This is a genomic window from Azotosporobacter soli, assembly GCF_030542965.1.
Taxonomy (GTDB): domain Bacteria; phylum Bacillota; class Negativicutes; order SG130; family SG130; genus Azotosporobacter; species Azotosporobacter soli.
Map to the genome: position 1 here is coordinate 57,672 of NZ_JAUAOA010000011.1, position 41,216 is coordinate 98,887.

Genomic DNA, 41,216 nt, shown 5'->3' on the forward strand with positions numbered 1-41,216 from the left:
CATCAATGTTCACGATTGCGGCCGACTGATCAATCCGGCTTTGGCTGAGGCGCAGGTGCACGGCGGCATGTCGATGGGCATCGGATATGCATTGAGCGAGCAGTTGCTCTTCGACCCGAAGACGGGCAAACCGCTGAACAATAACCTGCTCGATTATAAACTCTCCACCTTTGTCGATCATCCGCACCTGGAGGCGCAGTTTGTGGAAAACTTCGAACCGACGAGTCCTTATGGGGTGAAGGCACTGGGTGAGCCGCCCGCAACGCCGGTCGCTCCGGCGATCCGCAACGCGATTCTCAACGCGACCGGCGTCGCGATCGACAAACTGCCGCTGAATCCGCACATCCTGTTCCGGCGCTTCAGCGAAGAAGGGCTCATTCAAGATCCTTGGAAGGAAGAGGGGAAATAAGCGATGTATGATATGAAGGAGTTATATGAGGCGCAAAGCATCCAAGATGCGATCCGGCTTCGCGTCGAGCATCCGGAAGCCGAGATCCTCGCCGGCGGAACCGATGTCCTGGTGCAGATGCGAGAAGGTAAACGCGCCGGCAAGGAACTGATCTCCATCCAGACGATCGACGAGCTGCGCGGCGTGCGCTTCGATGCGGCGGGCGCGATCCGCATCGGCTCGCTGACGAGCTTTTCTCACATCACCCGCGACCCGATCATCCAACAGTACATCAATGTGTTGGGCGAAGCGGTTGATACGATCGGCGGCCCGCAAATTCGCAATGTCGGCACGATCGGCGGCAATACCTGTAACGGCGTGACTTCGGCAGACTCCGCGTCGACGCTGCATGCCTGGGAAGCGATTGTCGAACTTGCGGGCCCGGATGGCATTCGTCAGTTGCCGATCAAGGAGTTTTACATCAAGGCCGGCGTCGTCGACATCCGTCCCGGAGAAATACAGACCGCGCTGATCATCCCAAGAGAGAGTTACGAAAACACGCACGGCTTTTACATCAAGTACGCGATGCGCAACGCGATGGATCTGGCGACGCTTGGCTGTTCGGTTAACGCCAGCCTTGCGGCGGATAAGAAGAGCTTTGCGCGCGTGCGCATCGCATACGGCGTCGCCGGGCCTGTACCAATGCGTACGCCAAGCGCAGAAGCGGCGGCAAACGGTCAGCCGGTCACGCAGGCGACGCTCGAGGCGTTCAGCCGGGCCGTCCTGAACGATATCAACCCGCGCGACTCCTGGCGCGCGGCAAAGGATTTCCGTCAGCATATCGCGGTCGAAATGGCCAAACGCTGTCTGAATGAAGCGGTGAAGCGCTGTGGAGGTGAGGTCCTGTGATCAATCAGTATCGTCTTGTGGAATGCAACCTTAACGGAAAAGACGTCTCCTGCATGGTCGATGCGAGGGCTTCTTTGACCGATATGCTGCGCAACGACTACCGCATGACTTCGGTCAAGAAAGGCTGCGAGGTCGGTGAATGCGGCGCCTGCAATGTGCTGATCGACGGCGAATGTTATAATTCCTGCCTCTATCTGGCGGTTTGGGCGAAAGGCAAGCGCATCCGCACGCTGGAGGGCCTGCTCGGTCCGGGTGGAGAACTCAGCGATATCCAGCAGGCTTTCATTGATGAAACGGGCGTGCAGTGCGGTTTCTGCACGCCGGGCTTCATCATGACCGCGCTCGAAGTGCTTGAGACCGGGCAGGAGTATGACGATGACGAGCTGCGCAAACGATTGAGCGGCCATCTTTGTCGCTGCACCGGCTATGAGAATGTCCTGCGTGCGGTGAAAAGGACGATGTATAAGCGGCTCGGCAAAGCGCTGCCGCCGGAATTCGAAAGAGCGGGCGAGCCGCTGCAGGCTAAGCAGCAGGGCGAAACCTGCGCGCAAAACGGTTGCCGCTAAGCGGCGCTTCCTTTTGACAAACCTTCCCGCAGGCGCTGCGTGTGCAGGCGTCTGGACGGGGTTTGTACTGACCGCCGTCGCCTTGGCGGAAAGTGGCAAGAGATAAAAGAGGCGGAACGCGCAGAATATGCCCGAGCAGAGGCGTCGCTGCGACGGATGGCGAAAAGCCGCGAAACGGCTCGCCAGGATGGGTGCGCAAGATGCTCTGTGTGAAACGCGATCATCAGGCAAAAGAAAAGGAGGTGAGGCACGGCAAGGGAAAGCAGCAAAGGCAAGAGTCGGTACTGGGTCAGAAAGGAATGGCAATGATTTCATAAGGGGGAATAGTATGAGCGCCAATCTGAAGGAGGCTTCTCGAATGGAACCGCCCAGAACGCAAGAGGGAATCCTGGAACGGATTTTTAAGCTGAAAGAAAAAAATACCGACGTAAAAACAGAGTTAATTGCTGGACTTACTACCTTCGTCGCACTCGCATACATTATTTTCGTCAATCCGAACATTCTGGCCGATGCCGGAATTCCAAAAGAAGCGGCGATCGCATCGACGATCTGGGCGACCGCGACCGCATCGCTGGTGATGGGGGCCTGGGCGAACATGCCGATCGCCGTTGCGCCGGGCATGGGACTCAATGCCTTTTTCGCCTACTATGTCGTAGGCGTGCTGCATCTGCACTGGACCGTCGCGCTCGGCGCCGTGTTCTTTTCCGGCATCCTGTTCCTGATCCTGACGCTCGGCGGAATCCGCCAGGCGATCATCAAGGCCGTACCGATGAATCTGAAATGCGCGATCGGCGTCGGCATCGGACTCTTCATCGCCTTTATCGGTCTTAAGAACGCAGGCATCATCGTTTCCGACAAAGCGACGTTCGTCAGCGTCGGCCACTTGACGCAGGCCGAACCGCTCTTAGCCTGTATCGGCATCATTTTTACCGCGGCGCTGATGGCGCGCGGCGTAAAAGGAGCGATGCTGATCGGCATCATGGCGGTGACCGCGCTCGGCATGGCCTTCGGCGCAGTACCGGTACCGAAAGGAATCGGCGATATCCTGAGCTTCCAACTGCCGAGCATGTCGGCGACGTTCATGCAGATGGACGTGCGCGGCGCATGGGAATACGGTTTGTTTTCGATCATTTTTACATTTACGATCGTGGAATTGTTTGATAATATGGGAACACTGATGGGCTTGACGCGCAAGGCCAAACTGATGGACGACAAGGGCGAGATTGAAAACATCGATAAAGCGCTCACCACCGATGCGATGGGTACGATTGCCAGTGCGGCTTTCGGCACATCGACGGTGACGTCCTATGTCGAAAGCGCCGCAGGCATCGCCGAAGGCGGGCGAACCGGTCTCACGGCGATCGTCGTCGCCGCTCTCTTCGTCGTCTCGCTGATCTTCGCACCGCTGATCGGCATCGTGCCGGGCTTTGCGACCGCACCCGCGCTGATTCTGGTCGGCGCTTTGATGATGGCCGAAATCAGCAGCGTCAGTTTCGTCGATTTCACGGACGGCCTGCCGGCTTTCCTGACGATCATCATGATGCCGCTGACGTTCAGCATCGCGAACGGCTTCGCTTTCGGCTTCATCAGCTACACGTTTTTGAAAGTGTTAACCGGTAAAGGAAAAGATGTGAGCTGGATCATGTGGGCGGTCAGCATCGCATTTCTCGTTAATTTCTATATGCGGCTGCATTAAGCAAAAGGAGGGGTGGTCATGCAAAAACCGTTGCAGGACTTGGTGGCTGTTGCGGCCGGAGAAAAACCGGCCGATCTGGTTCTCAAGAATGCCCAGGTCTTCCATGTCTTTACCGGTGAATTCCTGCCCGGGGACGTGGCCATCCAAGGCGGCTACATTGCCGGAGTGGGACGTTACAGCGGCAGGGAAGAGGTCGATCTGAAAGGGCGATATCTAACGCCCGGTTTTATCGATGGGCATGTCCATCTGGAAAGCGGGCTGGTCAGCCCAACCGAATTCGCCCGTCTGGTCGTGGCCGCCGGTACGACGACCGTCATCGCCGATCCGCATGAAATCGCCAATGTCGTCGGCGAACGCGGCATCCAGTTCATTCTTGACGCGACGGAAGATCTGCCGCTACGCGTCTATGTCATGCTGCCGTCCTGCGTGCCGGCAAGCCCGCTCGAACAGTCGGGCGCGGATCTTTCGGCGCAGGAACTGGAGCCGTTTCTAAAGCATCCCCGTGTCATCGGTCTGGGCGAAGTCATGGATTTTCCCGGCGTGCTCAACCAGGATGAAGCGGTTTTTGCAAAACTGCGCATGGCGGGAAACCGTCCGATCGATGGACATGCACCCGGTTTGGAAGGCTATGCCTTAACGGCCTATATTGCGGCAGGTATCGGCAGCGATCATGAATGCGTGACGCCTGAGCAGGCGCTTGAGCGTTTGCGCCAGGGCATGTATCTGATGCTGCGCGAAGGCTCGGCCGCGAAAAATCTTCTGCAGCTTCTGCCGGTTGTGACGCCTAAGACCGCCTGGCGCTGCATGTTCGTCACCGATGACCGTCATCCGGAAGATCTGGTGAACCTCGGACACATCAACCATCTGGTGCGGCTTGCGGTAAAAGAAGGGCTGGACGTCAGTCTGGCGCTGCAGATGGCGAGCATCAATGCGGCGAACTGCTTCGGCCTGCGCGATGTCGGCGCGATTGCGCCCGGTTACCGGGCCGATCTCCTGGCGTTTAGCGACCTTGTCTCTTGGCAGCCTGAAAGGGTCTGGCAAAACGGCGTCCTTGCCGCGGAAAACGGTCAGGCGCTGCAGGTCAACGCCCGCGTCGATGAGCGAATCGTACGCGACACGATGCATCTGGCCAGGGTCGATAAAGAGCAGCTGCGTCTGCCTGCCCAATCGCCGATCGCCAGGGTGATCGGCCTGATTCCTGGTCAGCTGGTCACGGAAGACCTGGAGCTGCCGGTAAAGGTCGTTGACGGCGCTTTTATCGCACAGCCGGAAAAGGATATCATCAAGCTGGCCGTATGGGAACGGCATAAAGGAAGCGGGCGGGTCGGCGTCGGCCTGCTGCGCGGTCTCGGCCTGAAACGCGGTGCGATTGCATCGACTGTTGCGCATGACAGTCACAATTTAGTGGTGGCTGGCGTGAATGACGAGGATATGCTGCTCGCCGTGAGACAGGCGGAACGGATGCAAGGCGGTCTGGTGGCCGTCGCCGACGGGTTGGTGCTCGGTTCCCTGCCGCTGCCGCTGGCGGGTTTGATGGCGGATCGCGAAGTGGAGTGGGTGCAGGAAGAGCTGGCGATTTTGCAGACGGTGGCGCGCGATCTGGGCATCCGGCCCGATTATGATCCATTCATGACGCTGGCGTTTCTTAGCTTGCCGGTCATACCGGAATTGAAACTGACCGATGCGGGGCTCGTCGATGTCGCAAGTGCGAAGATCGTTCCGGTATCCGTTTTGCAAAGCCGTACGGCAAACAGCAACGGCGCCTGAGCAAGAAGAAAAATAAATAGGCGATAAGGAATAAAAGATGAGGTGATCAGGCATGGGGGAAAAATCATGTCACCCGGTTGACCAAATGCTGCCGTTCGGACAGCTTTTCATCTATGGCTTGCAGCACGTTCTGGCGATGTATGCCGGCGCAGTTGCGGTTCCTTTGATTGTGGCCAATGCACTCGGTCTCGGTAAAGAGCAACTTATTTTTCTCATTAATGCGGACTTGTTTACCTGCGGTATCGCGACGCTGATCCAGACGCTCGGTTTCGGCAACATGGGGATTCGGATTCCGATGATTCAAGGGGTTACCTTTGCGGCGGTGACGCCGATGATCATTATCGGCCAGACCAACGGACTGCCGGCGGTATACGGCTCGATTATCGTCGCCGGTCTGGTGACGTATCTCCTCGCACCCTATTTCAGCAAGCTGCTGCGGTTTTTCCCGCCGGTCGTCACCGGCAGCATCATTACGATCATCGGCATCACGCTGATGCCGGTCGCGGTGATGTGGGCAGCGGGCGGCAACCCGAAGGCGCCTGACTTTGCCAGCATGAAATATATTGCGATGGCGTTCACGGTCATGCTGATCGTACTGGTCATGTACCGCTTTTTCACCGGGTTTATCAGCAACATTGCGGTACTGATGGGCTTGATCATCGGCACGATCATCGCGATTCCATTTGGCATGGCCAATTTTTCGCAGGTGAGCGGCGCGGCCTGGGTCGGCATCACGACGCCGTTCTGGTTCGGCTATCCGACTTTTGACATCGCTTCGATCGTATCGATGGTTCTCGTGATGTTGGTCGTCATGACGGAAACGACCGGCGACAGCATCGCGATCGGTGAGATCATCGACAAACCGGTGACGAGCAATGACCTGGCGCGTTGCCTGCGCGCCGACGGATTTTCGACCGTCCTGGGCGGGATACTGAACAGCTTTCCTTATACGGCCTTTGCGCAGAATGTCGGCCTGGTCGGCCTGACGCGCGTCAAAAGCCGCTTCGTCGTTGCGGCGGCGGGCGTCATCCTGATCGTTCTCGGTCTTGTGCCCAAGCTGGCCGCGGTTATCGCGGGCATTCCGAGCGCGGTGCTCGGCGGCGCTGGGATCGCGATGTTTGGCATGGTTGCCGCAAGCGGCATCAAGACGCTCTCCAAGATCGAATTCGAAGGCACGAATAATATCATGGTCGTCGGCATCAGCATCGGCATCGGCATGATCACGCTGGCGCAGCCGAACTTCTATCACGATTTCCCGAGCTGGATGCAGGTCATCCTGCACAGCGGCATCACGGCCGGCAGTATCGCGGCGATTTTGCTCAACGCCTTCCTAAACGGCGTGAAGCACGACGGCGCAGGCGGCATGACGCATGCGGAAAAACTTCATGAAGAAGCGGCCGGTTAAAATCGGCGCAGCGAAACACACACAGCGTGGTGCAAAGCGATTATAATGAATATAATAACGCTGCCGCGCTGTGTATTTTATTTCGCAGGCTGTGGGAGTAAAAATGAAAACGAAACGTTGCTCGTGTTTGGCGAGGTTTTTTTAACACGAAGAGGGGAAGAGGAAAAGAAAGATGGGAAGGGATTATTAATACAAAAAAATAACTCTAACTTCTCCTTAGCTTTGCACTTCTTCTCTTCTCTTCTTCGTGTTAAGACTCTGCCGTTTTCAAATAAACGTAGCAGCCTTTTTGATAAAGGAGGAACGGAAATGGGGATCGTGTTGCAGGGCGGCACTGTGGTAACGGCTGCGGAATGTTGCCGGACGGATGTCCGAATCGAAGGCGAGACGGTTGCCGCGCTCGGCAGTGACATCCGGCAGTCGGGCGATGAAGTGCGCGATGTGACAGGCTGCCTGCTCGTGCCGGGCGGCATCGACGCACATACGCATTTTGACCTGCCGATTGGTACGATGGCGACCGCGGACGATTTTGTCAGCGGCAGCCGCGCCGCACTCAGCGGCGGGACGACAACCTTTATCGACTATGCGACGCAGTTCAAAGGCGAGACGCTGCGCCAGGGCATGGCGAACTGGCATAAACGGGCCGCCAAAGGTTGTTATGTAGATTATGGCTTTCATATGGCGATCACCGATTGGAATGAAGCGGTGACGGCTGAATTGCCGGAGTTGGTAAGAAAAGACGGCGTGACGTCATATAAGATGTATATGGCCTACAAAGGCAGTCTGCAGGTTGCGGATGACGTCCTGTTCCAGGCTATGCAGGCGCTCGATCGTCTGGGCGCGATCCTTTGCGTGCACTGCGAAAACGGAGATCTGATCGTCGAACTGGCCAGGCAGGAACTGGAGAACGGTCACTGCGGCCCGCGCTATCATCCTCTCAGTCGTCCGATCACGGTCGAACTGGAAGCGGTGCAGCGTATCATTAAAATAGCGGAAACGGCGAAGTCGCCGGTCTTTATCGTGCATCTCAGCAGCGGCGCGGCGCTCGAAGCGGTGCGCGAGGCCAAGGCGCGCGGTCAGGCGGTCTATGCGGAAACTTGCCCGCAGTACCTGGTGCTGGATGAAGAGCGATATCTCCTGCCGGGTTTTGAGAGCGCCAAGTTCGTATTGTCGCCGCCGCTGCGCGACAAGGAGAATCAGACGATGCTCTGGAACGGGCTGAAGCAAGGCGTGCTCGATACGGTGGCGACCGACCATTGCTCCTTCAACTTTGTAGGACAGAAAGAACTGGGGCGAAGTGACTTCAGTCGCATTCCGAATGGCATCCCCGGCGTCGAACACCGCCTGGCGCTTCTTTATAGCTATGGCGTGCTCGCTGGGCGCATCAGCCTGAACGACTGGGTGATGCGCTGCGCGGCGCAGCCCGCGAAGCTTTTCGGCCTCTATCCGAAGAAAGGAACGATTGCGCCGGGCAGCGATGCCGACATCGTGGTCTGGGATCCGACGGCAACAGGAATGATCACGGCAAAAACGCAACAGCAGCGCGTGGATTATACGCCGTATGAAGGAATAAAGACGCAAGGGGCGGTGCGCCAAGTCTATCTGCGCGGTCAACTGGCGTTTGACGAAGGCACTATTTTGGCTGCGCCGGATAGAGGGCAGTACCTGAAGCGTAAACCGCTGATGAAGTAAAGCGTATAAGAAAAAGAGCGCGTCGGAAGATTTTCGCGTGCTCTTTTTCATTATCGGCCAGTGTTCTTTAATAGCTGACGCCTGTCAATTCCTCGTCCTCAGCGCCCAGCAGCAAGCGTGCTTCCGCGCTGCTACAATCGAGCGGCGGCGTACGGGGCTTGCCCTGGGCGAGGAAGATGATGTCGTCACCGACGCTTTCCGCTTCATCCCGGTGGTGGGTGACCAAGACAAATGGGATGCGCCACAACTCCTGCAGCGTGCGCAGCTCCTGTTGCAATTCCTGGCGGGTGTCCCAATCCAAGGAGGAAAGGGGTTCGTCTAAAAGCAAGACTTTAGGCTGCGTGACCAAGGCTCTGGCCAGAGCGACGCGTTGTTGTTCACCGCCCGATAATTGCCGGACATCGCGCTCGATAAGGTGGCTAATCTTAAGGCTATCAAGCAGGCTGGCGTACAAATCTTCAGTAGTGCTGTCCGGCTTCGAGAGTCCATAACGGATGTTTTGCCGGACATTCATATGCGGAAACAATGCATATTCCTGAAACATGTAAGCGACGCGGCGTTGGCGGGGCGGCAAAAACAGGCCTAGCTCCGAATCGTAATAGGTGATGCCGTCTAAGCAGATTTTTCCACTATCCGGCGTAGTCAAGCCGGCGATGCAGCGCAGCAGCGTGGTCTTGCCGCTGCCGGACGGGCCGAATAGCACAAGAATGCGGTTGGTAAGAGAAAAATCCATTTCCAGACTAAAATCGGGCAAATGTTTTTGAATTTTGACTTGCAACATCAAAACCACCCCTGTTCGGAAGCGCGTCGCCCAGTCGGCTTATTCCAGCGGTTCAAGCCGAAAATTAAAAGGAAGGTAAGCGCGCTGATTAAAAGTACATAAGCTCCTGCCTTCGATAAATCGTTGGCTTCGGCGGCAAAATAAATGGCTAGCGGCAGCGTTTGCGTACGACCGGGGATGTTTCCGGCGACCATGATCGTTGCGCCGAATTCGCCTAGCGCACGTGCGAACGATAAGACCATGCCGGACAATAAACCGCCTTTGGCGAGCGGCAACGTGATCGTGAAAAAAACGCGCCATTCGCTCGCGCCGAGTGTTCGGGCGGCATCTTCCAAACGATGATCAACACGCGAAAAAGCGGCCTTGGTGCTTTGATACATCAAAGGAAAAGCGACGACGACGCCTGCCAGGATAGCGGCATAGACCGTGAAAATAAGTTGCAGGTCAAAGCAACTGTGCAACCAATAACCAAGCGGCCCCTGCTTTCCGATCAGCAGCAGCAGGAGAAAGCCGGTGACGACTGGCGGCAGCACGAGCGGCAGCATAAAGAGGGCTTCAAGAATGGATTGGCCGGGAAAATGCCAACGGTGCATAACAAAAGCACTGGCAACGCCGAGGAAAAAAACAATGACCAGCGAAACCGCAGCCACCTTAAGCGAAAGCAAAACGGGAAACCAATCAAACAAAGAGCATCACCCACACTTTACCGGATAATATAATACTATAAGTATAGTGGCAAATGACGTTGCAAACAATCAGTAAAAAACAGGAGTTTTAGGAATAAAAGAGAATACGGTCTATATGCAAAAATGAAAGAAAGGAGGATGAAAAATGAAAATCAGCGGCAGAAATAAAATGGGCGCCACAATCAAGGAAATTGTCCAGGGCGGCGTGATGGCCAAGATCGTGATGGACTACAAAGGCGATGAGCTGGTCGCGGTGATTACCAATGATTCGGTGCAAGATTTGGGCCTGAAGGTCGGCGATCAGGTCACGGCGCTGGTCAAAGCGACGGAAATGATGATCATGAAATGATGTCGTATGCAAAAAGCCGCCAATTTTTGAATTGGCGGCTTTTTGCATACGGATGGTATACTCAATGAATAAATAGATTTTCAGGAGGATGGCATGAATCAATCTGTGAAACGATATGGCGTAATCGGCATTGCATTGCTACTGACTTTTTCGGCGGGCGTCTTTACCGGCTGCAGCAAGGATAAAAAAGCGTCTTCAGCGGCGGACGTTTCGGTGAAGGAAAACCTGCCGGACGGACTTAAGACGGCGCACACGGTAAACGCAACAGGAACGATAGAAGTTGCGTTTTCACCGAAAGGCGGCGGAACTGAATTAGTGGTCAAAGCAATCAAAGAAGCGAAAAAGAGCGTACAGGTGCAGGCATACAGCTTTACCAGCAGTGACATCGCACAAGCGCTGGTCAATGCTAAAAAAAGCGGCGTCGATGTGAAAGTGATCCTCGATAAATCGCAGGAGTCGGAGAAATATACCTCGGCGACCTTCCTGGCCAACGCCGGGATCCCGGTGAAAATCGATCATGATTTTGCGATTGCGCACAATAAGATTATGATCATCGATGGAATCAATGTGGTTACCGGTTCATTCAATTTTACGAAGGCGGCGGAGGAGAAGAACACGGAAAACGTTTTGCTTATGCGAGGCAATAAGGCGCTGGCCGATTTATACGTACAAAACTGGCAGTGGCGCTGGTCGGGAACGGAGGATTATAAGGCTCAGTGATGAAGGTCGTTACGGAAGCACGCTTGGCTGCAGGGCTGAGCGTGCTTTTCTCTTTTGTTGGCTGCAAGGGATGTTAAACGAAGAAAAGTGGCCGTGTTATGGAGAATTTAAAATAGAAAGTATGCGATGTTAACAAAAATAATCTGAAAATGCAGTTAATTTGCGAAAGGTTGTATACTGTGTATTTACTCGCAAAGGATTGTATTTATAATCACTTATGGTACTCTAGGGGTAGCATAAATGTGCTTTATGATCGTTACGAAAAGAACTTACTCTTGTTGGAGAAAGGGAGGATTCATCATGTCGTGGTTACGCTCTTTACATGTACAAGTGCTGGTATCCATCGTTGTCGGCATTGCGTTGGGTCATTTTGCACCTGCGACCGGTGAGGCAATGAAGCCGTTAGGTGATGCCTTCATTAAATTGATCAAGATGATTATCGCGCCGATTATTTTTTGCACTATCGTGACCGGCATTGCGGGAATGGATAGTATGAAGAAGGTCGGACGGGTCGGCGGCAAGGCGCTGCTCTATTTTGAAGTGGTTTCGATTTTTGCGCTGATTCTCGGTCTTGTCGCGGTGAATTTCCTCGCGCCCGGCGTCGGCATGAACATCGACCCGCTGACGCTCGACACCAAAGCGATCGCCAGCTATACGACGGCGGCCAAGAGCCAAAGCTCGCTGGATTTCTTCATGAACATTATTCCGAATACGGTGGTTGACGCCTTTGCCAAAGGCGATATCCTGCAGGTCCTTTTGATCTCGCTCCTTTTCGGCTGGGCGCTGTCGCTGCTTGGCAAGGAGAGCATTCTCTTTAAGATCATAACGGATCTGTCGCACTGTCTCTTTAAACTTGTCGACCTGATTATGCGTTTGGCGCCGATCGGCACGTTTGGCGCGATGGCCTTTACGATCGGAAAATACGGCCTGGCGTCGCTCGGCCCACTGGCTAAACTGCTGCTTTGCTTTTACGGCACATGCATCGTCTTCGTCCTCGTCGTGCTCGGACCGGTGGCGCACTGGACCGGCGTAGGCCTCTTTCCGTTTCTCTCCTATATAAAGGAAGAATTGCTGATCGTCTTCGGTACGGCCTCTTCCGAGAGCGTGCTGCCGCGCATCATGGAAAAATTGGAACGGATGGGCTGCGGTAAATCCGTGGTCGGCATGGTCATCCCGACCGGATATTCGTTCAATCTTGACGGTACTTCAATCTATCTGACGATGGCGGCCATCTTCGTCGCGCAGGCGACGAACAGCGACCTGACGCTGGTGCAGCAGCTGACGATCCTGGCGGTGCTGATGCTGACGTCGAAGGGCGCATCCGGCGTGACCGGCAGCGGCTTCATCGTCCTGGCGGCCACGCTGTCGGTCATCCCCGGCATTCCGGTAGCCGGCTTGGCGCTGATCTTCGGCATTGACCGTTTCATGTCGCAGGGACGTGCGCTGACCAACCTGATCGGTAACGGCATTGCCACGATTGTAATCGCCAAGTGGGAAAAGGATTTTGAGCCGAGAAAGTTTCAGGCGATCCAGAGCGCTGAGGCCGAGTCGGCCTGTGAAACGGCAAAAGTTTCTTGAAAAATCACGGAGAAGTTGTCCGACCCGTAAGGGAAGGGCAGCTTCTTTTTATTTTTGCAGAAAACGGAGAAGAAGCGGGATTTGTCGAGCGCATGTCGAATACGGAAAAGGAGAATACTGCAATGCAGTAGGAGCGGAAAAAGCCGCTGGGCCAGTTATAAGGCGAGGGGGTAGCTATGTTGCAACATCCAGGTTATGAATTGCAAGAATTGCTGCAGGAGCGAGAAGATTATCGCATTGTTCGTGGCATACGCCGCCGGGATAAGCATCCGGTCTTGCTCACCTTTAGCCGCAACGATACGGCCAGGCGTGTGAACAGTCAGACGGTGCTGCGCGAATATGAGCTGCTGGCCGGAGTACATTCGCCGCGCGTCATGACGGTGCTTGACTTAGAACAGGACGATGACGGCTGGTTTTTGGTTTGGGAAGATTTTGCGGGGCTTCCGCTGGCCAGCTGGCTGGAAACGGCGGAGCCTACCTTAGAGCAGGCTTTGGAAATCGGCGTCGCGTTGGCGGAAGGGTTGTCGGATCTGCATCAGCAACGAATTGTCCATGCGGCGCTGCGTCCGGAGAACATCCTTTATGCGCCGCAAACGGCAAACGTTAAGATCTGGGGGACTGACGTCGCCAGCGGTGTAAGCGCGCAAATGGCGCTTAAGGCCAGCGACGCCGCTTTGCGGCTCGATCCGGCCTATCTGTCGCCGGAGCAGACCGGGCGGATGCGGCGCGAAATGGATTGGCGCACGGATCTTTATACGCTGGGACTGCTTTTATATCGCTTGATCGCAGGGCAGCTGCCGTTTCAGGCTAAGAGCGCGCAGGAGTGGATTCATTGCCATATGGCGGTTGCGCCGCTTCCGTTAACGGCCGCTTGTCCGGCCGCGCCGACGATTCTCGGCGATCTGATCGGACGTTTGCTGGAAAAAGATCCGGAATGCCGCTATCAATCAGCGGCGGGCGTCGCCTATGACCTGCAGCATTGCCTGCGCGAGTGGCGAATGAAGCAGGCGATCCCGTTGTTTGTCCTGGCGAGTCATGACAAGCTTGATATCCTCCGTTTGCCGGATCACTTCTACGGCAGGGTCGAAGAACGGGAACAGCTGCTGGCCTGCCTTGCGAAAGCGACGCAGCTCGAATGTCAGACGGTTTTGCTCACAGGCCGTTCCGGAGTCGGCAAATCCTGGCTGGCGCGCGAACTGCAATGGCCGGTGCTGATGCAGGGCGGCGTGTTCGGCGAAGGTAAATTTCAGGAACTTCATCGCAGCCTGCCATATTCCGGCTGGTATGAGGCCTGTGAAGAACTTATGGCGCAATTGCTGGCGAAAGCGCCGGAAGACGTGGGCGAATTGCGCAGCCGTCTGCTGATTGCGCTTGGCGAAGGCGCGGCGCTGCTGGCCGACTTTTTGCCGCGCGGCGAAGCGCTGCTCGGCCGGGCGACGCCGACGGAGGAGACGAACGGCGGCGATGCGGAAAAAAGACTTTTCGTTGCCGTAAAGCGCTTCTTTCAGATCGTTGCCGAACCGGAGCGCCCGGTAGTTCTGTTTTTCGACGACTTGCAGTGGGCGGATCTTGCGTCTTTAAAATTGCTGCGGGAAATTTCACAGAGTCAGGCTGCGCTGGTCGTGATCGCCGCTTATCGCGAGAACCGACTGGATGGGGAAAATCTGCTGTCCGGTTGGCTTGAACAGATGCAGCAGGAAACGTCGCTGCTGCAGTTGACGCTGAAAGAGCATCCCTATGAAGTGACGCTGAAGATCTTGGAAGAGGTTCTTGGCGTGCGGGGAGAGAATGTCGCGCAGCTGGCGGAACTGGTCTACGGCCGGACGCAGGGGAACATCCTCTTCTTATCACGTTTTTTGGAGCACCTGCACGATCAGGGGCTGCTTTCGTTCTCGCGTGAGGAAGGAGCCTGGCAGTGGAGTCTGGCGGCCATTCGCGAGACGAGCCTGGCCGACAATGTAGTTGGACTGATGACGGAAAAGGTAAAGAGTCTGCCCAGTGCGACGCTGGAGCTTTTGATCCTGGCCTCCTGTTTCGGCATTCGCGTCTTGCGCGACACGTTGGCCGCGATCGCGGAAAAGTCGCCTTGGCAGGTTGCGGCGACGCTGCGTCTGGCCGTCGCGGAAGGCTTGTTGCTCTCGACCGAGTACGGCTATAAGTTTGCGCATGACCGCATCCAGGAAGTGGCCTATGCGATGCTGGAAAAAGAGAGCGCGGCCCGCTACCATTTGCAGATCGCCCGCTCGCTCTATGATTCGCTCGAACCGGCGGAGCGGGGCAAACGAATTTTTGAACTGGTCGATCAATGGAATCTGGCGGCGCATATCATTTCAGAGGCGGGCGAGATTCGCCGCGTTATGATCTTGAATCTCGAAGCGGGCCGCAGGGCGAAAGCGTCAGCCGCTTATCGCTCTGCCTATGGTTATTTTTCCGCCGGCATAGCGCTTTTAGCAAAAGAGCAGTGGCAATCCGATTATGCGTTGGCATTGGCGCTTTATAGTGAGGGCGCCGAGGCGGCCTGCCTCGGCGGCATGTTTGCGCAAAGTGAAAGCTGGAGCGAGATTGTGCTGGAGCGGGGCATGACGCTGCTCGACAGAGTGCCTGCCTATGAAGTGAGAATCCAGAACCGGATCGCGCAGTCGCGCATTGAAGAGGCTGTGAGCGCGGGGCTTGAGGCGCTGGCGGCGCTGGATTTGGTGTTGCCGCGCGAAGTGCGTCTGGACGAGGTCTGGCCGGAAGTGGACCGGGTACAGGCGGCGCTCGGCGGGCGCGGCATGCAGGAATTGGAAGAACTGCCGCGCCTTACGGATCTGAAGGCGCTGGCCGTACTGCGCGTGCTGACCCGGATGGGTGCGCCGACGTATCAGACGTCGCAGCCTTTATTCATCATGGTGATCTGCCGTTTGGTCGAGATCTCGGTGACGCAAGGCAATTCGCCGTATGCCGCCTATGGCTACGTAAGCTATGGCGCGATTTTGGCCGGCATGTATCAACATGTCGAAGCGGGCTATCGTTTTGGCCGCTTGGCGCTGGCCGTGAGCAAGCGATACCAGACGGTCAGTTTGCGGACAAAGACGCTGTTTGTCTTTGGCTCGCATATTCTTCACTGGCGAGAAGCGGTGAAAGAGAGCTTGCCTGTACTGGAAGAGGCATATCAGAGCGCTTGGGAGACGGGCGACTTCGAATATGGCGGTTACGCGGCGGCGCAGCGTTTGCAATACGCTTTTTATGCCGGATTCGACTTGAACGACCTGCAAACGGAGATGCTGGCGGTAAAAGAGCGTTTGACGCAATGGGGACAGAGCAAAACGGCCGGCTGGAATCAGTTTTTCCTGACGCTGGTCACCCGCTTGCAGGGACAGGGGACTGCGGGCGGCGAAGAGCCTTTGGCGGCCAGCCAGAAAGAGGCGACAGGAAAACTTTATGAGAAAATAACGCGCCTGATCGGCGACTATTTGCTGCGCGAAGAGGAAGCGGGCCTGCGCAAGCTGGCGGAAGAATGCCGACAGCAGTTGGCGGGCGTAAACGCGATGTATACGACGCCTGTCTTTCATTTCTATGAATCGCTGGCGCGTCTGGCCGGGCAAGAGAAAAGCGAAACGGCCGAAGACGAAGTGGTCGAGGAGAATCAGCGCAGACTCTGGCGCTGGGCGCAGCATGCACCGGAAAATCATCTGCATAAATATTACCTGGTGGAAGCGGAACGTTTGCGTATCCGCAGACAGTGGGATGAAGCGGGCGCACTTTACGAACAGGCGGCAAGCCTGGCTAAACAGTACGACTGTCTGGGTGAGGAGGCGCTGGCCTGGGAACTGGGCGGCCGATTCTTTCTCGCGCGCGGCAGAGATGTCGTGGGCCGTGCATATTTGAACCAGGCGCACAGCCTGTACACGGCTTGGGGCGCGCTGGGCAAGGCGAGTAAAATGCGCGATGAACATGCGTTCATTCAGGCGCAAAGTCAGGCGGCAAACGGGTTGGACCGCTGGGACTGGATGGCGGTGCTCGAGGCATCGCGCGTCGTCGCCGGAGAGCGGAACTTGGAAGAACTGTTGACGAAGATGGTACGGATTGTGTTGGAAAACAGCGGTGCGCAGCGGGTCTGTTTCTTAAGTGAAGTCGGTGATGCGTTGTGGCTGGAAGCGGAAGGCTTTGCCGCGCGGCCGCCGGTGATTAGCCTGCAGGCAGAACGCTTGAGCGAAGGCAGCGAGCGCATCCCGTTGCTTTTGCTGCGCTATGCGCTTGCCGGACAGCGTCTGCTTTGGCTGCCTTCAGCCGAAGAAGACCGCCGCTTTGCCGCCGACAGCTGTGTACGTCAGAACCACGTGAAATCGGTGCTTTGTCTGCCGATGCACAGCCAAGGCAAGCGGATGGGCGTGTTGTACTTGGAAAACAACAGCGCGCGCGGCGTCTTTACCGAAGACCGGATCCGGCTGCTGGAAATGTTGTCGACGCAAATGGCGGTGGCGCTCGAAAACGCGCGCCTTTGGCGGGAGATGGAAGAACGGGTCGCGAAGCGGACGAAGGCGCTGGAAGAGGCGCTGCTTGCGCAGGCGGATAGTGAACGAAGCTATCGTCTGATTGCGGAATACGCGGCGGATGTGATCTGGACGATCCGGCCGGACGACTTTTCCTTCACCTATGCCAGCCCGTCGATTCTTCGCCTGACCGGTTGGCGGGCCGACGAAGTGAAAGGAAAATCGGTTGAGGTTTTGCTCAGCGAAGAAAGCCGGGCTGAATTCACAAAACGCCTGCAATGCCTTACAGAAGGCTACCAGGCCGGCCGGCCGGCCGCCTTGTTGCCGGATCGCTGGGACTGCCGTTATCTGCGTGCGGATGGCGCGAGCGTAGAAGTGGAGAACGTCGTAACGCTGCTTACCGACAAGCGCGGCCAGGTGGAAGGTCTGCTTGGCATTTCGCGCGATATTACGGAGCGAAAGGCGCTGGAGGGGGAACTTGTGATGCTGGCTACCACCGATATGTTGACGGGCATTGCGAATCGCCGTCACTTTGTCGACCAAGTGCAGGCCGAACTGCAGCGAGCGCGCCGCTACCAGCGGCCGGTGGCGCTTTTGGTCATGGACCTGGATCGCTTTAAAGACGTGAATGACACCTATGGACATCCGTGCGGCGACGAGGTCTTGCGCCAATTTACCCAACTCTGTCGCCACAATCTGCGCAACAGCGATCATCTGGGCCGCTTGGGCGGCGAAGAATTCGCCGCGCTGTTGCCGGAGACGGCGCTGCCAGCCGCAAAAGCGGTCGCGGAGCGGATTCGAGTTTCAATGGAAGAGAACCGCGTAGCCTGGGAAGGGCAAGAGGTGAAATGCACCGTCAGCATCGGCGTCACCGTACTCGGCAGCGAGGAAGAAAGCTGGGAAACCTTCCTTGGTCGGGCGGATCGCGCGCTGTATACGGCAAAGCGCTCGGGCCGCAACCGCGTCGACGGCTTGTAGCAAAGCCCTCTTTTGCGCGATAAAAAAGGTTTCAATACGAAGACACGAAGGGAAAAGAAAGAGCGAGGGAGTTTTGTAAGATAAAACTCTTTCGCTCTTCCTTAGCTTCGTGCCTTTGCAGTTCTTCCTAAAAGCGAGGCGCTATGCAGAGGAACAGAGTGCAGTTTTTCTTGACGCGCGAACAATCGAAGTCTGGCTGTATCGACAGGAATCTGATAAGATGGAGGATATGCGAGGCAAAGGAGGAAGACCATGCTATTGCCGAAGGAACTCATCCAGGAACTCAGTCGATCGCTCAAAGAAGAGGATTTGGCGGCGTTCGTGGCTTCTTATCAGGAAAAGCGGGCCGTGGGTCTTAGGACTAACCGCCTGAAAAATACGCCGCAGGAATTGGCGGCGCGGCTGCCGTATCTGACGGAAGTCGTAAAATGGTGCCCAGACGGTTTTTATTATCCGGAAGGCGAAGTCCGTCCGGCCAAAGAAATCGATTATTTTGCCGGCTGCTATTACATACAGGAACCGAGTGCAATGCTGCCGGGCGAATGGCTTGCGCCGCTGCCGGGCGAGCGCGTGCTCGATCTTTGCGCGGCGCCGGGCGGCAAAGCGGTGCAGCTCGGCGGTAAAATGCGAAACAGCGGCCTGCTCGTCGCGAACGAACCGAACTCGCAGCGCGCCAAGGTGCTGCTGCGCAACCTCGAACGCTGCGGCGTCGCGAATATCTTGGTGCTGCGCGAGCAGCCCGAGCGACTGGCTCAGGTTTTCCCAGGCTTTTTCGACCGTATCCTGGTCGATGCGCCCTGTTCCGGCGAAGGCATGTTTCGCAAAGAACCGGACATGGCCAAAGAATGGAGCGAGGAGAGCGTGGCCGGTTATGTCCGGCTGCAGCGCACGATTCTCGAACAGGCGCTGCGCATGCTACGCCCGGGCGGCACGCTGGTCTATTCGACCTGCACGTTTAACCGGCGCGAAGACGAGGAACAGATCGCGGCATTGCTTGCGGACTACCCGGAACTGACGCTTGACGAAGAACGGCGCATCTGGCCGCAGTGCGAGCGGGGCGAAGGTCATTTCGTTTGTCGTTTGCGAAAAGCGGGCGATCTGACGTCAGTGGTTGCCTTACCGGAGCGTCTGGTGAAAGTTTCCGCAACTGCAGCGAAAGCGCTGGTCGGTTTTTGCCAGGATCTTTGCGGTGATGAGAATGCCTGGCAGAACTGGCTGCCGGCTGGCGGCGTATTGGTGGAGCGCGACGAGCATCTGATCTGGGAACATCACGACCTGCCCCTCTTAAAAGGGCTGGCGGTGCAGCGCTCCGGCTGGCTGCTCGGAACCTTGCCGCGCGGCCGCTTCAAACCGTCGCAGGCGTTGGCGCTCGGACTGACTGCGGCAGGAACAGAAACGGCGCGCAAGTATCCGCTTGCGGATAAAGGACAGGCGATTCGTTATCTGAAAGGGGAGACGCTGATGACCGGCGAGCGCGGCTGGCATCTCGTGACCTGGCAGGGGCATGCGCTCGGCTGGGCGAAGGGCGATGGAACCTGGTTAAAGAATGAATATCCGCCGGGTTGGCGGTGGCAAGACAGTGAGGAGGCATAAAAATGAAAGAAAAAGCGGAAAAATTACGTTTGGATAAGGCGCTGGCGCATATCGGCATCGGCAGCCGCAAAGAAGTGAAGCAATTGGTGCGCAGCGGCTGCGTGCTGGTCAACGGGACACCAGCAACTAAATCGGATATGATCATCGACGCGGCAGTCGACGAGCTGCTGGTGAACGGCGAAGCGGTGCGCTACCGCGAATTCATCTATCTACTGATGAACAAGCCGCAGGGAGTGCTCTCGGCAACCGAGGATCGTAATGACAAGGTCATTATTGATTTGCTCGAACCGGAATATGCGGCGTTCGAACCGTTTCCGGTCGGTCGTCTCGATAAGGATACGGAAGGCTTGCTGCTTTTGACCAATGACGGGCAGTTGGCGCATCGTCTTCTCTCGCCGAAGAAACATGTGCCGAAGACGTACTTTGCTCGCGTGGCAGGCGAAGTGAGCGAAGCCGACGGCAAGCAGTTTGCGGCTGGAGTTGAGCTGGACGACGGCTATAAGACATTGCCGGCGCAGCTGGAAATTCTCTCGGCCGGTTCCGAATCTGAAATCAGGCTGACGATTTATGAAGGGAAATTCCATCAGGTGAAGCGGATGTTTGCCGCAGTCGGCAAAAGCGTCACATATTTGAAGCGGATTCGAATGGGTGATTTGGAACTCGATCCGGCATTGGCGCTCGGCGAGTACCGGGAACTAAGCGAAGCGGAATTGGCGGGGCTGCAAAATTTTAAAGCGAGGCGAGAAAACTAGAGGTTTTTTAAGCGGCAAAGCCGAATAATACCAGTGTCAAACCGTTTTTTCTTGCTGCGCAGGCAGGCCTTTTGAAAACGGAGATTAATTGTAGAAGCGGGAGTGAATCAATGGCTCAAATTCATCGCGGAACCAATACCCTAATGGGGAAGGCAAATCGGAATCTGGCGGCGGGCGTCGGCTGTCTGGTTTTGGTCGTAGTCTTCTTCTACATGCTGTTTATTGAACGGATGGTCGTGACAAGCTGGTACTTCTTACTGCCGATCATGGCGGCTTTGCTCGGCTCCGGCTATTATGTCCGGCGCGGCATCATCTTTCGTTTCGGCGCGCGCGGCGAGACGGTCGGTCTGGCGCATGCGCTGAATCTGCCGGATGACTACCATGTCTTTACTAATCTGAAAATCTGCTATCAGAATTATTGCCAGGAAGCGGATTTGATCATCGTCGGCATCAAAGGCGTCTATGTCGTTGAGGTTAAGAACCATAACGGTAAGATCGTCGGCGACGGCGAGGCGGCGATCTGGACGCAACATAAGATCGGCCGAGGCGGCGGACGTTATTCCAAAGAAATGCCGAACCCGATCAAGCAGGTGCGCGGGCAGGTCTACAAGCTTTCCAAGCTGTTCAAAGAAAACGGCATCAATGTCTGGGTTGACGGGATCGTGCTTTTTACCAATGAAGCCGTCAACGTGCATATCAACAGCAATCAGACAGGCACGCCGGTGCTGCATCCGACGAAGCGCCTGAATCAACACATCCTGACGCATAACAACCGCCAATATCTGAATAAGAATCTGGTCAGCAAAGTCGTTGAAATCCTGAATCAGGTAAAGGACTGAAGATCCTTATATCGAAGCGGCATAGCAGGTCGGTAAATGGCATGAATCGCGGCAACATGGCCCCGTTCATGCCATTTTATACATTTTGCTCTGAGGAGGACGAAGATGAAACAGGTGAGTTTGGAAGATATGCTGGCTGCCAGGGATCGGCGCTTGCAGCGGCAAAGTGAACTAAGGCGCGAGCACGCGCTGCCGCTTGCGGCCGTGACGCTCAACATTCCGGGAGCGGTCAAGGACGGCCTGCTCTTTCGCCGTCTGTGCGATTATGCGGTAAACCGGCTGGCAGCGCAAATGCCGGTGCGCGAAGTGCGGCGCTACAACGAGGTTACCGGGCCGGAAGGATATCTCCTCTTTGACTGGCCGGCCGAAGAAGTGAAGGCGCATGCGATGGCGCTGGAAGAAGAAAATTCTTTCGGCCGCCTGCTCGATATCGATGTCTGGACGGAAGGCGGCGAAGCGCTGAGCCGCGACGGACGTGCCGGCAAGCGTTCCTGTTTTATCTGCGGCGGCAATCAGGTGGTCTGCCGCAGGGAAGGAAAGCATAGCGCGACTGAACTGCTGGCCGCCGTTGACGAACGGTTGGCGGCTTTCGCGGCATGGGAAGCTTCGTCGATCGGGCCGGAAGCGGAAGGGATCGGCGCACTGGCGCTCGAGGCCATGCTCTATGAAGCGGCATCGACGCCGGCGCCGGGGTTGGTCGATCGCGTCAATAGCGGCGCGCATGAAGACATGGACTTTTACACGTTCATGGCAAGCTCGGCCGCGATCGGCACCGCGATTGCGCGCTGCGCGCAGGCCGGTTTGAACCACAGCGGTGAGCTGCCGCGTCTTTTGCCTGTGCTGCGCCAGATCGGCAAAGCCGGAGAAAAGGCGATGTTCAGCGCCACCGGCGGCATCAACACGCAAAAGGGCGTACTCTTCCTCTTAGGCCTTCTGGCCGCCGCGACCGGGTATCTAAAGCAGCGCCAGTCCGAAATCAAAGCGGAAGAACTGTTCAAGACGCTGTCTGCTATCGTGGCCGGCATCGTGGAACGCGAACTGGAGGCATTGGCGGAAAAAGCAGGGGAAGACTTGACGGCGGGGGAACGTCTCTATCTGAAACACGGCATTACCGGCGTGCGCGGCGAAGCGGCGCGCGGTCTGCCTGCGGTTGCACAGGAAGGCTTGCCGACCTTGCGCCGTGCGCTGGCGGCGGGAATGCCGCTCAATGATGCGCTGATCCAGGCGCTACTGGCTCTGATGACCTGCGTCGAAGATACGACCGTGATCAACCGACACCAACCGGAGATGATGCGCGGCTGGGTCTGCCAGCAGGCGAAGCAGGTGCTGGCCGCCGGCGGAATGGGCACTGCGCATGGCAGAGAGTTGGTAAGGCAGCTTGACGAACTGTTCATCGCGCGCCGGGTCAGTCCCGGAGGCGCGGCGGATCTGCTCGCGGCGACCTGGTTCGTCCATCGAGTTTCCATAAGCGAAGAAGAGTAAAGGTTGCAACAAGGAGGCGTTGTCCGTGCTGTACAACATCCATCCGTTAAAACTGTTCCGCGCCTTATCGTTATCGCTCGAGTTATCGCATGACGGCAGCGCGCGCCACCATTGGCGCACCGCAATGATCGCCAGCCGGATCGCCGAAGAACTGCCGATCGAAGACAGTGAAAGGCAGCTGGTGCTGCATGCTTCTTTGCTGCATGACATCGGCGCGGCCGCGCACTGGGACGAAGAATTCGTCGGAGACGGTGCGTTTGAGGGTGCGGCGCAGCATGCCGAAGCCGGATACCGTCTTTTGAAAGATTCGCGCGCACTGGGGCGCTTGGCGCTGCCGATCCGTTACCATCATGCCCGCTGGGACGGCATGGGCGCGGCGGAGCCGGCCGGTAAAGCGATCCCGCTGGCTGCGCGCATCATTCACGCGGCGAATCGGATGGAGACCTTGTTGGCCGAAGAAAAAAGAGAACATGTGCTGCTGCAGCAAAGACCGATCCTAAAGACGCTGGCGAGCGAAGCGGGCAAAGAACTCGACCCGGCAGTCGTCGCCGTACTCCTTCAGATCGCTGAGAAAGAAAGCTTCTGGCTCGATCTCATCAACTATCAATACTATGATCGTTTCTTCAGTCTGCGCATGGAAGGGCATATGCATCTGCAGCTCGCTGAGATCCTCGATATCGCGGAGATCTTCGCGACGCTGATTGACCAGGCCAGCCAGTTCACGGCGCGCCATTCACGTTTCGTCTCGCAGGTCGCGGCGCTGCTGGCGGAGAAAAAGGGCTTCTGTCAGATGGAAGTCACGGCGATGCGGATCGCAGGCCTGCTGCACGACCTGGGCAAGCTATCCATTCCGGCGCATGTGCTGGAAAAGGAAGGCAAGCTCGCGCCGGAAGAACAGACGATCATGCGTCAGCACACCTATTATACCTATCGCATCCTTTCCGAACTGGACGACTTTCCTTTGATTAGCCAGTGGGCGGCTTATCATCATGAAACGCTCGACGGCGAAGGGTATCCGTTCCGGGTGCCGGGCGAGCAGCTGCGTCTCGGCTCAAGGATCGTCGCGGTCGCGGACGTCTTCGTCGCGCTGACCGAACCGCGCCCGTATCGTCCGAAACTCCTGACGCGGCATCAGGTGGAAGAGATCATGCAGGAACGGGCGGCGAAGAATAAACTGGACGACGGTCTGGTGAAACTCCTCTTCCAGCATTACCGCGAAGCCTGCGCAGGCATGCACAAATGGGAGAACGGCGATGCGGAAAACGAAGGCAAGAATGGAGCAATGCCGTCCTGAAAGCCCGTTCGTCATTGACGGCAGAGAAGAAATTTTCCTGCATTATTGACATCGGCAAAGTAGTAAGGTAAAATCAGTTATGTAACATGCCGATATAGCTCAGCTGGTAGAGCAGCTCATTCGTAATGAGCAGGTCACAGGTTCGAATCCTGCTATCGGCTCCAGTGTTATCAAGGCCTCCGGGAATTATCCTGGAGGCTTTTTTCTTTGTCTGTAGCGAAGTAGGTTGCGTACACAGGAGAATGCAATTTTTTTGTAAAAAAAGGAAATTTCTTTCGGGCTGGCGAAAATAGGAAAGAAAGGCGCATTCCAGAAAACGGAAGGAGCGAGAAACACATGAGCATGTTTTGTTACCAATGTCAGGAAACCGCGAAGGGAACAGGCTGCGAAATCAAAGGGGTTTGCGGCAAAACGGAAGAAGTTGCCAAACTGCAAGACTTGGTGATTTACACATTGAAAGGGATTTCTGCACTCGTCGTCAACGGAAAGGTGAATGTCCGCGAACTGAAACCGGTAAATCATGCGTTGCTTAATGGCTTGTTCATGACCATTACAAATGCCAATTTTGACGCTTTGGCGTTGGAAAATGAAATCCTTCATCTGTTGAAATTACGCAATGAATTGCAAGCGAGCACCGCGCTGCCAGCGGCGCATGACGCTGCCAAGTTCACATTGGCGACGCGCGAGGAAATGCTGCAGAAAGCTGCCAACATCGGCGTGCTATCGACGCCAGACGAAGATCTGCGTTCGCTGCGTGAAATGATTATTTACGGTCTTAAAGGCATGGCTGCCTATACGCATCATGCGTTCAATATTGGCAAAGAAGACGTTGGGTTATACCAATTCATGTATGAGACGCTTGCGGCGACGCTGAATAATGCACTAACGAAGGACGAGTTGGTGGCGTTGGTGTTGAAAACCGGCGAGCATGGCGTAAAGGCGATGGCTCTATTGGATGAAGCCAACACCTCGAAATACGGCAACCCGCAAATTACGGAAGTAAATCTTGGCGTGCGCGGCCGTCCCGCGATTCTGATTTCAGGGCACGATCTGACCGACTTGGAACAGCTGCTTGAACAAACGCGCGATAGCGGTGTCGACGTATATACGCACAGCGAGATGCTGCCGGCGCATTACTATCCGTTCTTTAAAAAATATGACAATCTTGTCGGCAATTACGGCAATTCCTGGTGGAAACAGGTCGGAGAATTCGAACCGTTCAACGGCCCGATCCTCTTTACGACCAACTGCATCGTGCCGCCTCGAAGCGAAGAAGTCGCTTCGCGCATCTTCACGACAGGCGCCGCCGGTTATCCAAGCTGTACGCACATTGTTGCCGGGGCCGACGGAAAGAAAGATTTTTCGGCGCTGATTGCGATGGCGAAAAGCAAACAGCCGCCGCAGGAAATTGAAACAGGGAAAATTGTTGGCGGCTTCGCGCATGAACAGGTCTTCGCGCTGGCGGATCAGGTCGTAGCGGCAGTGAAATCGGGCGCGATTCGTCGCTTCTTCGTGATGGCCGGCTGTGACGGCCGGATGAAATCGCGCGAATACTACAGCGAGTTTGCCGCGAAATTGCCGCCGGACACGGTAATCCTGACCGCAGGTTGCGCCAAATACCGCTATAATAAGCTCGGGCTTGGTACAATCGGCGGCATTCCGCGCGTCTTGGATGCCGGGCAATGCAACGACTCCTATTCGCTGGCGGTCATCGCACTGAAACTGAAAGAGGTTTTTGGCGTCGACGACGTGAATAAGTTGCCGATTTCCTACAACATCGCCTGGTATGAGCAAAAGGCGGTCATCGTGCTGCTGGCGCTGCTTTATCTCGGCGTGAAAAACATCCATCTCGGTCCGACGTTGCCGGGATTCTTATCGCCAAACGTTGCCAAAGTGCTGGTTGAAACTTTCGGCATTGCCGGAATCGGCGCGCCACAAGACGATATCGATTTGTTCCTGAACGCATAATCAGCCAAGTTAATAACGGGAGAGACTGTCGTAAAACAGGTGCAAAGCTGTTCTGTGGCAGTCTCTTTGTAATTAAAGGGCAAACCGTCCTTTCATTTTTGCGCAGTTCTGCTAAAAATCGGCTAGCCCTTAGGTTGCTATTTTTATACGCATAAAGGAATTGACAAAAATTAGTAGAATATTTTAAAAACGAATAAATTTTCGAGGTGAGGCAATGAAGCAAAAAACGTTTTGGCAAACATTCACTTCGATGAATACGGGAATTGTCCTCTTGCTGCTGATAGCGGCTCTTGCGGTTTTAGGGACCTTGATTCCTCAAGAACGAGCCATGTCCTCCGCTTCACCGTTGGCGAAGCTGTTATATCAAACTGTCGGTTTGGGTGATCTTTATCATGCGTGGTGGTTCCGCGCTTTGTTGGGCTTGCTGAGTCTGAACGTACTGAGTTGTATGGTGCGTCAGTTTCCGGTGTTGTGGCGGCGCACAAGGCTGCAAGAACCGTGGCCGTCTCTGAGGGAAAGTTTGCCAAGGGTGATGCTACCTTTGCGCGAAGAAGCGCTTTATAGCGTGGAAAGCGTGTTGCAAGAGGATGGCTTTGCATGGAAGAAGAGAGAAGAAACAGAAGGGCAGCTGGTCTGGCTGGCGTATCGTCGGCGTTGGGCGGCGTGGGGGACGTTTCTGGCACATCTGTCGGTGTTGCTGATTACCGCAGGCGGTCTTTATGGCAGCTTGACCGGCATGCAAGGAGAGCTGTCGGTGCCGGTTGGCGAGCGACGACTGCTTGATGAAACCTGGGGCGCCGCGAAGGGTCTGGAAATAGAACTGCTGGATTTTTGCACGGAGTATTATGAGAACGGTCAGGTATCGGATTGGATTAGTGATGTAGTGGTTCGCAAGGAAGGGCGAGAATTAGCGAGAAAGCTTGTGAAGGTGAACGAGCCGCTCGATCTCGATGGTCTGCGTTTATATCAGTCTTTCTATGGACAGGGAATTGATGCCCGCTTGGGAACGGGAATGAGGCAGCGATTAACGGAGCGGCAAGTCTGGGTGGTGGATGCAAGCAGTCAGGTTGCGGTGCAGGTTATGCGATATATACCCGATTTTGATCCGCTACGGCCGATGATCAGTCGTTCGACGGAAGCGAAAAACCCTCATTTTCTCTATGTAGTCTATGAAAACGGGCGACAGAGCGATTGGGGCGCTGCAGCACTGGGGCAAGAAGTGAAATTGCCGGGCGGCGGTAGCGTAACCTTTATCCGCGTGATTCCTTTTTCCGGGTTCCAGATTAAGCTGGATCCGGGGCTGCCGATTGTTTTTGCGGGCTTCTTTTTCCTGGTGTTCGGTTTTTTTGCGGGACTGTACGGAAGAACACGGTATTTCTCCTGTGCTGTTGATGCGCAAGGACGCTTAGCGATAGGCGGACTAAGTAAAGTCGAAGAGGAAGAATTTTGTAGACGCATCCGTGAACGCAGAGAAAAAGAGCAGAAAGCGATCTAAGGAGCAAAACAGGAGGTGGTCCGATGGCAGCCTATGAAGGCGCATTGTTTGCGGGAGCCTTTTTCCTTTATTTTTTGGCGGCGTCGTGTTATTTGCTGCGTCTGGTCTGGAAAATAACGTTCTTAGGAAAAGTGGCGACGGCTCTGTCGGTTCTGGCGGTTACGGCGACAGCCGCATCGGCTGTGGTGCGTACGTATGGCGCGGGGCGTGCTCCGTTTGCCAATATGTATGAATTTGGCATCCTTTTTGTTTTGTGCTTGGGTTTGCTTCACCTATTTATCGAATGGCGGCAGAAAGAACAGGCTTTTGGAGCATTCATCATGCCGGTGGCTTTTTTGTTCAGCGGTTTTTTTGCATTGTATTATCAGGAAGCCAGACCCTTGATGCCGGCGCTGAAAAGCAATTGGCTCATTGCACATGTGCTGACGGCGGTAGTGGCTTACGGGTTTCTGGCTGTATCCTTTGCACTAGGGCTGATGTTTTATTGGCGTCAAGGCTTGCAAGGAACAACGACATTGCCTTCGCTAGAACGGTTGGAGTCGATGATGCATCAATCGATTGTCGCGGCGATGCCGTTTCTGACGCTTCTTATCATTACCGGTTCCATTTGGGCGGAATATGCTTGGGGTACCTATTGGCGCTGGGATCCTAAAGAAACGTGGTCGCTGGTGACCTGGATCATTTATGCGGTATACCTGCATGGCCGTCTCAGCCGCGGCTGGCGGGGAAGAAAAGCTGTGAACTGGGCTTTGGGCGGGTTTTTAGCAGTGGTTTTTACCTTTATCGGCGTCAATCTTTTGTTGTCCGGCCTTCACAGTTACGCTTTAAATTGAGGGGCTAAGCAGGCTTTTTCGTAGTGTGAAAGGAGGTTTTGAGATGGACGAGAGCCCGCTGAAAAAGAAAGTTGTTCTGGTGTATATGCTGTTCGGAGCCTTGCTGGCGGTGGTCGCGTTGACCGTGATGGCCGGTTCGATGGCCTATGCCGATAAGCCGCAGTTTTGCGGTAGCTGTCATTCCATGCAGGAGGTCTATACGACGTTTAAGGAATCGACGCATCGGGGAATCAGCTGCGGGGACTGTCATTTGCCGCAGCAAAACATCGTTGTGAAAATGACCGCTAAAGCGAGCAACGGCATGCGTCACACGTATCACGAAACGTTGCGGGATTATCCGGAACCGATTTTGGTCAGCGGCAACGCAAAACAGGTTGTGAATGACAATTGTCTGCGCTGTCACAGCGGTTCAACCGCCAACACGCACTTGTCCGCGGGGGGAGACTGCACTTCCTGCCATCGCGATCTGGTGCACGATGAACGCCGTTCGGCAGAAAAGAAAGGAGGCGTGGGTCTTGAATAGGGGGCAAAAGATACTCATTGGTGTTCTGGGATTCCTGATGATGGTCTTTGGCTTGGTCGTAGCGATGCGGGTTTGGATTATGCCGCCGGCTTCCGCTACGGTGGCAGCGGCTAAAATTCCTAAAGGCGAATACGATCCGGCCGTCTGGGGCAAAGCGTATCCTTTGCAGTATGCCAGCTATGAGAAAAACAAGGAAATGAAAGCGTCTCCTACGGGATACGGCGGCAGCATCAATGTGCAAAAATGGGATATGCAACCGGAACTGAAGGCGAATTTCGCAGGGATGCCTTTCAGCAAAGATTATCGGGAAGATCGGGGACATCCCTATGCTTTGCAGGATCAAAAGGAATCGGCTCGGGTGACGCCGGCGACCGTTGGTTCTTGCATCGCCTGCAAAACTCCGTATGTAGAAAAACTGTATGCTGAGCAAGGCTGGGGATTTACGAAAACGCCGTTATTGCAACTGATTGATGAAGCCAAGCACCCTGTCAGCTGCGCTAATTGTCATGACAATGAAAGCATGGATCTTAAAGTGACGCAACCTGCCTTCATTGAAGCGATGCAGCGCAAGGGCGTGGATCTTTATAAAGCCAGCAGGCAGGACATGCGAACATATGTCTGTGCGCAATGCCACGCGGAATACTATTTTGAGCCTGGAAGCAATCGAGTGGTCTTTCCGTGGGATAATGGCCTGAGCGCAGATGAGATCTATTCGCTTTACAGCACGAAGCCAAATGGTTTTGAGAAAGACTGGGTTCACGCGACATCAAAAGCGCCGATGCTGAAAGCCCAGCATCCGGATTATGAAGAATGGTCGACCGGAGTGCATGGCCAGTCCGGCGTCTCTTGCGCGGACTGCCATATGCCGTATATGCGCAGCAATGGGCAAAAATATACGTCACATCACATGACGAGCCCGTTGCAGGCCATTCGCTCCTCTTGCCTGACTTGTCATAAGCAGGATGAAGCGTGGGCGCTGAATCAGGTCAAGGGAATTCAAGACTCGGTCTTTGTTATGCAGCGCAGCGCTGGCAAAAATATTGAGCGGGCGCACGAGACGATTGCCAAAGCAGCGACGCAACAGGGCGTGAACGAAGCGGAGCTTGCAGCCGCGCGAGAACTGGTGCGGCAGGCGCAGTGGGATTGGGATTATGTAGCCGCGGCTAACAGCATGGGCTTCCACAGTCCGGTTCAGGCGCAACGCGTCTTAGGTCAGGCTCTCGACTTATCCTATAAAGCGATGGAAAAGGCGAATCAGGCTGCCGGGCGAGGCGGCTTGTAGCAAACAAGCTAAGATGTGTTGAGAAAACAGTGGTTTTACAGCAGCAGGTCGTGCGTTTTGCGCAGGGCCTGCTTTTAATTTATATCGAACGACAAGTAAGCAAAGGGAGCGATGGAAAAGAAAACTTGATTGTTAAAGCGAAGCCTCGTTTTACTTCGCTTGTTTCGCCGGGGCATCTACTGCGATGCATTTTTAATGCGATTATAATGACGCCAGCGTGCCGGGCTGTGGTATGATGGGAATGATTTCGATAACGGACTGGGGATGGATTTGAACGATGGAAGCGTTTTATGAAGTGGTCATTGCGTGTATTCAAAACTGGGGTTATGCGGCGATCGTCGTCGGCATGGCGATGGAGAGCGCCTGCCTGCCGGTACCGAGTGAATTGATCTTTGGTTTTGCCGGTTATCTTGTCTTTTTGGGGCAGCTTGATTTCGGCGCGTCCGTTGCGGCCGGTGTGGCGGGCGGGCTTCTAGGTTCACTGCTTTCTTATCTGGCGGGACGTTATGGCGGTCGCCCTTTGCTCGACAAATACGGCCGCTATGTTTTTCTCTCGCAAGCGCATCTCGAAACGGCGCAGCGCTGGTTTGACCGTTATGGATTGAAAGCGGTGTTTTTTGCCCGTTTGCTGCCGATCGTGCGCACGTTTATTTCGCTGCCCGCCGGCCTTGCCGGAGTGCCGTTCGGCAGGTTTGTGCTCTATACGCTGCTCGGTTCGTTGCCCTGGACGGTCGCGCTGATTTATGCAGGGGTGCTGTTCGGTGAGAACTGGCGGACAATCCAGACGATGGGGCATGGTGCGGCAGCAGCGTTAATCGGCGCAGCGCTGCTTGGCGCGCTCGTTTGGCGGCGGCAGGCCATGAAACTGAAACAGGGGCAAGGCTTACGATGAGCGAAGGGACGGCAAAGACTTTCTTTAAAGGGACGCTGATTTTGACGGCGGCGGGCATCGTGGTCAAGGCGATCGGCAGTCTGAACTGGATCTTCCTGTCGCGCGTTTTGGGCGGCGAAGGCATCGGCATCTATCAGATGGCGTTTCCGCTCTATCTGCTGGCACTCAGCCTTTCTTCGGCCGGCATTCCGGTCGCAATCTCGATCATCACGGCGGAAAAAGTCGCGCTTGGCGATTATCGGGGTGCGGAACGGGTTTTCAAGCTGTCGTTCGCGCTGCTTTTCCTGACAGGAGCTGTTTTGAGCGTGCTCCTTTATTTTGGCGCGGACTGGCTGATCGGAGCAAGAATCATTCGTGATCCGCGCGTCTACTATTCGCTGATCGCGCTGTCGCCAGCGGTGTTTATCGTGACGCTGCTCTCCAGTTTTCGCGGTTATCTGCAGGGCTGGCAGAGCATGACGCCGACGGCTGTCTCGCAGATCGTCGAGCAATTGTTCCGCGTCGCTGCGATGCTGCTGTTCGCGAGCTGGCTGTTGCCGAAAGGGCTGGCTGCGGCTGCGGGCGGTGCGAGTCTTGGGGCCGGAGTGGGCGCTGCTGCTGCGCTGGTCGTGCTGGTCTTTTATTATTTGCGGCTGCGCCGCCGTACGAAGAAAATGGTGCAGGCCGAGGCGCTGCAGGGCGGGCGGGAACGAAGGCGCTCGATCCTGCGGCGGATCGCCGAACTTGCGCTGCCGGTCTCGCTGTCGAGCATCATGCTGCCGCTGGTCGCCAATCTGGATCTGGCGGTCGTGCCGTTGCGTCTTGAGAGTGCGGGCTTCAGCGTCGAACGCGCGACCGAACTCTTCGGTTATCTGACCGGGATGGCGATACCGCTGGTCAATCTGGCGACAATTCTGACCGCGGCGTTGGCGACGAGTCTTGTGCCGGCGATCGCGCGCGTTTATGCACTGGGAGATTTGCGGGACGTTTATTATCGCACGGCAGGCGCGATGCGCCTGGCAAATCTGGCGACGATTCCTTTCGGCGTAATGCTTTGGGTTTTGGCGAAGCCGGTCTTAAGCGTCGTCTATCATGCGCCTGGTGCGGCCGAGGTTACGCAGGTTCTGGCGGCCAGCGTGTTTCTGCTCGGCATGCATCAGGTTAGCACCGGCGTGCTGCAGGGGCTGGGGCGGACGTCGATTCCGGTGATCAATATGGGATTAGCGGCGCTTGTCAAACTTGGTCTCAACTGGACGCTGACCGCGCTGCCTGTACTTGGCATCAGCGGCGCGGCGCTAGCGACGCTGGCCGATATCGGAATCGCCGCACTGCTGAACTTATATTTTATCTACCGCCATACCGGTTTCTTCCTCGATGCCGCGGATTTGGGCAGAAATCTGCTTGCGGCAGCCGTGATGGGGTCGTGCATGCAGCTGTCTTATGGCGTTTTATTGGCGCTGCTCGGCAGCGAAGCGGGCGTCATCGCGCTGACGGCGCTGCTTGGCGGCGTTGTATACCTTGTCGTGATGCTGCTTTGCGGCGGCCTCAAACGACGCGACCTGGAGCGGATTCCGCTGCTCGGCCAAAGACTGCGTCGGGTGTAGCGGCGAGGTTGAGTTTACGAATGCGTGCGCGCGTGATACACTACAGAGGATATAAGGAATCTATTCTTCAAGCGAAAAGGAGATTTATATGCGAGCGAAATTGATCGATCATACGATTTTAAAGGCGAACGCGACGCAGGCGGAAGTGGAGCAGGTCTTGCAGGAAGCGAAGCAGTACGGTTTCGCCTCGGTCTGCGTCAATCCGCGCTGGGTTCCCCTTGCAGCCAAGGCGCTGAAGGGAACGCAAAGCGGCGTCTGTACCGTGATCGGCTTCCCGCTTGGCGCGAGCGCGTCGGCGGTCAAGGCGTTTGAGACGAAAGATGCGATTGAGAACGGCGCGACGGAAGTTGATATGGTCATCTCGATCGGCAGCCTGAAAGCAGGCGATCTCGAGGCAGTTGAGTCGGACATCCGCGCGGTGGTGGATGCGGCGCAGGGCAAAGCGCTGGTCAAGGTGATCATTGAGACCTGTCTGCTGACTGAAGAGGAAAAAGTCACGGCCTGCCGTCTGGCGGTCAAAGCCGGTGCGGATTTCGTCAAGACTTCGACCGGATTTTCCAGCGGCGGTGCTACAATCGAAGACATTGCGCTGATGCGCAGGACGGTCGGCCCGAAGATCGGCGTGAAAGCGTCGGGCGGTATTCGCAGCCGGGCGGATTTCGATAAGATGGTAGAGGCCGGAGCCAGCCGGGTCGGCGCGAGTGCGAGCGTCGCAATCTGCAAAGAAGAATAAGGAACGCTGCGGCGAGCCGTCTTAGAGGAGGTTTTCAGACCTTTTTTTAAGACGGCTCCTTATTTTTACGCAGTTTCTTGCTGAAAAAACTTAAATAATTGCATTGCCGCGACGATGTTATAGAAGAGGGGCGAATCAGGCGAAAGCGGATGGGGGACGGGTCATGGATGAGTTGCTCACGGCAAAGATTAGCTTGCGGCAAAAGGCGAAGCTGAAAGTCAAAGGATTGACAAAGCTGAAACCGGACACGCATAGGCAGGAAGCCAGAGTGAAATATGTGATCGAAAAAGATGAACGTTATTCTTATACCTATCTGGTCACCGGAGCGGGCTTCAAAGTACTGCTCGTTTGCAAGCCGCTGGCGGAAGAAGCGGCGTTTGAAGCGACGTCCGCGTCAAAAGCGAAGACGCCTGATGCCAAACGCCAGGAAGAGGAGCGGACATGCCGCCTGGCCAATGCGCCTTTTACTGATTGCCAGTCTTTTCTTGCCTGTAAGCAAATGAGTGCGTCGCTCCAGTCGGCATGTAAAAAGAATTCGAGCGAAACAGGGTATGCAGAAGAAGGGATCAGCGGGAAAGATGTTATCCTTTATTGGATAAATGACGATAAATAAGATAAGAGGATGTGGCGAAGGAGGGGTTTTTATGGCGATTCAAGCGATACCGCCTGCGACGCAGAACCGTACGAACGATGCGGCTGCGAAGGTCGTAAAAAACAATACGACGAACGCCGCGAGTGAGCGCGCAGGGACGGACAGCGCAATTGGTGAAGCGACAGTCTTTGAAAAGTCAGCCCAGCCGCTCAGTGCGGTGCAGACCTACACCAAGGATACGGCAAAACTAGACGAGATCAACAAAGCGGTGGAAGAAAAGCTGGGTTCGCTGCGAAGCGCGGTGGAAAAGCTGATTTCGATGCAGCAGGTCAAAAGCGGTGAGGCGGCGGGACTCAGCTACGACCAGATCATGAGTAAGTACGATGGCAAGCTGAAAGAGTTTTTCAGCAATTTGAAAGTGGACGATGAGACGCGCAGCAAGGCGCAGCAGGATATTGCCGCAGACGGTTTTTGGGGCGTGAAGCAGACCTCCGAGCGGGCAATCGAGTTTGCCAAGGCGTTGTCCGGCGGCGATCCGTCCAAGATCGCGCTGCTGCGGACCGCGATCGAAGACGGCTACAAAGCGGCCGAAAAATCCTGGGGCGGTGAATTGCCGGAACTTTGCAAGCAAACGCAGGAAGCGACCTTGAAAGGGCTGGACGAGTGGGGGGCCAGCCAGGCGGCGCAGGTAACGGGCGCTGCGCAGGCCGAAACGAGCGGACAAGCGACAGCGGCCGCTCTGGCGAAAAACAAATAAAAAAGCCATATGTAAGGATGCTCTCAGGTAAGGACGGAGAGCATCCTTACTTTTTCATTTGAAACACTTTTACAATGAAAAGGCGTATAATAAAAAAGGTGGCTGAACGGAATGGACATGGCAGTGAAAGTTTCCGTTTGGAAAGAATAAATTCCGCTTCTTGGAATGAGATGTTGCCAAAGGTGACAGAAAAGAGTGCAAAATAAAGAAAATTCAGAGTGGCACGAATCTTGCGTTTAAAGAGAAGCAGAGAGAGAAAGAGAGGAGATTCTATGATGAAAGAAAACGAAAATTCGCAGCCGGAAGAAGGAAAGCAAGAAGGCTTGCGTGCCGATCTCGGACTGGTTTCGGCATTATCGTTGGTTGTCGGGATGGTACTGGGGGCGGGGGCTTTCATGAAACCGCCGGCCGTATTGGCGGCGGCCGGTGATTTTAATCTGGCGCTGGCCGCCTGGGCGATCGGCGGCCTGTTTTCTATCGCGGGCGGTCTGACGCTTTGCGAACTCGGCGTCCTATTTCCGCAAACCGGCGGCATTTTTGTTTATTTAGAAAAATTGTATGGTCCGCGCGTCTCTTTTCTTTACGGCTGGATGCTCAGCGTAATTTTCGGACCGGCTCTGATCGGTGCGCTGACCGGCTATTTCAGCTCGGTCTTCTGTTTGCTCTTCAATATTCCCGACGCCTATAGCGGCGTAGTCGGCGCGGCGGCGTTAGCGTTTATCGCGATCGTCAATTCGGTCGGCGTAAAAGAAGCGGGCTATCTGCAAACGCTGGCGACTTTCTGCAAGTTGATTCCGATCATCATGCTGACAGTCTTCGGTCTTTTCAAAGGCAGCGGTCAGGTAGCGCTCTTCAGCGCGAGCGGCGGCGCAATCAACACGGCGGCTCCGTTTTCGGTCGCGATCTTGGCGACCTTATTTGCTTATGACGGCTGGGCGCAGGTTGCTTCGGTGGCTGGAGAAATTAAAAATCCGAGCAAGATTCTGCCGAAGGCGATCATCGGCGGCGTCGCATTTTTGATTGTTGTCTATATCAGCATCAATGTGGCGATGTTCAAGATGTTTCCGGTCAGTGAAATGGTGGCGCTCGGTCATGATGCCTCGTCGATTGCCGCGCAAAAAATGTTCGGCCTGGTCGGCGGAAATCTGATCGCAGTCGGCATCATGATTTCGATCCTGGGCGGCTTAAACGGCTATATCATGACGCTGTCGCGCAATATTTACATCATGGGGCAGCGTGGCCAGATCTTCGGCGCTTCTGTCTTAAGCAAGATCGACCAGGACAGCAATTCGCCGGTCAATGCGATCGTGATGCTGGTCGTCAGCTCTTATTTTTACTACCGCCTGCTTGATGCGGATAAACTGTCCGATATTGCGATGTTCTCGATCTGGCTTTTTTATCTCTTGGCGTTCATCGGAATATTCATCGCACGCAAAAAATATGCGGACATGGTGCGTACTTACAAGGTGCCGCTTTATCCTCTCGTTCCATTGATCGCGATTGGCGGTGCGCTGTACGTCATTTACGGCATGCTGAGCAATCAGTTCTTAAACGGCATCATTTCGATCGCGCTGACGTTGGCAGGCTTGCCGGTCTATTATTATCTGCGGCGTTCGGAGCACGGCATCGGCTGGTGGCCGAACTTCAAGACCAAATATATCATGGGCCTGGCATCGCTGTTGATCATCGGCCTTTTGACGCTGTCGGTGCATGTGTTTGACAACCGACAGGAAATCCATGTGGCGGTCGTACCGGCATTCGAGCCGTTTACCTATGAGGATCAGCATGCGAAACTGACGGGCTTTGATATCGAACTGATGAATATCGTCGCGGAAAAATCCGGCGTCAAGGTTCGCTACGAAGCGGTTGCGCTGGAATCGATTTTTGAAGCGGTTAACAATGGTGCGGTAGATGCTGCAGTCTGCTCGCTCTCGGTCACGCCGGAACGACAGAAAAATGTGACGTTTACTAAGCCGTACATTGAAACCGGCGGGTTGGCTCTTTTGACCAGACGGGGCGATACGGCGGATCTGAGCGGCAAGACCATCGCCGTGCCGGGCGGTTCGACCAGTGAAACGTTTGCGCGCAGCATCGGCAATACGGCCAAGGTGCAGGTCTTCCAATCAAACAAAGACATGATCAAAGCGTTCAATCAGGGCTGGGTGGACGCGATCGTCTTCGACAAGCTGATCCTCGAACATTTCGTGGCGAAAAAGATGATCGAAAAGCCGGTTACGATGCAAAACATCAACCGGGAAGAGTATGCGATCGCGTTTTCCGCCAAGAACAAAGCAATGGGCGAAAAGTTTAACAAGGTCATTGCGGAGATGAAGAAGAATGGCGAGCTCGAAGCCTTGTATGAAAAGTGGTTTGGCGAGAATCAACATAGTTAGTCGAGAAAAAACAAAAGGCCTTGCAAAGAAGGAAATATCTTTGCAAGGCCTTTTTTTCTTTACAATATGAAAGAAAAAAAGCTGCGAAAAGAGAGAAAGTTAGAATTGCAAAATGGGAAGAGAAAATAACGCAAAAAAATAAACAATGTACCGTCTGGAAAAACATAAGAAAGCTTGCTATAATAAATCAGTATGTTTACAATAATTAGACAATGGGGGAGAGACAATGTTGGGACTGGGAATTGCGGCTATCGTAGTGGTGATCGTCGCACGTTATGTTTTAAAGCGGTATCAACCACAGGCGGTGCTCTTTATCGGCGGTCTGGCGATGATGTACATCGCGCTGGCGTTGAACATGGGGGCGCTGTTGCCTGCAAAGCAAAGTACAGGACTGGTTTGGCTGGATACGTTTGAATTTATCAAGCAGACGTTCAGCAGCCGCGCCGCCTCGCTCGGCCTGATCATCATGGTGGTCGGCGGATTTTCTCGCTATATGGAAACAATCGGCGCCAGCACGGCGTTGGTCAAGACCGCGGTCAAGCCGCTGCAAAAAGTCGGACGTCCGTACTTGGTATTGGCGCTGACGTCGATGCTGACCAACGTCCTGGCGATGTTCATCAGCAGTGCGTCAGGCTTTGGGCTGTTGCTGATGGTCACGATGTTCCCGGTCATGGTAAGTCTGGGCGTAAGTCGACTGGCTGCGGCCGCGGTCATTGCCACCGCGTCTGCGCCGGGGTGGGGGCCGGCGGCCTCGGACAATATCTTTGCTGCGGAACTTTCGGGCATGGACATTATCCCTTACTTCTTTGATTATCAGGTGCCGGTCGGACTTTGCACGGTAGCGGCGCTCGCGATCGGACATTTCTTCGTGCAGCAGTGGATGGACGCCAAAGAGGCGCATATCGGAGAAAGTGCTACGGTGAACGTCGATGAAAGCAAACAGAAGCCGGAGATCAAAGTGCCGGCCTTTTATGCGCTGCTACCGACGATCCCGCTCTTTTTGATTTTGATTTTCGGACAGCTTTACAAAAGCATCAAGATGGATATCAATCTTGCTACGTTCTTAGGTCTGGCTGTTGCGATGCTGTTTGAATTTATCCGAAGTCGCGACGGAAAGAAAGTCTGCAAAGATTTGCAGAGCTTCTTTGACGGGATGGGCTTGCAGATGGCGGCGGTCGTAACGCTCGTCGTCGCGGGCGAAACGTTCGCGAAAGGACTGATGTCGCTCGGCGCGATCGATACGCTGATCAACGGTGCGCAAAACGCCGGTTTCGGCGGCGTCGGTATGATCTTCGTCGTCGTCGCGATCATCATCGCATCGACGCTGGTGATGGGGTCGGGCAATGCGCCGTTCTTCGCGTTCGCGCCGCTTGCGCCGAAAGTGGCGGCGCTGTCCGGCATTCATCCGGTATTGATGCTGCTGCCGATGAACTTTGTCTCCAACCTGGCGCGTTCGCTTTCGCCGATCGCAGCGGTGATGATGGTCGTCAGCGGTGCAGCGGGCGTATCGCCGGTCGCGCTGGCGAAGCGCACCTGCATTCCGATCGTCTTCGCGATCATCGTCAATCTCGCAGTGACGCTTCTCCTTTTCTATCACTAAAATAAAAACCGCTGCCGTACTTGGAAAAACGGCAGCGGTTTTTTTCGGCAAAAAACAAAAAGCAGGAAGCGGACGTTTTTTCGGGAAGCTTCTAGGTAAGAGCATTCGATTACGGAGGTATGAAATGGACAAAGAGTTATGCTGGGATCTGACCGCGCTGTACGATGGTTTTGAAACGCCGGACTATCAGGCGGATTTTGCATTGCTGCGTCAGGCGGTCGAAAGTTTAAAGGGTTGGAACGGCGGAGAGGACGCCGTTCGTGCGGCAGAAGAATACATCGCCGCGCAAAATGAAATCCGTTCTCTGGCGGGCCGCTTGTACGGCTATGCCAGCCTGACCTACAGCGCGGACACGACGAACAGCGTCGCGCTGGCGCGTATGGAGACGGTCGCGAAAGAAACGGCGGAGCTGGCGGCGGTGGAGGTGCGTTTTGCCCGCTGGCTGGCGAAACAGGGTGAATTGACTTTGTTGGCGGAGCAGTCGGCGCTGCTGAAAGAGCATCTTTTCTTTCTGCAAGAAAGCGTCAGTTACGTAGAGCATCTGCTCAGCGAAGCGGAGGAACTGCTCTATGCGCGGCTGCGCCTCACCGCGTCGAGCGCCTGGAGTCAGCTGCACGGCCAGCTGACCGCTACGCTGCAGGTGGAAATGAAAGAGGCGGAAGGGGTGGTGAAGCGTCCGCTCTCCGAGGTGCGCAATCTTGCCTTTTCCGGCGATGCCAAGATCCGTGAGGCGGCATACGATGCGGAGTTGCTGGCGTATGAAACGATAAAGGACAGCGGCGCGGCCTGCCTAAACGGCATCAAAGGCGAAGTGATCACGCTGGCCAAGGCGCGCGGTTACGCGTCGCCGCTTGCGCGGACGGTCAAGGAAGCGCGCATGGAGGAAGGAACGCTGACGGCGATGCTGACTGCACTAAAGGAAGCGTTGCCGCAGTTCAGGCGTTTTTATCGCGCGAAGGCGGCTTTGTTCGGCTACTCTGGCGGCCTGCCTTTTTACGATCTCTTTGCGCCGGTTGGCGTACTGGATAAGCAATACAGTTATACGGCAGCGAAGGCTACGATTTTGGAAAGCTTCCGGCGTTTCAGTCCCGGACTGGAAGCTGTGGCCCGCAATGCGTTCGAACAGCGTTGGATCGACGTCGAACCGCGCAGAGGCAAGCGGGGCGGCGCGTTTTGCCATAGCGTCCATCGCATTGCGCAGAGCCGGATTCTCTGTAATTTTTCCGGCAGCTTTAGCCATCTGACGACGATCGCGCATGAACTCGGGCATGCCTATCATGCAGCCTGTCTCTTTAAGCAGCCGTATTTGAATACGCGGTATACAATGCCGATTGCGGAAACCGCATCGATATTCTGCGAGACGGTAGTCAAAGACGCGGTCTTGTGCAACGCTTCAGAGGAAGAACGCTTTGTGATGTTGGAGAACGATATCAGTGACGCCGGGCAGGTCATTGTCGACATTTATAGTCGCTATCTTTTTGAGTCAGAGCTGTTCCGTCGCCGCGAAAACGGGGCGCTGGGGGCGGATGAACTGTGCAGCATCATGCTAAAAGCGCAGCAAGAAGCCTATGGCGACGGCTTGGATCAGGAAAAGCTGCATCCCTATATGTGGCTGAATAAGCCGCATTATTATTCGGCCGGCACTAATTTCTACAACTTTCCCTATGCGTTCGGCTTGCTCTTTGCCAAGGGGTTGTATGCGATTTACCGTAAAAAAGGCGCAGCCTTTGTCGCAGAGTACGACAATCTGCTTGCCGCGACCGGGAAAGACAGTCTCGAAGAGGTTGCCGCGCTGGCCGGCATCGACATCCGAACCCCGGCTTTTTGGCGCGAATCTTTGGCGGAGGTGACGGATCAGATCGAAACGTTTATCGGGCTGGCGGCAAAGGCCGGCGGACGATAAAAGCAACGAGCTGAGGGGAAAATAAAATGTCGTCTATGTGCCATGGCACCATAGACGACATTTTATTGTATAAAGAAAACCACGCGCTAGGCGTGTGGTTCCGGAAAGCTTATAGCTATAAGTAGAAAAGAAAAGCCTCCTTTGCTAGAATAAATGCAGGTTTGCCGACCGCATAAACTAACAAAGGAGGAGTATCCAAAATGGATAACAGCAGTTTAGCACACACAAAATGGAAATGCAAATACCATATAGTTTTCGCACCGAAATACAGAAGACAAATCATATATGGGAAAATAAAAAGTGATATCGGAGTTATACTGAGAAAGCTATGCGAACATAAAGGTGTTGAAATTATAGAAGCAAGTGCTTGCCCGGATCACGTTCACATGTTGGTAAGCATACCGCCGAAAATAAGCGTGTCAAGTTTTGTGGGGTATCTAAAAGGAAAGAGTTCATTAATGATATTTGATAGGCATGCGAACTTGAAATATCGATATGGCAATCGACAGTTTTGGTGTAAAGGATACTATGTAGATACAGTAGGTCGAAATAAAAAAGCAATTGAAGAGTATATCAAAAATCAGTTAAAAGACGATGTGATCGCCGAGCAACTTACTTTGAAAGAGCTAGTTGACCCGTTCACGGGTGAGCCAGCAAAAAAGTCGAAATAAGACCCCTTTAGGGGTAGACTGAAAAGGCTATGCGGTTGGCG

At 55.1% G+C, this 41,216-nt stretch carries 32 protein-coding genes and 1 tRNA gene (1 of these 33 only partly in view); 31 read left to right on the forward strand and 2 right to left on the reverse strand.

Features of this window, described 5'->3' with window-relative positions:
* The 7 genes from xdhA to hydA form a co-directional block, all read left to right on the forward strand.
* Positions 1 to 409 carry the end of a xanthine dehydrogenase subunit XdhA gene (xdhA, locus tag QTL79_RS11115; protein WP_346355040.1) on the forward strand. 1,907 nt of this gene lie to the left of the window's left edge, so 409 of the gene's 2,316 nt are visible here — the last part of the coding sequence; its start codon lies beyond the left edge, outside the window; the stop codon is at positions 407 to 409.
* A gap of 3 nt (positions 410 to 412) precedes the next feature.
* On the forward strand, positions 413 to 1,297 hold the full coding sequence (gene xdhB / locus QTL79_RS11120) for a xanthine dehydrogenase subunit XdhB (RefSeq protein ID WP_346355041.1): 885 nt from the start codon (positions 413 to 415) through the stop codon (positions 1,295 to 1,297).
* The gene (xdhC, locus tag QTL79_RS11125) at positions 1,294 to 1,863 is read left to right on the forward strand and encodes a xanthine dehydrogenase subunit XdhC (protein ID WP_346355042.1); all 570 of its coding nucleotides are present in this window, start codon (positions 1,294 to 1,296) and stop codon (positions 1,861 to 1,863) included. Before xdhB ends, xdhC begins: the two co-directional genes overlap by 4 nt.
* Before the next feature lie 358 nt (positions 1,864 to 2,221).
* Positions 2,222 to 3,559, forward strand: coding sequence for an NCS2 family permease (locus tag QTL79_RS11130; protein ID WP_346355043.1), 1,338 nt, complete (start codon positions 2,222 to 2,224; stop codon positions 3,557 to 3,559).
* Positions 3,560 to 3,577: 18 nt separating this feature from the next.
* Positions 3,578 to 5,326 carry an adenine deaminase gene (gene ade, locus QTL79_RS11135; protein ID WP_346355044.1) on the forward strand — a complete coding sequence of 583 codons (1,749 nt, stop codon included), beginning with the start codon at positions 3,578 to 3,580 and terminating at the stop codon, positions 5,324 to 5,326.
* A 52-nt stretch (positions 5,327 to 5,378) separates the two neighbouring features.
* Entirely contained in the window at positions 5,379 to 6,731 is a 1,353-nt protein-coding gene (locus QTL79_RS11140; protein WP_346355045.1) for a nucleobase:cation symporter-2 family protein, read from the forward strand.
* A 309-nt stretch (positions 6,732 to 7,040) separates the two neighbouring features.
* Positions 7,041 to 8,423: a dihydropyrimidinase gene (gene hydA / locus QTL79_RS11145; protein ID WP_346355046.1), complete on the forward strand. Its 1,383-nt coding sequence runs from the start codon at positions 7,041 to 7,043 to the stop codon at positions 8,421 to 8,423.
* Between the two features lie 67 nt (positions 8,424 to 8,490).
* Here the strand turns inward: hydA and QTL79_RS11150 are convergent, their stop codons facing one another.
* Positions 8,491 to 9,204 carry an ATP-binding cassette domain-containing protein gene (locus QTL79_RS11150; protein ID WP_346355047.1) on the reverse strand — a complete coding sequence of 238 codons (714 nt, stop codon included), beginning with the start codon at positions 9,202 to 9,204 and terminating at the stop codon, positions 8,491 to 8,493.
* A complete protein-coding gene (modB, locus tag QTL79_RS11155) occupies positions 9,204 to 9,890 on the reverse strand; it encodes a molybdate ABC transporter permease subunit (RefSeq protein ID WP_346355048.1) in 687 nt (228 codons plus the stop codon). The genes QTL79_RS11150 and modB overlap by 1 nt, the downstream gene beginning before the upstream one ends.
* A 145-nt stretch (positions 9,891 to 10,035) precedes the next feature.
* On the opposite strand from modB, the gene QTL79_RS11160 reads away from it, so the two are divergent.
* The 24 genes from QTL79_RS11160 (at position 10,036) to tnpA (ending at position 41,175) form a co-directional block, all read left to right on the forward strand.
* Positions 10,036 to 10,239: a TOBE domain-containing protein gene (locus QTL79_RS11160; protein WP_346355049.1), complete on the forward strand. Its 204-nt coding sequence runs from the start codon at positions 10,036 to 10,038 to the stop codon at positions 10,237 to 10,239.
* A gap of 93 nt (positions 10,240 to 10,332) precedes the next feature.
* Positions 10,333 to 10,959, forward strand: coding sequence for a phospholipase D family nuclease (locus tag QTL79_RS11165; RefSeq protein WP_346355050.1), 627 nt, complete (start codon positions 10,333 to 10,335; stop codon positions 10,957 to 10,959).
* A gap of 300 nt (positions 10,960 to 11,259) precedes the next feature.
* Entirely contained in the window at positions 11,260 to 12,537 is a 1,278-nt protein-coding gene (locus QTL79_RS11170; protein WP_346355051.1) for a dicarboxylate/amino acid:cation symporter, read from the forward strand.
* Between the two features lie 176 nt (positions 12,538 to 12,713).
* Positions 12,714 to 17,990, forward strand: coding sequence for a diguanylate cyclase (locus QTL79_RS11175; protein ID WP_346355052.1), 5,277 nt, complete (start codon positions 12,714 to 12,716; stop codon positions 17,988 to 17,990).
* Between the two features lie 252 nt (positions 17,991 to 18,242).
* Positions 18,243 to 19,583, forward strand: coding sequence for an RsmB/NOP family class I SAM-dependent RNA methyltransferase (locus tag QTL79_RS11180; protein WP_346355053.1), 1,341 nt, complete (start codon positions 18,243 to 18,245; stop codon positions 19,581 to 19,583).
* 2 nt (positions 19,584 to 19,585) lie between these two features.
* Entirely contained in the window at positions 19,586 to 20,335 is a 750-nt protein-coding gene (locus QTL79_RS11185) for a pseudouridine synthase (RefSeq protein ID WP_346355054.1), read from the forward strand.
* A gap of 110 nt (positions 20,336 to 20,445) precedes the next feature.
* Entirely contained in the window at positions 20,446 to 21,174 is a 729-nt protein-coding gene (locus QTL79_RS11190) for a nuclease-related domain-containing protein (protein WP_346355055.1), read from the forward strand.
* 105 nt (positions 21,175 to 21,279) lie between these two features.
* The gene (citG, locus tag QTL79_RS11195; protein WP_346355056.1) at positions 21,280 to 22,656 is read left to right on the forward strand and encodes a triphosphoribosyl-dephospho-CoA synthase CitG; all 1,377 of its coding nucleotides are present in this window, start codon (positions 21,280 to 21,282) and stop codon (positions 22,654 to 22,656) included.
* A 25-nt stretch (positions 22,657 to 22,681) separates the two neighbouring features.
* Positions 22,682 to 23,950: an HD-GYP domain-containing protein gene (locus QTL79_RS11200; protein WP_346355057.1), complete on the forward strand. Its 1,269-nt coding sequence runs from the start codon at positions 22,682 to 22,684 to the stop codon at positions 23,948 to 23,950.
* An 88-nt stretch (positions 23,951 to 24,038) separates the two neighbouring features.
* Positions 24,039 to 24,114 (forward strand) — tRNA-Thr (locus QTL79_RS11205).
* Positions 24,115 to 24,286: 172 nt separating this feature from the next.
* Complete coding sequence (gene hcp, locus QTL79_RS11210) at positions 24,287 to 25,918, forward strand: hydroxylamine reductase (protein WP_346355058.1); 1,632 nt, start codon at positions 24,287 to 24,289, stop codon at positions 25,916 to 25,918.
* A gap of 214 nt (positions 25,919 to 26,132) precedes the next feature.
* Entirely contained in the window at positions 26,133 to 27,413 is a 1,281-nt protein-coding gene (locus QTL79_RS11215) for a cytochrome c biogenesis ResB family protein (protein ID WP_346355059.1), read from the forward strand.
* Positions 27,414 to 27,436: 23 nt separating this feature from the next.
* Positions 27,437 to 28,246, forward strand: coding sequence for a c-type cytochrome biogenesis protein CcsB (gene ccsB / locus QTL79_RS11220; RefSeq protein WP_346355060.1), 810 nt, complete (start codon positions 27,437 to 27,439; stop codon positions 28,244 to 28,246).
* Positions 28,247 to 28,289: 43 nt separating this feature from the next.
* Positions 28,290 to 28,769, forward strand: coding sequence for a cytochrome c3 family protein (locus QTL79_RS11225; RefSeq protein ID WP_346355061.1), 480 nt, complete (start codon positions 28,290 to 28,292; stop codon positions 28,767 to 28,769).
* Positions 28,762 to 30,051, forward strand: a complete 1,290-nt coding sequence (locus tag QTL79_RS11230; RefSeq protein WP_346355062.1) for an ammonia-forming cytochrome c nitrite reductase subunit c552 — start codon at positions 28,762 to 28,764, stop codon at positions 30,049 to 30,051. The genes QTL79_RS11225 and QTL79_RS11230 overlap by 8 nt, the downstream gene beginning before the upstream one ends.
* A 277-nt stretch (positions 30,052 to 30,328) precedes the next feature.
* On the forward strand, positions 30,329 to 30,943 hold the full coding sequence (locus tag QTL79_RS11235) for a DedA family protein (RefSeq protein WP_346355063.1): 615 nt from the start codon (positions 30,329 to 30,331) through the stop codon (positions 30,941 to 30,943).
* Complete coding sequence (locus tag QTL79_RS11240) at positions 30,940 to 32,526, forward strand: putative polysaccharide biosynthesis protein (protein ID WP_346355064.1); 1,587 nt, start codon at positions 30,940 to 30,942, stop codon at positions 32,524 to 32,526. The genes QTL79_RS11235 and QTL79_RS11240 overlap by 4 nt, the downstream gene beginning before the upstream one ends.
* An 88-nt stretch (positions 32,527 to 32,614) precedes the next feature.
* Complete coding sequence (deoC, locus tag QTL79_RS11245) at positions 32,615 to 33,259, forward strand: deoxyribose-phosphate aldolase (protein ID WP_346355065.1); 645 nt, start codon at positions 32,615 to 32,617, stop codon at positions 33,257 to 33,259.
* 163 nt (positions 33,260 to 33,422) lie between these two features.
* Positions 33,423 to 33,872: a hypothetical protein gene (locus tag QTL79_RS11250; RefSeq protein WP_346355066.1), complete on the forward strand. Its 450-nt coding sequence runs from the start codon at positions 33,423 to 33,425 to the stop codon at positions 33,870 to 33,872.
* 31 nt (positions 33,873 to 33,903) lie between these two features.
* The gene (locus QTL79_RS11255) at positions 33,904 to 34,608 is read left to right on the forward strand and encodes a hypothetical protein (RefSeq protein ID WP_346355067.1); all 705 of its coding nucleotides are present in this window, start codon (positions 33,904 to 33,906) and stop codon (positions 34,606 to 34,608) included.
* Between the two features lie 272 nt (positions 34,609 to 34,880).
* Positions 34,881 to 37,001 carry an amino acid permease gene (locus QTL79_RS11260; RefSeq protein WP_346355068.1) on the forward strand — a complete coding sequence of 707 codons (2,121 nt, stop codon included), beginning with the start codon at positions 34,881 to 34,883 and terminating at the stop codon, positions 36,999 to 37,001.
* A 226-nt stretch (positions 37,002 to 37,227) separates the two neighbouring features.
* A complete protein-coding gene (dcuC, locus tag QTL79_RS11265) occupies positions 37,228 to 38,601 on the forward strand; it encodes a C4-dicarboxylate transporter DcuC (protein ID WP_346355069.1) in 1,374 nt (457 codons plus the stop codon).
* 124 nt (positions 38,602 to 38,725) lie between these two features.
* A complete protein-coding gene (locus QTL79_RS11270) occupies positions 38,726 to 40,504 on the forward strand; it encodes a M3 family oligoendopeptidase (protein WP_346355070.1) in 1,779 nt (592 codons plus the stop codon).
* Between the two features lie 200 nt (positions 40,505 to 40,704).
* On the forward strand, positions 40,705 to 41,175 hold the full coding sequence (gene tnpA, locus QTL79_RS11275) for an IS200/IS605 family transposase (RefSeq protein WP_346353254.1): 471 nt from the start codon (positions 40,705 to 40,707) through the stop codon (positions 41,173 to 41,175).
* The last annotated feature ends 41 nt before the right edge of the window (positions 41,176 to 41,216 follow it).

Bases quoted from the DNA above. Each gene is read 5' to 3' on its own strand.
- xdhB (WP_346355041.1), top strand. From the start codon at position 413: ATGTATGATATGAAGGAGTTATATGAGGCGCAAAGCATCCAAGATGCG.
- QTL79_RS11130 (WP_346355043.1), top strand. From the start codon at position 2,222: ATGGAACCGCCCAGAACGCAAGAGGGAATCCTGGAACGGATTTTTAAG.
- ade (WP_346355044.1), top strand. From the start codon at position 3,578: ATGCAAAAACCGTTGCAGGACTTGGTGGCTGTTGCGGCCGGAGAAAAA.
- QTL79_RS11140 (WP_346355045.1), top strand. From the start codon at position 5,379: ATGGGGGAAAAATCATGTCACCCGGTTGACCAAATGCTGCCGTTCGGA.
- hydA (WP_346355046.1), top strand. From the start codon at position 7,041: ATGGGGATCGTGTTGCAGGGCGGCACTGTGGTAACGGCTGCGGAATGT.
- QTL79_RS11150 (WP_346355047.1), bottom strand. From the start codon at position 9,204: ATGTTGCAAGTCAAAATTCAAAAACATTTGCCCGATTTTAGTCTGGAA.
- QTL79_RS11160 (WP_346355049.1), top strand. From the start codon at position 10,036: ATGAAAATCAGCGGCAGAAATAAAATGGGCGCCACAATCAAGGAAATT.
- QTL79_RS11165 (WP_346355050.1), top strand. From the start codon at position 10,333: ATGAATCAATCTGTGAAACGATATGGCGTAATCGGCATTGCATTGCTA.
- QTL79_RS11170 (WP_346355051.1), top strand. From the start codon at position 11,260: ATGTCGTGGTTACGCTCTTTACATGTACAAGTGCTGGTATCCATCGTT.
- QTL79_RS11175 (WP_346355052.1), top strand. From the start codon at position 12,714: ATGTTGCAACATCCAGGTTATGAATTGCAAGAATTGCTGCAGGAGCGA.
- QTL79_RS11180 (WP_346355053.1), top strand. From the start codon at position 18,243: ATGCTATTGCCGAAGGAACTCATCCAGGAACTCAGTCGATCGCTCAAA.
- QTL79_RS11185 (WP_346355054.1), top strand. From the start codon at position 19,586: ATGAAAGAAAAAGCGGAAAAATTACGTTTGGATAAGGCGCTGGCGCAT.
- QTL79_RS11190 (WP_346355055.1), top strand. From the start codon at position 20,446: ATGGCTCAAATTCATCGCGGAACCAATACCCTAATGGGGAAGGCAAAT.
- citG (WP_346355056.1), top strand. From the start codon at position 21,280: ATGAAACAGGTGAGTTTGGAAGATATGCTGGCTGCCAGGGATCGGCGC.
- hcp (WP_346355058.1), top strand. From the start codon at position 24,287: ATGAGCATGTTTTGTTACCAATGTCAGGAAACCGCGAAGGGAACAGGC.
- QTL79_RS11215 (WP_346355059.1), top strand. From the start codon at position 26,133: ATGAAGCAAAAAACGTTTTGGCAAACATTCACTTCGATGAATACGGGA.
- ccsB (WP_346355060.1), top strand. From the start codon at position 27,437: ATGGCAGCCTATGAAGGCGCATTGTTTGCGGGAGCCTTTTTCCTTTAT.
- QTL79_RS11225 (WP_346355061.1), top strand. From the start codon at position 28,290: ATGGACGAGAGCCCGCTGAAAAAGAAAGTTGTTCTGGTGTATATGCTG.
- QTL79_RS11235 (WP_346355063.1), top strand. From the start codon at position 30,329: ATGGAAGCGTTTTATGAAGTGGTCATTGCGTGTATTCAAAACTGGGGT.
- QTL79_RS11240 (WP_346355064.1), top strand. From the start codon at position 30,940: ATGAGCGAAGGGACGGCAAAGACTTTCTTTAAAGGGACGCTGATTTTG.
- deoC (WP_346355065.1), top strand. From the start codon at position 32,615: ATGCGAGCGAAATTGATCGATCATACGATTTTAAAGGCGAACGCGACG.
- QTL79_RS11250 (WP_346355066.1), top strand. From the start codon at position 33,423: ATGGATGAGTTGCTCACGGCAAAGATTAGCTTGCGGCAAAAGGCGAAG.
- QTL79_RS11255 (WP_346355067.1), top strand. From the start codon at position 33,904: ATGGCGATTCAAGCGATACCGCCTGCGACGCAGAACCGTACGAACGAT.
- QTL79_RS11260 (WP_346355068.1), top strand. From the start codon at position 34,881: ATGATGAAAGAAAACGAAAATTCGCAGCCGGAAGAAGGAAAGCAAGAA.
- dcuC (WP_346355069.1), top strand. From the start codon at position 37,228: ATGTTGGGACTGGGAATTGCGGCTATCGTAGTGGTGATCGTCGCACGT.
- QTL79_RS11270 (WP_346355070.1), top strand. From the start codon at position 38,726: ATGGACAAAGAGTTATGCTGGGATCTGACCGCGCTGTACGATGGTTTT.
- tnpA (WP_346353254.1), top strand. From the start codon at position 40,705: ATGGATAACAGCAGTTTAGCACACACAAAATGGAAATGCAAATACCAT.